Below are 57,671 nucleotides of genomic sequence, written 5' to 3'. Positions count from 1 at the left end.
TGACCGCGCTTTTGGGGGTTGCAGGATGCACGAAAGACGAAGTAACCTCAACCAACGTGGCGTTTGGTCTCGCCCCTCGTATCAATGCTAGCGGACGAATGAGTCATGCCACTAGAGCAGTTTCTTTGCTCACCTCAACAAGTGTTGAAGAGGCAGAGAGTATTGCGAACGAATTAGATATATTAAATAAAGAACGTCAGCTTCTTGTTGAAGATATTGCTAATGAAGCTCTTATTCAATTAGAGTCCAAGGAACAAGCAGGCAAGTTACCTGATGTTATCGTAGTGGCAGGAGAAGGATGGAATGTGGGTGTCGTAGGGATCGTTGCCTCCAAAATTCTAGAACGTTATTATCGTCCTACAATTGTACTTGGAATAAATCCGGAAACTGGTGAATGTAAAGGTTCGGCGCGTTCGATTCCGGGTTTTGATATCTATGAAGCATTAACACATTGCTCTGATTTAATGGATCATTATGGGGGGCATCCTGCTGCAGCTGGTATGTCACTTTCTAGAGAACAATTAATCGATTTTGAACAGCGACTTAATGAATTTGCCTCGGGCAAGTTGGAACCGGAACATTTCATTCCTACTTTGTTAACAGACCTAGAATGTCCCTTGCAAGAAATAACACTGCCTGTTATTGAGCAGTTAGAAGAACTTGCTCCCTTCGGGATGGGGAATACTTGTCCACGTCTTCTCATCCGCGGTGTTAAGTTACTAGAATGCCGGCAAATGGGTAAGGAAGGGAAGCATTTAAAACTACTAGTTAGTCAAAATGGGAAGACGGTGGAGGCAGTCGCCTTTGGTAAAGGCGAGTTAGCTCCAATCCTTGCGAATGAATCGGTGCTTGATCTTGTAGCTGAAGCAGGGATTAATGAATGGAATGGGGCGCGCAAGCCTCAATTGTTAATTCAAGATCTCTGTGTATCTCATGTTCAGGTATTTGATTATCGTGGATCACGTTATCCAGCTACTAAGTTAGATGAATTACGCGATAAACTGGTTAGTATATCTGCATGTTCCCTTGGAACGATGGCGATTGTGAGTGATAATGGGGCAGATGCATTAATAGGAATTGATTTGAAACAGACTGCACATTGGGTATATGATTATAGCGCTGGGGTGAAACCGATGAATGAAATTGCAACATCGGAAGGTTCAGCAGCTGTGAAGACACTGTTTGTTCTGGGGCTCCCGGAATCATCTAACATGTGGAGTAAGATGATAGGGAAGTTCGGATCTCTGGAAAGAGTTTTCTTGCTTCATCCTAAGCAGCGTGAGGATCATGAGGTAGTGCAAGCTCCTTCTCGTGAACAATTTAAAGGCGTATATGCCTTACTTAGAAAACATGGTTACCAACCGATTCAGCAAGATGAATTGGTAAAGGCGATGATGAGTAGAACGGGATTATCGAGACGAATGCTGGATTTGACTTTGGATGTGTTCGAAGAATTAGGCTTTATTATTCGGACTTCGGGAATCATAACTTTGAATGAGACTCCTTCTAAGCAACCGCTCGAATCATCGAGTCGCTATATAGAGCTAGGTATGCTTGCGGAAATGGAGCAGATGCTGCTTCATGGTGGTGTTCCACAAATCACGAAATGGATGCTTGATCAGATGCAAGGTGCATCATAATGACTAACGTTTAAATTATAGGAGGAGATTTCATTGGATTTCAAAAATTATATTCGGGTGATTCCCGATTTTCCACAACCAGGTATCAGCTTCAAAGATATAACAACGTTACTTAGCGATGGTGAAAAATATCGTGAAGCGATTAATGAGTTAAAGAAACTGGTAGCTGATTTGAAAATCGATCTAATTGCAGGTCCTGAAGCGCGTGGTTTCGTAGTTGGTGCCCCGCTTGCCTATGCACTTGGTGTAGGGTTTGTACCGATTCGTAAAAGCGGAAAGCTTCCGTATGAAACGATTGAAGTTGGTTATGATCTTGAATATGGTAAAGATACTTTGGCTATGCATAGCGATGCTATCAAACCAGGCCAAAATGTGTTGATTGCTGATGATTTATTAGCGACAGGTGGTACTATTTCAACATCTGTGAGCTTGGTTAGACAATTGGGTGGTAATATCGTGGGTACGGCCTTTCTGATTGAGCTTAGTGAGTTAAATGGACGAGAAAAGTTAGACGGTATTGATGTATTCTCGCTCATGACATATTAAGAGCGGATCAACAAAAAAGTCCCTGACGCCATATGGCGCAGGGACTTTTAATGTTCCGTTTGATCTTAATGTGAAGCTTCTTCCTTCTCATTGGAAAGACCAAGTACTTGAAGTAGTTTGAAGAATAGGCTGAGCAACATACCGACGATCGTAGCAAGGGCCATTCCTTTTAATTCAACGTCGCCCATAGTCAATTTGGTTCCGCTAAGCCCGATAACTAATACGATACTGGTAAGCAACAGATTCGTTGCCTTGGAATAATCAACTTTTTGTTCTACCAGAATACGTAGTCCCGAAGCAGCGATTACACCGAACAAGAGTAGGGATACACCACCCATAACCGGGACGGGAATGAATGAGATTACCGCAGAGAACTTACCGGAGAATGAGAGTAGAATTGCAAAGATGGCTGCGCCACCAATAACAAAGATTGAATATACTTTGGTTAGCGCCATAACTCCGATATTCTCTCCATAAGTTGTATTCGGTGTTGATCCAACAAAACCGGACAACACAGTCGAGATACCATTTCCGAACAAGGAACGGTGAAGACCTGGATCTTTAGAAAGATCTTTACCAACGATGTTACTAGTTACAAGTAAATGTCCAATATGCTCAACGATAACGACGAGAGCAGCCGGAATGATTGTAATAATAACGGAGAGATCCCACTGTGGAGTAGTTACTGTTGGAAGTGAAATCCAATGAGCTGCAGCAATTTTAGCCGTTTGTACTTCGCCAAGTATGTAAGCAAGTCCGTAACCCACGCTGATACCAATTAGAATGTGAATAATCTTCGGAAATCCACGGAAGAGAACGGCACCCAAGACGGTGACACCCAGCGTAACCATCGACAACATGATTGTTGTTGGATCAGCTGTCCATGACTCAGATGAATCTGAAGAGATCAGACCAGCCATGCCAGCAGCAACGGGGATGAGCTCGAGACCAATCAGGGCTACAATGGCACCCATAGCGGCTGGAGGGAACACAACATCAATCCATGAGGTACCCACATATTTGATAAGTAGACCGACTAAGATAAAGACGATACCGGTAACGATAAACGCTCCGAGAGCGAGTGCATAGCCATTTCCGGAACTGGCATGGTTCGCTAGAACTACAGATACTGGAGAGATGAAGGCAAAGCTTGATCCGAGATAAGCCGGAATCTTACCTTTGCAGACAAGGATGTATAGCAGCGTACCTACTCCGTTCATGAGCAAGATCATACCTGGATCTACATGGAAAAGATTTGGCACGAGCACGGTGCTTCCGAACATGGCGAATAGATGTTGCAGACTTAGCAATATGCCAGGTCCAAAGGGTACTTTCTCATTAACTTGAATTTCGCGTTGCAAACAGAGTCACTCCTCTAATTTTACGTTCATAGTATATCTATCCTTAATAGATTAAATATAAAGCCGACATTTTTCAACAGAAAAATTTAATATATAACATAATATGTGAACTATTCTATATTCAACATGAAATAATAACGCAAAAAAAGACCCGGAAGTCAGACACCTTCAACTAGGTGCTATCTTCCGGGTCACGTATAACAGCTTAGAATTTATTCATTTGTTGTTCGGCGATGTCCCCAGCAAAGGGAAGTTTGAATTGTTTACCCTGTAGTGCTAGTAACATCAACACGATCCAGAGAATGAAGGTTAAGGGCGCAAGAATGAATGATACTATTGCACCGAGTATTGGAATTAATCCAAGTACAATATTGACGACTGTGAGTGAGCCAAATACAATGATCGATTGTAAAGCGTGAAATTTAACAAATCGATTTTCTTTTTCAACGACAAGAAAGATAATTCCTGTAATAAATGCACCGAGATAACAGAGAAGTCCAGCTACTTTGGGATCTAATCCGGTTGTGGATGGTCCTAAATTAGTTTCATTCATAAGAATGTAATGTCCTCCTAAATATGTAATGGTTTTTCACATAAGTATTCGTCGACCATGGAAAAAATACCTTTTTTTACCCCTTATACTTTTTGATACAAGAATTTTGGTGGAATTATCCGTAATTTGCGTTGCAACTAGCGCAAGAGTTGACGGAAGGAGACACAAGAGTCATAATTATAGGCAAATCAAAATTGGGGGACGAATGCCCTCTTACATGTAAATTCAAGTTTATTTTCCATATAGAAAGGAAACGAATAGTATTCAATGGGCATAGAGCGATTACTTGAGAAAGCCTCCACTTATATAAAAGAACAAGATCTCCAGCGCATTCAGAAGGCGTACGACTTTGCAGAGCAAGCCCATCACGGACAACTTCGCAAATCCGGAGAACAATATATTTTGCATCCTTTGGCGGTTGCAGAAATTGTAGTGGGTATGCAGATGGACGTTCTGTCAATCATTGCTGCGCTTCTTCATGATGTGGTGGAGGATACAACCGTTTCTTTGAAAGAAATAAAGGATCAGTTTGGCAATGATTGTGCACTTCTAGTCGACGGGTTAACTAAGCTAGAGCGAATTAAGTTCCGATCCAAGGAAGAACAGCAAAATGAAAATTATCGAAAAATGTTCATTGCCATGGCGCAGGATATTCGAGTAATTGTCATTAAGCTCGCGGATCGACTTCATAACATGCGAACGCTGAAGTATCAGTCGGAAGAGAGCCAACGGCGGATTGCCTATGAGACTTTAGAAATATTTTGCCCCATTGCTGATCGACTAGGTATTTCTGCGATCAAATGGGAAATGGAAGATATCGCGCTTCGGTATTTAAACCCGCAGCAATACTACCGTATTGCTAATTTGATGAGCAAAAAGCGGGCGGAACGAGAAGAGTTTATTGAAAATGTCATTTCTCGTATTGTTGAAAAGCTGCAGGAAATGGGTGTAGAGGCTGAATTATCTGGTCGTCCGAAACATATTTATAGCGTTTATAAGAAGATGACGACGAAGAATAAGCAGTTTAATGAAATTTATGATCTGCTGGCGATTCGAATTATAGTGGATAATATTAAAGATTGTTACGCTACTTTGGGAATCATTCATACCCTTTGGAAACCGATGCCGGGACGTTTCAAAGATTACATTGCAATGCCTAAAGCGAATATGTATCAATCTCTTCACACTACTGTGGTTGGTCCTAAGGGTGAGCCTACGGAAGTGCAGATTCGAACACGTGAAATGCATCAGACTGCGGAATTTGGTATTGCCGCCCACTGGGCCTACAAAGAAGGAACTGATGTTGCTACTCCAGAGAATAAGATGACTTTCTTCCGCGAGATATTAGAATTGCAGCATGAAGCGAAAGATGCATCTGAGTTTGTTGAATCTCTTAAAATGGACTTCTTCTCTGATTTGGTGTTCGTATTTACACCGTCCGGCGAAGTTGTAGAATTACCAATCGGTTCTGTACCGCTTGACTTTGCTTTCCGAATTCATACTGAAGTAGGCAATCGTACGATTGGAGCTAAAGTTAACGGTAGAATTGTGCCGCTTGACCATAAGTTGAAAACAGGGGACATTGTTGAAATTCTGACTTCCAAACATTCTTATGGCCCAAGTCAGGATTGGCTCAAGATTGCACAGTCTTCTCATGCACGCAGTAAAATTAAGCAATGGTTCAAGAAAGAGAAGCGGGAAGAGAATGTCGAGAAGGGTCGCGAAGCGATTGAACGCGAGCTTAAGCGCGCGGGTATTGAAGTTTCCCCTTGGATGACAGACGATAAGCTTATGGAAGCTGCTAAGAAATATTCCTTCAATGATATCGACGATATGTTGTCGGCTATTGGATTCGGGGGGATTACAGCAGCGCAAGTGGTTACCAAGCTAACTGAGAAGTTACGTAAGGAACAGGAAGAGTCCGGCCATATCGAACTCACCTCGGAAGTGAAGGAAGTCAAAGCAGCACCGGCGGAGCGCAGACGTCCAACTAATGGTGTAGTTGTGAAAGGTATTGATAATCTGCTCGTTCGTTTTGCCAAATGTTGTAATCCTGTGCCGGGTGACGACATTATTGGTTATATTACACGCGGACGAGGGATTTCCGTTCATCGCAGCGACTGTGCTAACATCTTGTCAGGAATCGATAGTGATGAAGCAGCTCGTGTGATTGAAGTGGAATGGGAGAACGCTGTGGAAGCCAACTATAGCGTCGACATTGAGATCACGGGACATGACCGTAGAAATTTCCTTAATGAAGTATTGCAGGCTGTATCAGAAAGTAAAACAAATATGTCGGCCGTCTCTGGTCGGTCTGATAAGAATAAAATGGCTTTGATTCACATGACGATATTAATTCGTAATACAGATCATCTTCAATCCGTCGTGGAGAAAATCAAACGGGTGAAGGACGTTTATACCGTGCACCGTATTATGCAATAGGCGTCTTTGGTCTGAACGGTTACAGAAATTAAGGGGTAAGTTGATATGAGAATTGTCGTTCAACGATGTAAGAGTGCTAAAGTAACGGTGGATGGACAAGTGGTCGGTCAGATAGCTCATGGACTGTTGCTATTAGTAGGAATTACACATGATGATACAGAAAAAGATGCCCTTTATCTGGCGGAAAAAGTATCTGGTTTACGTATTTTCGAAGATGAAGAAGGTAAACTAAATCACAGCGTACTGGATGTTGGCGGGGCGATCCTGTCAGTATCCCAGTTCACATTGTATGGAGATTGCCGCAAAGGAAGACGACCGAATTTCATGGCAGCGGCAAAATCTGATGTTGCTTCACCTTTGTATGATCAATTTAACGAGTTGCTTAGGAGTAAAGGATTGACCGTTGAAACTGGGCTATTTGGCGCAGAGATGGATGTGGAACTGGTCAATTGGGGACCCGTGACCATGATCTTGGATAGCCCAACCTTAGCCTAAGAGTTGGACAAGTTGAATGGGATAGGAAGCACCTTTTGTGGATAAGCTTTTATATAAGAGATGATTCCACTGCATAAAGGAGTTCTATCACATGCGTCAATCTATGAAGCCTAGACAATGGCAATATGCACCACTTCTGACGTCTGGAAGTTCTGAAGAAACAGGCATGTTGTCCAGAATAGCTCACAATGAGGAATTTGTTACGTTGCTTCAGGAGGTTAAACCTTCGGTTGGGTTGACTCCTCGTTCAGGCAAGTGAAAATATAATTTAAATATGGATGATGCGAAAGAGCCTGCGGGCTCTTTTTTTTTACATTCAGGTTTGTTATAAAGTACTCTCTTTCGGGTAATAACAACTTAGATGGATTAAAGGTTGTATAGAAAAGGAGAGATGGTCAAAATGTCCAAACACATTCAGGCTTATTTTAAAAGTGAAGACGACGCGGAAGGTGCTAAAAGTAGTCTCCTACCACTTGGTTTAGAACAGTTAGAGGTCGGATACCTTGATCAAGCTGTAGGCAGAAACTCCAATATGCAAGTTCCTCTATTTCCTATAAACAATGGAACTATAGCTGGAGGAAATGCTGTTGCTGCGGCAGGGTATGCGGGAAGTACAAGTGCGCCTTCTCTGGGAATAATTCCAATTGTATCTTCGAATGTAGCCGATGGTGAGGTCGAACGGCCTGACGAAGCGTTAGATGCAGTAGTTGGCTTTGAAAATATTGGAGATGTTGATTCTGACTTGCAATATGTGCTCAACGCTAAAGTGAAGGATAGCGACTACGATGATGTCGTTCAAAAGTTACGTAGTCAAGGAGCGTATGTGGCGCAACTTAATGAGTAGGACAACAATTGTAGCGCTTTCATTTTTGTAATATAACTGTAATGTTAGGATCATGTTCCTTTAACATTGTCTGCTTATAATAACAGCATGACCCCCTTTTAATATATTACTTTTGGACCTGCACCCCGTTGGTGACAGGTCTTTTTCTTTGTTTGTCTTGACTTTGTGGCAAGGGTTACTTAAAATCAGGAAATATACAGTTTGTTTTATACTTATTCGATGACGGGAAAAAGTACTTCAGCTCCACATCCGCAGAGAGGAATCCCAGACTTTGTGCCACTACCCATGTTATGTTGGAACCTAGTGGCTTATGTAGAAGTCAGGCTGGAAGGATTCTGGTGATGATTGAACGAAAGACTTCTCAGAGAACCGACGACGAAATACGGACGAGTAGGGCGATCCTATTCAGCTGATAAAGTAGACGATTGGCGTAGGCGGGCGATAACCGCTTTGAGCGAATGCCATATTTACTACGGGGCAACCTATAACAATTCTTGTTATGTTGGACCGGAGGGTGGTATTCGGAATGTGGGTGGCACCACGGGTGAATTGGAATCCAATCTCTCGTCCCTGTTGTTTTTATTAAACAGGAACGGGATTTTTCTGTTTTTAGGGCTATTTTTTCACAATATAAATTGATATTGGATGGAGGGTGGAGCACATGGAAAATACCAATTTTACTAAACCAAAAGGAACACAGGATTTACTGCCGGGTACAGTTGAGAAATGGCAGTTTATTGAAGAAAAGGCTCGCAATTTGTGCCAGCGATTCAATTACCGGGAGATTCGGACACCGATCTTCGAACAGACTTCACTTTTCTCACGAGGTGTTGGTGAAACAACCGATATTGTAGAGAAGGAAATGTACACCTTTTTGGATAAAGGTGATCGCAGCATGACACTTAGACCTGAAGGTACAGCTGGTGTAGTTCGCTCTTATGTCGAGAACAAGCTTTTTGGAGAACCGGACATTAGCAAGTTGTATTATATCGGACCCATGTTCCGTTATGAGCGGCCACAGGCAGGACGTCAACGTCAGTTCCACCAGTTTGGTGTGGAAGCGTTTGGAGCAACTAATCCAGCGATCGATGCTGAGGTTGTAGCACTTGGTTATGAATATTGTCGTGAACTAGGCCTAAAAGGTGTAAAGGTTGAACTGAATTCTGTGGGTAATCCGGCTTGCCGAGCAGTATACCGCGAGAAGTTGCTTCAATTCTTAACACCGATAAAAGATAGCTTATGTAAGGATTGTCAGTCCCGGATGGATCGTAATCCACTGCGTGTATTGGACTGTAAAGTCGATCAAGATAAGTTTGGTGGGGCGCCGTCCATTCTAGATAGTTTGGACGAAGAATGCACTACGCATTTTGCTAAAGTGCAGGAACTACTAACAGCGATGGAAGTTGATTATGTCATTAATCCCCGACTTGTTCGTGGACTGGACTATTATACGCACACTGCGTTTGAATATAAAGCTGAAGGTATTGGCGCTATCGATACGATTGGTGGCGGCGGACGGTACAACGGTCTCGTAAGTCAAGTTGGTGGTCCGGATCAACCTGGTATCGGTTTTGGCCTTGGTCTGGAGCGGATTGCCATCATTCTAGAGAAACAAGGGATCGGAATCAGCGGGGTTAAACCGCTTGATGTATACCTCGTTGCTCTTGGAGAAGCCGCAGATAAAGAAGTTACTACACAGCTGTTTAAGCTTCGTCAAGCTGGATATTCCGCTGATCGAGATTATCTTGATCGCAAAATGAAGGCACAGATGAAATCGGCTGACCGCATGCAAGCCCGCTACACTGCCATCCTCGGTGATGACGAGCTGTTGCGCGGCGAAATCTCCCTCAAATCAATGGAGAACGGTGAACAACGCACCGTTAAGCTGTCGAATTTAGTGAACGAGCTAAGTAAATAAGAGGCATGGAAGTAGTAGTACTGCTCCAGCGTACAGCGCATCCCGAAGGGACAGCGGCTCTCAGCACGTAGAAAGTAGCGCATCTCCGAAGGAGGCAGCGCTCCAGCAGGTGCACAAGGAGTAGAGAGTGCCCCGAAGGGGAGAAAAGCGACTACTAGCACGTGGCCACCTGGGTGCGTCGAAAGCAGCAGAATTCACCAGTGTGTTTCCAGGTAATACGGGTGCAGCAAAAGTAAGACGTACCCGAAGGGGGAAAAGCGTGCCACGCACAAAACCTAAGCGCATCTCCGAAGGAGATAGCGATACAGGAGCGCCTCTACAGCCTCCCAAGTTACCTAAGCGGGTATCCAAAGGGCGGCAGCCCTGGGGGCCCTCCCTTATGGTAAGGGAGGGTTTGGGTGGGATGAGACCCATAGGATGAGAAAGATAAATAAAACTCAAAAGGGAGATAACTATTATGAAACGTACACACCATTGTGGAGCAATTAGCACTGAAAATATTGGGGAAACGGTAACATTAAACGGATGGGTTCAGACCCGTCGCGACTTGGGGGGCGTACTCTTTATTGACCTGCGTGACCGCAGCGGTATTGTCCAAGTTGTATTTAACCCAGCTTATTCTGGAGAAGCACTGCAAATCGCTGACAGAGTTCGTAGTGAGTATGTAATTGCTGTTACTGGTAAAGTCGTTAAACGTGATGCAGAAACGGTAAACGCAAACTTGCCTACGGGTGAAGTTGAAGTGCAGATTACAGAAATCGAAGTGTTGAACGCTGCTAAAACTCCACCATTCTTCATTGAAGATGGAGTTGAAGTGGATGAGTCCCTTCGTCTTAAATATCGTTACCTTGATCTTCGTCGTCCTGAAATGCAAAAGACATTATGGCTCCGCTCCAAAGCGGCTAAAGTATTCCGTGATTTCCTAGATGGAGAAGGATTCATTGAAGTAGAAACACCAATCTTGACTAAGAGTTCGCCGGAAGGCGCTCGGGATTATCTAGTACCAAGCCGTGTTCACCCTGGTGAATTCTTTGCACTACCACAATCGCCACAATTATACAAACAATTACTCATGGTGAGTGGTGTAGAACGTTATTACCAAATCGCTCGTTGTTTCCGTGATGAAGATCTTCGTGCTGACCGTCAGCCAGAGTTCACACAAGTGGACATTGAGACGTCTTTCCTTACACAGGACGATCTTCTTGGTATGATGGAGCAACTGATGGTACGTCTCTTCAGAGAAACCAAAGGAATTGAACTTGAGACACCATTCCAACGTCTAAGCTACGCTGATGCCATTGGCAAATACGGATCTGATAAACCAGATCTTCGTTTCGGATTAGAACTGATTGAAGTGAACGACATCGTTGCTACAAGTGGTGTTAAAGTATTTGCGTCTGTCATCGAAAAAGGCGGAGAAGTTAAAGTCCTGAACGCAAAAGGTTGCGGAACTTGGAGTCGGAAAGAAATTGACGACCTTGGACCATTTGCTGCTCGTTATGGAGCTAAAGGTTTGGCTTGGATCCAAGTGAAAGAGGGAGAATTCCGCGGTCCGATCGTTAAATTCTTCAATGAACAAGAAATTGAAGCCCTTAAGGAACGTACGGGAGCTGAAGAAGGAGATTTGTTACTCTTCTCTGCTGATACTAAAAAGGTTGTTGCTGATGTACTTGGCAATCTTCGACTTAAAATCGGCCGTCAACTTGGGTTGATTGACGATAATGTATTTAAATTCGCTTGGGTAGTTAACTTCCCATTGCTCGGTTGGGATGAAGATCAGAAGCGTTATGTTGCGGAACACCATCCGTTCACCCGCCCACGTGAAGAAGATGTTGCCCTATTCGACACGGATCCAGGACAAATTCTTGCACAAGCTTATGACATTGTCCTGAATGGATATGAAGTAGGTGGTGGCTCGATGCGGATTTACAAACGTGATGTACAGGAGAAAATGTTCGCAGCGATCGGTTTGTCCCCAGAAGAAGCTCAAGATAAATTTGGCTACTTAATGGACGCATTCGAATACGGAACTCCTCCACACGGCGGGATCGCTTTTGGTTTTGACCGTCTTGTGATGTTGCTATCTGGTCGTACCAATCTGCGTGAAACTATTGCATTCCCTAAGACAGCGAGCGCTACAGATTTGTTGATGAATGCTCCATCTGAGGTAGATGCAACGCAATTGGAACAATTGCATATCAAAGTAGCACTTAAGAAGTTGGCTGAAGAAACAAAGTAATATCACCATTTCTAGAGCACATCAATGTAAATAAGTTATAGAGCTTTGAAGGTGGCAGGCCAAGATCATTATTCTTGGTCTGCTATTTTGTTTATTATGAATCCTTACCACATTATGAATAAATTAATATTGACAAAAAATAACTGGGATGGTTTAATCGAATCAGTAGTTGATGTAACGTTTAACCAAAGATAAGGAGTAACCATGAATAACAAAATCACCATTAAAGATATTGCTCAAATCGCAAATGTATCTATTGCTACGGTGTCCAATGTTATGAATGGAACCGGTAGGGTATCGTCCACTACCTCTGCTAAAGTGAATAAAGTTATTCAGGAAATGAATTTTGCCCCAAGTGCTTCTGCACGTAATCTGAAAGACAAAAAGTCTCATTTAATTGCTGTGGTTGTTCCGCTCTTAGAGAAAGGGATGATTCAGGATAATCCGTTTTATTGGGAGCTTGTGCGCGGAGTTGAGAAGGGTGCACGAAATCATCAGGTGCAGATTATGCTGCTTGGTATTGATGAGACGGAGAACTTTTCATTTGTAAAAACTCGTCATTTGGACGGTCTGATCGTTGTAGGTGTTTTTGAACGCTCATCTTCTTATGAGCAAATTTTAAATTTAGGTGTGCCATGTGTATTTTTGGATAGCTATCTGTCTGATCCGGAGCTTCATCAGGTTTGTTTGGATGACGAAGCGGGCGGATATCTTGGAACAAAGCATTTGCTGGGACTTGGTCATCAGAATATTGCGATACTAACAGGTAAATTGCAAGAGGGTGGGGTTAACTACTTCCGATATCAAGGATATTTAAGAGCGCTAAGAGAGAATGGTATTACTAAGAATGATAAATTGGTATTTGAAGAGTCCTCATCCATACAAGGTGGTTACCAGGCTGCGCAAAAAGTAAGCAGTTATGCAGATGGGATCAGTGCTATATTTGCTTTTTCGGATGTATCAGCAATGGGTCTAATAAGAGGGTTATATGATATGGGATGGGCAGTTCCACGCGATATTTCGGTGGTGGGCTTTGATGATATCTTCTATACACAGTACATGATCCCTTCTCTAACTACGATTAGCCAGGACGTTGCGCACAAAGGTAAAGTAGCTGTAACTATGCTGCTGGATCAGATTGATGGAATTACTTGTAATGATAAGTATATTACCGTACCGGTTAGCTTGGTTGTAAGACAAAGCACTATTTCAAACACAAAAGGTTAAAATAGTGCTTTTTTTTAATAGATGATTAAACGATTAATCTAATTGCGGCTTGAGGAGGTGATCACCTACTAGATATCAGTTGTTTTAGTAGGAATTGTATGTTTTTCAAATGATTAAATGTTTAATTGTAAGCGGTTAACTCAAACGTGAAGGGTGGATTACAGTATGAATACAAAAAGAATAGCTATGTCGTTACTCATTATGATGATGGTCTTTACAACCGTAGCTTGTTCCACTAAGGGAAATAACAATGCCAGCAACACAGCGAACACAAGTAACGCAATTTCACAAAATGAACAAGTCAATGGAGAAGAAGTGGCACAGGATGAGGAGTTAACAGCGGAACCGGGTGCCAAACTGATCATTTGGGATGGTAAAGACGGAATTCCCTTCCTAAAGGAAATCGCCAAAGAGTTTAGCGCACAATATAACATTCCTATAGAAGTTCAAGAACAGGGTGCTCCAGAACAAATGCAAAAAATGAAAACAGACGGCCCTGCAGGATTGGGTGCTGACTTACTTGTTCTCCCCCATGACAACTTGAGTCAAGCGGTAGCGGGAGGTTTTGTACTACCCAATGATTACTTTGAGGAAGAAACAAAAGCTGAATTTCAGGAAACAGCCACTAAAGCAGTTACTTTGAATGGCATCCTCTATGGATATCCAAGAAATATGGAAACCTACGCCTTGTTCTATAACAAAGAGTTAGTTAAGGAAGCTGAGTTGACCTCTTGGGACGATATTATCAAATTTTCTAAATCATTTAATGATGTAAGCAAGAAGAAATACGGATTCATGATGAGCTTGAATAATCTGTACTTCTACTATCCGTTTATCTCAGGATACAAGGGTTCAATATTCGGAGATAACAACACCAATCCCGAAGAAATCGGAATTAATAGTTCACAAGTTGTTGAAGGAGCTAAGTATTACCAAACTATGCGTGAGATTTTACCGATGACTGCCGCCGATCTAACTACAGATGTTAAGACTGCATTGTTCCAAGAAGGTAAATTAGCTATCAATTTAGATGGCGTATGGAATATCGGAAACTTCTCATCACTTCCTTTTGAAGTAGGAATGATGCCACTTCCTAAGTTTCCTAATGATGAGAACCCGCGTACTTTTGCTGGAGTTAAGGCTTATTATGTCAGCTCCTATTCGAAATATCCGAATGCAGCGAAATTGTTTGCAAGATATGTAACTTCGAAAGAAGCACTCGTAAGGAACTTCGAAGTGTCAGGATTCATTCCGGCACGTAAAGATATGGAGAATGAACCCTCCATTGCAAAAAATGAGATGGTGAGTGGAGCGATTCGTCAGTTTGAATATTCAGAGGCCATGCCGTCAATCCCCGAAATGCAGACTGTATGGGAACCAATGGCGAATGCATTGGATCTGATTTGGAACGGTGAAGATGTACAGAAAACATTGGACAACGCAGTCAAGAATGTTAAACAGAGCATCGAAACATTGAATAAATAAAGCGAGAACGTGTATAAAAATGTGACGTCATCCGTTTCTGCGAGCGGATGACGGACACATTCACCATTTACAGGAGATGATTCGGAATGGGACAGCATCGAAAGCGGGCTATGATACTCTCCTTCATAGGTATGGGGTTTGGTCAAATATACAATCGACAGTTACTAAAAGGGATCGTATTCTTCTTCGTTCATATTGCAGGTATTTATCTAGCAACCCTACTACCAAGGGCTATATGGGGAATTACCACTTTAGGAGAACAAGCCGATCAGCTTAAAAAGGTTGGGAAAGTATATGTTAACATTCGTGGGGATCATTCAATCTTCTTATTGATCGAAGGAATGATTGTTATTCTAGCGATGATCATTATGCTGTTTATTTATGTCGCAAACATACGAGATGCTTATCAGATAGGCAAGTTGCGAGAACAAGGTATCAAGTCTAACAATTTTAGCGAAACCGTAAATTATTTATTGGGTCAGAAGTTTCCACAGGTGGTTATTTCACTTCCGCTCATGCTCGTTATCTTTTTTACACTGATGCCGATCTTATTTATGATAATGCTGGCATTTACAAACTATTCTTCACCGAATTACCTACCCCCAGCAAAGCTAGTAAGCTGGATTGGATTCGATGGGTTCAGAGATCTTTTTACGATTAATGCTTGGAATAATACGTTTTTTGGGGTTGCTCTTTGGACGCTAATCTGGACTGTGTGCGCAACGATTACAACTTTTGTAGGCGGATTTGTTGTGGCGTTAATGGTGCAAAAGAGGGGAATTCGTTTTAAAGGATTTTGGCGGACGTTATTTATTATCCCCTACGCAATTCCGCAGTTCATATCACTTTTGATCATGAGAAATATGTTCAATGGTGAGTTTGGTCCTGTTAATCAATATCTCAAATATTTCGGATTAGGCGGACTCCCATGGCTAACAGATCCTTTCTGGGCAAAGTTTACGGTGATTATCGTAAATATCTGGATAGGGTTTCCGATTAGCATGTTGATGATCATAGGAATATTGTCGACGATCTCCAAAGATTTATATGAAGCTGCTGAAATTGATGGAGCAAGTTCAATTCAACAATTTAATGCCATAACGTTCCCAACGGTTATGTTATCGTTTGCGCCGTTACTTGTTATGAGCTTTGCTGGGAATATAAACAACTTTAATCTGATCTATTTGCTAACGAACGGTAATCCAGTCAATCCAACGTATCAATTTGCGGGAAGTACTGACATCCTGATTACTTGGTTGTATAAATTGACAATGGACAGTGGGAAGTATAACTATGCCTCTATCATTGGTATCTTTATTTTCATTATTATCGCTTCTTTCTCTATTGTGAATCTAAAGAGAACTAAGGCATTCAAAGAGGAGGATCAGTACAGATGAGAAAGTCGGATCTAAAGTCAGGATTTAACTTTGGAAATTTACTTTGTTATATTGGGCTGGTCACTATAGGTATCTTATGTCTATATCCCGCTCTTTGGGTAATTATGTCTTCTGTTAGACCGGGTAATGCTTTATATAGTGAACATCTAATCCCTACTTCATTTACGTTACAGCATTATCGAGATTTGTTTGCCACATATCCATATGCGCAATGGTTTATAAACACATTTAAGGTTGCTTTCTTTACTATGATTTTCAGTACGCTTCTAGTAACGATTACGGGGTATGTATTTTCTCGTTTCCGCTTTAGAGGTCGTCAGAAAATTATGCTTAACATGCTAGTTGTCGGTATGTTCCCTGGCTTCATGAGCATGATTGCTGTCTATATTTTATTGATGCAATTGCAGTTATTGGACACACATCTTTCGCTGATTCTCGTTTACTCAGCTGGTGCTCCGATGGGATTTTTATATGTAAAAAGTTTCTTTGATACGGTCCCGCAAAGCTTGATCGATGCGGCAAAAATAGACGGTGCTGGTCATTTAACTGTATTCAGACGGATCATGCTTCCACTCTCCAAGCCTATGTTAGTCTATATCGCGTTAACATCATTTAGCGGTGGGTTTGTTGATTTTATATTTGCGAACATGGTCTTGAGCACACCTGAGAAACAAACTCTTGCAGTCGGTTTATTCAAAATTGTCCAAGGTAAATTTGCGACAGAATTTACGTTATTCGCTGCAGGTTGCGTACTCGTTGCTGTCCCATTAACTTTGTTATTCATCGTACTCCAAAGATACCTGGTCGAAGGCCTGATGGCCGGAGCAGACAAGGGCTAACATAATATTTACGAAGGAGCTGTAATTTGATGTTATTAGAAGCGATATATCATCGGCCTAAAGGATGTTGGTCATACGGTTACGATGATCAAACTATACATTTGCGAATACGGACTAAAAGAAATGATGTAGCTGAGGTCCAAGTGTTATTTGGAGATAAATGTGCTCCATGGGCTGACATGCAGATAGCCCAGATGGGAGTCATAGCAAGTGATGAGCGGTTTGATTATTGGCAAGCAACTGTTCACCCTCCTTATGGGAGATTGCAATATGGGTTTCAATTACTTAGCGGTGAAGAGCAACTATGGTTCACGGAGAAAGGAATACACGATAATCCACCAACTGAACATTTAGGACTGTTCGAATTTCCGTTTCTTCATGCTATTGATATTCATAAGCCACCTGCTTGGGTCAATGAAGGGATTTTCTATCAAATATTTCCTGATCGTTTTGCGAATGGAGATACCTCGAATGATCCGGTTACAGTGGAACAATGGGGAAGTAAGCCAACGTACACTTCATTTAACGGCGGTGATCTACAGGGAGTTATCAACTCTCTGGATTACTTGAGCGAGCTCGGAATTACTGTGATTTATTTTAATCCTATATTTGAAGCCCCAGCGAATCATAAATATGATACAGGTGACTATTTGAAGATTGATCCTCATTTTGGAGATAAAGAAACGTTGAAGACGCTAGTTAAAGCATGTCATGAACGGGGAATCCGCGTTATTTTGGATGGGGTATTCAACCACAGTGGGGTTACGTTCAACCGTTATCTAGATGTTGTTGAGAAAGGAACAGAATCCCTCTATTACGATTGGTTCCATATTAACGAATGGCCTCTTGAGGTTAAGGAGGGGATTCCGACTTATAAGACGTTTGCTTTTGAAGCGACTATGCCTAAATTAAATACGGCGAATTCCGAAGTGAAACAATATTTCCTGAATGTAGGAAGATATTGGATCGAAGAATGTGACATTGATGGATGGCGGTTAGATGTAGCTAATGAGGTGGACCATCAATTTTGGCGGGAGTTCCGTCAGGTCGTTAAGAATGCTAAACCAGATGCCTATATATTGGGAGAAGTTTGGCATGACGGGATGGCATGGCTTGAAGGTGATCAATTTGATGGGGTCATGAATTACCCTGTGGCCAATGCTATTCTTGATTTTATGGTCTTTCATAACATGGATGCATTTACGTTCGCTGCTGGGATTGGCGGTTATCTGGCGAGATATCCACAGCAAGTTAATGAGGCCGCCTTCAACCATTTGGACAGCCATGACACGGTACGGTTACTGACATTATGTAAAGATAATAAGGAGATGATGAAGCTAGCCGTAGCTTTTCAATTTACTTTTATAGGAGCTCCAAGCATTTATTATGGAGATGAAATTGGATTGTCTGGACATTTCGATCCAGATAATCGTAGATGCATGGAGTGGGAACTGGCCAAACAAGATAAGGATTTATTGTTATTTTACAAGTCATTAATTGCACTTCGTAAGGCTCACCCGGCTCTCCGCAAGGGAACATTCCGGGCATTAACAGCAGAGAAAGACTCTTCGCTGCTTGTATATGAACGCGCTGAAGGCGATGACCGCCTGATTATCATTATGAATGCTGGAAAAGAAGACGTTGCAGTATCTCTATCATTGCCAATAGGGGAATGGAGAGATGTTTTCTCTGATGAAATAGTTAATGAAGCCCCCTCTATTTTTCAGGAGCAGTTATCTTCTTATGATTTTCGTATTCTGAGTAGCTGTAAGTTGGAATCAAGAACAAACCACTAAAAGATAGGAGATGGAGGACATGCAAACGAGTGAAACTATTCACCCGGATCAAATAGACAGTTCTGCGGCCTCTATAACGTATAAAGACATAGGTTCGGTCGTTCGTTACGAGTTACGTACAACACATATTATCGTATATGGAGAAATGGTAAATTATACGATTCTGTTTCCTGGACCCTCAGTAGTTAGAATTGTCGGATCGATACAGGGGCATTCCGCTGATATAGCACCTACACCTGCACTTCTACCTTATGAACTACAATTGGGCTGGAGTATAGTAGAGACTGAGTTTTGGTTGGAAATTAGTAGAGGCGATATTGTTGTCACAATAACTAAAGCGACAATGTCATTTCGTGTAAGTTTCGGTGGGGAAGAGGTATGTGATAGCCACGAGTTATATTATGCGGGAAAGAAATTGCGTTGCCGTGGAGCTATATCGCGAGAAGCATTACTTTATGGTCTGGGAGAAACAACGGGTTTTATGGATAAGCGTGGGGAAAAATATACGATGTGGAACTCGGATGTCTTTGACCCACATGTTCCAGATATGGAGTCATTATATCAGTCCATCCCGTTACTGATCCATCATCATCCCGGAGGAACTTATGGGATATTTGCAGATAATCCTGGTCGGACGGTATTTGATATGCGTACAGATACAGAGTCGTATTTGATAGAAACAGAGAACGGAGAGATCGATCTCTATTTCATTGGTGGTCCTGGGCTTAAAGATGTCGTATCAGCTTATTCTACATTAACGGGAAAGATGAAGCTTCCTCCTCTGTGGTCACTGGGATATCAACAATCGCGATTCAGTTATATGAGCCAGGATGTAGTGTTGGAATTAGCAAGAACATTTCGAAAGAGGGCAATACCTTGTGATGTAATCTACCTTGATATTCATTACATGGATGAGTATAAAGTATTTACTTTTGATAAAGAACGGTTTCCTGATCCTCCTAAAATGATGAAGGAACTGAGGGAAATGGGTTTTCGAGTTGTGCCTGTTGTCGATCCTGGGGTTAAGATTGAAGAAGGATATAATGTGTACGAGGAAGGCAGCTTGAAGAAGTATTTTTGTGAAAAACCGGATGGTACCCAGTTTGTTGGTCATGTTTGGCCGGGTGCAAGTGTCTTTCCTGATTTTACAGATGAGAAGGTTAGCAGGTGGTGGGGAGATTTACACCAATTTTATGTTGATCTTGGCATTAGCGGGATTTGGAATGATATGAATGAACCAAGCGTGTTCAATTCATCGTCGAAAACGATGGATATAGATATCATGCATCAGAATGGAGGCAACCCGAAGAGTCATGGAGAGCTCCATAATTTGTATGGATTGCTGATGTGTAAAGCAACGTGTGAGGGGCTTGGTCAGCTTTTACAGGGTGAAAGGCCATTTATTCTAACGAGAGCCGGATATGCAGGGATACAACGTTATGCTGCTGTGTGGACAGGAGATAATCGTAGTTATTGGGAGCATATGTCACTGTTTATGTCGATGGGAATCAATTTGGGATTATCGGGGGTTCCGTTCTGCGGAGCCGACATCGGTGGGTTTGTGCATCATACATCTGGTGAATTATTAACAAGATGGATGCAATTAGGTGTATTTACGCCATTTTGTCGAAATCACAGTTCTATTGATACAAAAGGCCAGGAGCCATGGGGCTTTGGTGACAAGGTAGAAGCAATCTGTCGAAAATATATCGAATTAAGATACAGCTTACTCCCTTATATCTATTCACTATTCTATGAGGCCTCTCAAACAGGCCTACCTGTCATGGCTCCATTAGTACTTGAATATCCCACCGATAGAAATACGTTTCATTTATCTGACCAATTTTTATTTGGTAAAGATATGTTGATTGCCCCAATCTACCGTCCAGGAACAGAGCATCGGGTTGTCTATTTACCCGAGGGAACCTGGTATGATTATTGGAGCGGGGAGCGTCACCATGGAGGTCAGCATATCGTTGCACAGGCTCCAATAGATACCCTCCCCATCTTTATACGATCTGGTGCTATTATTCCACAGACGAGAATCAAACAGCATACGGAAACTGCGGAATGGTTACAACTAGATTTCAATGTGTATTGTTCTGGTTATTTGGAAGGCGAAGAATTGTCTACAAGGGAATTTATGCTGTATGAGGATGACGGACTTACTGACAAATATGAAACAGGTGAGTGTAACCTGTTGAAAGTTCAATGCCAGAGGCAGATGGGTAAGCTTTCGATCAGGTTAAAGTATGCTAAGAGTGGCTATGGGTTGGGGAGAAAGTCACTTATCTTCAATGTTCACCAGCTTGGCTTTGTTCCTGATAATATCGTTGGTATTGAACGTGTCGACAATATGGAAGATCTAAAGGTTCATGCGTCTGGTTGGTATTATAGCAATCATAATCAAAAGCTAGTTATCAAAAGCGAATTCACTGATTATCAAGGAGTATACCTTGAAATTATATCATGTTGATTCCTTGGCCTATTTTGCCCTATCATATAGAATAATAAGATTCTATAGATAGTGGTCACATTTTGGGAGGTAAATAGACATGCTTCATCAATTTTCACGAACAGAGCTTGCTATAGGGGCAGAAGGCCTGGATATCATGAAGAACAGTACAGTTGCGGTTCTTGGTATTGGTGGCGTAGGAGCCATGGCGGTAGAGGGTTTAGCCAGAACAGGCATAGGCCGGATTATCCTGATCGATAAGGATGTTGTCGATATCACGAATATTAATCGGCAGATTCATGCGTTGACAACAACGATTGGACAGAAGAAGGCGGATCTCATGTGCGAGCGAGTGAAACTGATCAACCCGGAATGTGAGACAATTGCTCTAAATATGTTCTATACGGAAGAAACCTATGAGGAACTGTTCAAATACGATATTGATTATGTGCTGGATGCTTCGGATACGATTATATATAAAATCCATCTGATCAAGGAATGCCGTAAACGTGGAATTCCTATTCTCTCTAGCATGGGTGCTGCTAACAAGATGGATCCGACTAAGTTTCAAGTAGCTGATATCTCCAAGACTCATATGGACCCTATGGCGCGCGTTATTCGTACGAAGCTACGCGAGGATGGCATCAAGAAAGGGGTTAAAGTGGTTTTCTCTACGGAGCAGCCACTGAAGCCGCGTGCTGATGTGACGGAGAAGATCGTACCGGCGAATGCCCCGGCGATCCGCAAGGCTAAGCAACCACCAGCTAGTAATTCCTTCGTACCACCTGTTGTTGGCTTAATTATGGTTAGCGTTGCTGTACGTGAATTGTTAGAGAATAAACAAAACTAAATTAATGGTACAAAAAAGCGTTGGTTATAAGGGATTTAGATGCCCTTGAGCCAGCGCTTTTTGTTTGCCGATTATCATGCTGCGAGGGGATTTTATATATCAGCTAGGAACTGTAATTGGGAATAATATGCGTCGTAATAATTTACGTGAAAATAATTTTATCGAAGGGATTGAATATCATAAAAACGATGATAAAATAATTTTAACGTTAAAATTATTTTATAGAAATGAAGGATGGTGGGTTTACATGGAAACGGAATTGGTTCAAGCCAAAGGGAAAGCTGGTTTCAGGAGTCTGCTTCGCAATCGGTCGTATGTAATATTTCTCTTATGTGACGCAATTTCTCGCTTTGGAGATTCAGTAGATGCTATTGCATATAGCTGGATGGTATATGAACTGACAGGATCCAAGCTTTTGATGGGAACTTTATTCGCCGTGAACTTTATACCCGCAGTAATATTTGGTCTTCCGGCGGGAGTTCTAGCAGATCGGTGGAACAAGAAAAAGGTTCTGTTCACAGTCTATATGTTACGAGGTTTGGTCGTCGCGTTGACTGCCCTTTTATATGCGATGGGCCTCCTTGAAACCTGGCATTTATTCCTGTTTACTTTCTTGAATTCAACACTTGAGTGTTTTTCACGTCCGGTTGAAATGAGTATCGTCCCTTCTTTGCTGGAAAAGGAATCATTGTTAAGTGGCAACTCGTTTCTCTCTTCCGTTACTAGGACCGCTGAACTGGCTGGTTACGCTGTAGTTGGGGTGATCATCTCAACGGTAGGGTTGTCAGGAGCTATTCTACTGGATTCGTTAACGTTTATTATTTCGGCTATTTTAATCAATTTAATTGTACTTAACCATGTAACGAAGACTGAGTCAGAGCCAGCACCAGCGCCAATTGGAGGAGGAAAGCTGCGTGAATATGGACAGGAAATTAGTGCCTCTTTTAAATTTGTGCGTAATCATAGGCTCATTCTGACGACGGTTATTTTGGCGGCTTTTGTTAATTTTTGTTTGACTCCGTTAAATGTATTGCAAACCGTATATGTAAAGGACACATTATCTACTGGAGCCACAGGAATGAGCGTACTGAGTGTTTCACTTGTGCTGGGTATGATTCTAGGTGGAATTTGGCTTGGTAACAAAGGAAGCGGATTTAAGAAAAGCACATTACTCATCTGTGGTTTATTAATTTCAGGGGTATGTTACTCTCTTCTAAGTTTGCCACCCCATCTGCCTGAAGTGATCAGGCTTGGTTCAGCAGGTGTATTGTTTTTTGGTATGGGTCTTGGGGTTACATGTGCATCCACTCCTCTTAACACATATATCATGGAGGTTACACCAATGGAGATGCTGGGCAAGGTCGGCGCTTTGGTAGGCTTACTTTGTACGATTACGATGCCTGTGGGGAGTGCATTATCTGGTGTAGGAGCAGAATGGATTAGTGTTCCGGTATTTTTCGGTATCATGGGTGGTTTGCTCGTGATCGCCGCAGTCAGTATGCTGTGGGATAAAGGATTTCGTGATGTATAGAGCTAATGTGCTTTGTATAATATCCCAAGACAACTTATAATAGACGAAAAGACAGGTTTCTTTAGGGGAAGCTCTGATTGGGGTGTTCTATTATGGAGCAAATGATTTTGACCAGTCTGGAGGATATTAGAGTCTACTCTGATCCTTATCGGCTGCAAATTATGAATACATTTTTCAATATGGATCGGCCTGCAACCGTAAAGGAAATAGCTGATGAATTGGGAGAGGTTCCAGCAAAAGTTCATTATCATGTAAAAAAACTAGAAAAGGTAGGACTACTGAAACTTGTTTCCACCAAAAATATAAAGGGTATTATCGCAAAATATTATCTCCCTTTTGATGGTGATATACAAATTAAGCACGCTGATGCCTCCTTACCTGTTCAAAAGATGATTATTTCGGAATCACAAAAGCTTATTAATAATATATTTGAGCAAAAGAAAGCAAGATTCTTAGGATTTGTGGGGTCCTCGGAAAAACCTTTTGGTCAGCTGGCGGATCTTGCCCTGTATATGACGAAGGAAGAATCAGAGGAATTAATACAAAAGATCCGCGAAATGTGTGCCCCATTTGAGGATAAACGAGAAAATTTAGCTAAACACGATTTTTTTCTTTCTTTGGTAAAAGATCCAGGTCCGGTGAAAGAGGCGGATGAGAAAGACAACGAACCATCTTGATTCATTCTAAAGACATTTTCTGCTCATTGGAGTAGGAAGTGTTTTTTGTTTTAAATGAATTTTGCTTAGAACTATTAGAACCAACGGCTTGAAGTCGCCTTTTTCCATTCCTGGTGGTATAATGAAACTCCTTTTGACTTCGGCACAATGATTCTGAATTGAAGCGAAGCACAATATGGAATACGATACCTTAGGAGGTAACTGAAAGTGGAGGATTTTCAAAGTGCCTATCAAGAAGAAAAGGCGCGGCTGGACCGCACCTTGGAAGACATCGAGAGACAATTACTAGCGCTTCGCAGTATTCCCGTATATACGGGACATGATTTTACAGAACAGTTGCTTGAAGAAAGTCGTCAATTACAAAGAGATCAGTTGGAACGTTCATTCCGTGAGCCGTATTTCGGTCGACTTGATTTCAGCGAAAAAGGTAAGCCTCGAACACCGTACTATATTGGGAAAATGGGTGTGGGTGATCCTGAAGGTAAGGAGCCGATCGTCATTGATTGGCGTGCTCCCCTCGCTAGTTTGTTTTATTCCTTTACCGGCGGTGATTCTGCTTCTTATGAGGCTCCAGAAGGCTTAATTGAAGGACTTGTATACCTGAAAAGGAACGTTGTTATCCGCAAGGGAATATTGGAGCGGGTTGCAGACACCTATAACCAAGATAGTGAAGGACCGGCTGTATCCGACGAATTCTTGGTCTACCGGCTTGGTGAGAACAAGGATAATCGATTGCGCGATATTGTATCGACAATCCAGGCGGAGCAGGATTTAATTATTCGGGCGGCTAAAAATACAGCGTTGATCATTCAAGGCGTAGCTGGTAGTGGAAAAACAACCGTTGCACTGCATCGACTTGCGTATTTGCTGTATCAATACAAAGAACAAATAACGGCGGAAAGAATGATTATTTTTGCACCCAATCTCATGTTCATCGACTATATTTCTGAGGTTCTTCCTGAACTGGGTGTAGGAGATATTCAGCAGAGTACATTTAGTGATTGGGGAGCAAAAATTCTAGGATTGGAGTCTCCCCCTTCGGATGGTCCAGGGGCATTAACTCGCTGGTTTGATGTGAGTGATACAGAGCGACAAGTTGTGGGTGATGATAAGTTATCGGGAAGATTCAAAGGTTCGATGGAGTTTAAAGCCATACTCGATACATTCCTGGAAAATATCGAATCATGTTGCGTCCCTTCACTGGATTTCGAACCATGGGAAGGAACGAGACTCTCACATGCTGAAATTCTACAGTGGTTTGAGGGTGAATATAGACACTACCCGGTAGCGAGACGTAAGGAACGGGTGTTGTCACGAATTCATCGCTGGATCGAGATGGAGCTTAAGAAGTCACCATCCCTTGCGGTGCTGAAGGAGCGAAAGAAAAAGGCCCAACTGCGGGAGAAGGCTTATGCGAAAAAATGGCCTGAGCTGGAGCCTGTAGCTATATATCAAGAACTATTTCAGGCTAAGAAGGGTGCTAATACGGGGTTTCCGGACATGTCGGAGAGCATACCAGCTAGCATTTTCAAGGAATCCCAAGCCTATTTGAAGAAAAAAATGCTCAAAGAAGAGGACTTAGCCGCACTATTATATCTCTTCACCTGTATCAATGAAATAGAAGGCAATATGACCTTTGACCATGTTGTCATTGACGAGGCACAGGACTTTTCTCCATTCCAGGTCGCTGTATTGGATCGGTTCGTCAAAGGTCATTCGTTCACCATCTTGGGAGATTTATCGCAGGGTATCCATTATTACAAAGGGGTACGGAGCTGGGATGAGATGAGCAGGTTGTTCCAACCAGAGGAGACCGGATACTTTGCTCTGACACGCAGCTATCGCTCCACAATGGAGATCATCGAGTTCGCTAATGAAATCTTGAAACGGGGCGTTGGTGCGGATTTGTTGGCTGTACCTGTATTCCGTAGTGGTGATCCCGTGCGGCTACAATCGGCTGCGGGAGATCAACGGGAGGCGTCCATCTCGCAAGCACTTGCAACCGCACTTTCTGGCTCGTACCGTACAGCCGCATTATTGACCCGTACTTTACAGGAAGCTAAGCAACTGTATGAATATCTTATTGGTGAGGGCGTTGAGGCTCATCTCATAGATGGGGATAAAAGACAATATGCAGGAGGAATTTCGGTACTTCCCGTCTATTTATCCAAAGGACTTGAGTTCGACGCCGTGATCATGACGGATGTTGATACCAGTCACTATGGGCCAAATGATGCTAAGCTGCTATATGTTGGTTGTACTCGTGCGCTGCATGAACTTTGGTTACTGCACGGCGATTCTCTTCCAACTTATATTGCAACGGACAATTCAGAGATCGTGATTACAAGTCATCCGACTCTTCCATAAAGTCTTCCAGGCTTCGGGCTGCTTTGCTCTGATTGCATAAGCTACAGGCACATACACAGTTTACTGGTGTTGTGTGCCCACCCTTAGCACGTGGTAATAGATGATCAATGGTATCCCCATATTCCCCGCAGAAGAAGCAGGTGAGCTTGTCCCTGTCCAGAATATAACGGCGGAATGTTCTGTTGGTGTATAACCGACGGATGGTATGGATATTAACGACGGAGGCAGCATGCTCTTTTACGAGTGTAACAGCCATATCATAGTCAACTTCTTGTTGCCAACGGCTACCATTATCCGTGCGTCCTCTCATACGAACTAATCCATGGCGGTTTGGTTTGAGCATACCTACATCTAAACCGTCTGCTCTTGGGGGCGGGAGTGGTAGCGCACGTTTTATCCGGCGCTTGGGCAGTGGTGCACATTCTATATCAACAGGTAGATATCGTTGCGAAATGGATAATTCAGGAGTATGACTTGCTTTGGTTGGTGCTACAGCTGTTGGAAGGATAGGTTGTTCTTTCTTCATTTGGCGACAACTTCGGCAAGCTCCTCTCCGAGAGCCTTTACTGGATCTTTTGCCCGTTCTACGCATAAAATGTGATAAGGGGCTAATTTGTCCACAGCATGCACATACCTTGGTAGTCGTATCATTCTGCGATTCAGTAACTTTCTTCACTTATATCACCTCTGATTCATATCGAATGATAACGTAAGTACTATAATTATTATACTCATCCCTGCGCCTTCTTCATAGATATACCAAAAAGCCAAGACCGCACAGGTCTTGGCTTTGTTCTCATTTCGTAACTGAAGATGCTTCTTGTCTAAGTAACCGCATTTTGGATAATACTTTTCGGATACTTTCTTCTGATAAATAAAAATCCTCCGCTAAATTTTTAGCTGAGCGGCCAGCGCTATACTGAATAAATATTTCCTTATTTCGTAATGCAATCGATGTGCGTGATCCGCTAAGCTCCCCCCAAGGTGCCCGAGTTTGTTCTGGTTTAGGGATGTAGAGAAGCTCGCCTTGAATGTAGTGCTGCAGTTCTTTCAGCAGCCTAGGGGGAAGCACATCCTTCCCATTTTTGTAGTTCACGATCATGGTCCTCCTTATTTCGTTGTCTGTCTTCCAACTGATTGACAAGATAAGTAAACATGGTCGTAAATCCCCCTTTCGGCTTAAAATAGTTAATGGTTTGATTCTATCTTAACATAGGTTATTAATGGAAATAAGGGAGAGCTTTTAGCTCCCCCGGTTTATGGGTCTCTGCGTTATGCAGAGACCACCTCACTCACTGAAAACATTTCTATCAGCCTCCTTTCAAATACTTTGTCGGCCCGACATCTATATTAACTCATATATAGAGTTGGGAAGAAAGTGAAAGAACGATTATAAATGTTTTTTACTTGCGTTATGGTAAAATAGAGGACATGAAGGAAGTGAAAACAATGGATTTATTCTCATATGGGCAAGACAGTGATTCTTCTGGGCGGTTGCTTGCCGATCGGATGAGACCTCTCTCTCTGGATGAATATATTGGTCAGGAAGCCATACTAGGACCGGGCAAACTTCTGCGTCGTGCCATTGAAGCTGATCAAGTTTCTTCTATTTTGTTATATGGCCCTCCAGGCTGTGGAAAAACAACATTAGCTCATATTATATCTAATCATACGAAGGGCGAATTTATTAGACTAAATGCGGTGGACGCTTCGGTTAAGGATGTTCGGGAAGTGATTCAGAAAGCGCAAAGCGATAAGTCCTTCTACGGAACGAAGACGATTCTGTTCTTAGATGAGGTACACCGCTTCAATAGTTCGCGTCAGGATGCACTGTTACCAGCGGTGGAGAAAGGTACGATAACCTTTATCGGTGCAACAACGGAGAATCCGTTTCATTACGTGAATGGTGCCTTACTGAGCCGCTCAACATTATTTCAACTGGAGCCACTAACGAAGGAACATTCATTGATTGCTATGAACCGAGCGCTGAAGGATAACGATAAGGGACTCGGCTTTATGAACCTGGAAGTGGATGATGAGGCGCTTGTGCATATCGCCACTATGGCTAATGGTGATATAAGACGAGCTTTGAATGCGCTGGAGCTTGCGGCGCTAACAACGCCGCCCCGTAGCGATGGAAGTGTCCATATCACCATGGAAGTAGCAGAGGAATCGATTAGGCGGCCGCTTGTAAAGGCAGACGAATCAACACAATACGACATTTTATCTGCGTTTCATAAGAGTATTCGTGGCTCTAGTGATGCGGCACTGTTCTGGTTCCTCTATGCAGTCGAGAAGCTTGGGATGGATCCGATGACCTTTATCCGGCGCCTGATCGCTGCCAGCAGTGAGGATATTGGACTTGCGAATCCGCAGGCTATGGTCCAAGCAGTGAGTGCTTTAGAGGCTTACCGTAACAATGGGTGGCCAGAGGCCAGACTTAATATTTCACAGGCGATCCTCTTCGCTGTCGAAAGTCCGAAGTCAAATGCCGTTGTGATGGCGATTTCAAAGGCCATGTCGGCGATGGATGATGTCAAGTCGGCCGAAGTGCCACTACATCTCAGAGATGGACATTACAAAGGTGCAGAGAAGCTTGGCCATGTTGGGTACGAGTATCCGCATAATTTTCCGGGGCACTATGTGAAGCAAGATTATTTGCCAGCAAATCTGGCCAATAAGACATTCTATGAGGCAACAGAGCAAGGTAATGAGGCCAAGATCAAACATAATCAGGAGCTTCGTAGAAGTAAAGATTAATCGAGACAACAAAACAAGCCAGCTATCCCCTATGAATCGGGAAGGCTGGCTTGTTTAGTTACATCTATCTGTTAACACTATTTATAAATTATTATTGTAGTTTCTCTGGAACTTCTATGGTTCCGCCACCAAGACATTCCTCACCCTGGTAGAAGACAACTGCTTGTCCTGGTGTAATAGCTTTCTGTGGTTGATCAAATGTAACGAGAAGAGTTCCGTCTTCGCGTGGAACGAGAGTAACCCCCTGGTCTGGTTGACGGTAACGGAATTTAGCTGTGCATTTAAACAGTTCCTTAGGTGAATTGTGAGATCCTGAGATCCAGTTCACTCCCGATGCAATCAAGCTAGTGGAATACATGCTGGGATGCTTGTCTCCTTGTACAACGTAGAGAATGTTACGCTCCAAGTCTTTCTCAGCGACAAACCATGGTTCGCCGGAACCCGTGCCGGATCCTCCAATACCGAGACCTTGGCGTTGCCCTAAGGTGTAATACATTAATCCATCATGATTACCCTTTACATCTCCAGTCACAATATCAACCATCTTTCCTGATTGAGCGGGAAGATAATTGCTAAGAAACTCTTTGAAGTTTCGTTCTCCGATGAAGCATACCCCTGTACTATCTTTCTTCTTTGCCGTAGAAAGACCAGCTTCCTCGGCAATCCGCCGTACCTCCGGCTTGGGAAGATGTCCAATCGGGAACATTGCTTTGGACAATTGCTCCTGATTCAATGCATTGAGGAAATAGCTTTGGTCTTTATTAGTATCTACGCCCCGTAGCAACTTCAATACTCCAGCGTCATCCTTCACGACGCGAGCATAATGACCAGTGGCTACATAATCCGCTCCGAGATCTAGCGCTTTCTGCAGAAATTCCCCAAATTTGATCTCACGATTACATATCACATCTGGATTTGGTGTGCGCCCGCGCTTATATTCTTCGAGAAAATAGGCAAATACTTTATCGTAGTATTCTTTCTCGAAATTCACCGTATAGTAAGGGATATCAATTTGTTCGCAGACGCGTCTTACATCCTCCGCATCTTGTTCTGCGGTGCAGACGCCGAACTCATCAGTATCATCCCAATTTTTCATGAATATGCCAATCACATCATAACCTTGTTGTTTCAGTAGTAGTGCTGTAACCGAGGAGTCAACTCCTCCCGACATACCAACGACGATCCGTGTTTCACTATTTGGTTTCGACATTATATCACTCCTTTGTTCCTGTCGTTATTTTAACATAAGCTTTGGTCTTAAACGACCTACGGCGGTAATTGAAAATTTTAGTGAACAAATTGGGGCAAGCATGTGTATTACTTTCCAAAAAGAGACGTGATGTGTTACGATAAGCTGAGGTTAATGATAGGAATAGGGTGTTATAACCTTATTTTTAATTGATCAAAGTTCAATTATATAAATATTACTTGAAAATTGAAAGAGGTGGCTTCTTTGAAGATTTCCACAAAGGGACGCTATGGGCTAACAATCATGATGGAACTAGCCGCTAAGTTCGGTGAAGGTCCTACCTCCCTAAAGAGTATTGCTGAGAAGAATCAACTGTCTGAGCATTACTTGGAGCAACTGATTGCACCGCTGCGTAACGCTGGTCTAGTTAAGAGTATTCGCGGTGCGTACGGAGGATATATATTAGCTAAGGAAGCCGCAGATATTACTGCTGGTGATATCATCCGTGTGCTGGAAGGCCCTATCTCTCCAGTGGATTTCACGGAAGAGGACGATCCAGCCAAGCGCGATTTGTGGTTGCGTATTCGTGATAGTATTGCTGACGTGCTTGATTCGACAACACTTGAGAGTTTGATTTCATTTGAAGAGCATGCTGGTAAAGAGAACTATATGTTCTATATCTAGTTCTTTTACACTCAAGATCATAATAAAATCCTTGTGTACCAAGGGTAAAGGACTCCTAATGGAGTCCTTTATTTTTTTGGAAACTCGCATAAAACATATCCCCTGTTTCTTTTAAGTCACACGAGTGTATTCTTCCAATATAGCCCACCTAATGGTTTCTAGCATTTTGATACTATATTTTAAATATTTAAATATAATCTTGAAATATTATTTCAAAGATGTTATCCTGCATTTAGAAAGCGATTTCAAAAATGAAAGAGGATGATGAAAGTCATGTTTGAGCATTTGACAACAGAGACTCGCAATAAGAAGACAATGAACTTGGATGAATTAACGCCTCTTGAATTTTTAGAAGTGATGAATGAAGAAGATCAAAAGGTAGCACAAGCGGTTAAACAACAGATTCCGCAAATTGCTAAGGCGGTAGAAGCGACTATAGCGGCGATAAAACAAGGGGGACGCTTAATTTACATGGGGGCTGGAACAAGCGGACGTATCGGCTTACTAGATGCCGTTGAATGTCCTCCAACATTCGGGACAGCGCCTGAAGAGGTAGTTGGGTTAATTGCTGGTGGAGAGAGAGCATTTATTAAAGCGGTTGAAGGTGCAGAGGACAATGAACAATTGGGGGTGCAAGATCTACAAGATATCAAGCTTACAGCCAAAGATATTGTCGTAGGGATTGCCGCTAGCGGACGTACGCCTTATGTAATCGGTGGCTTAGAATATGCAAATTCTATTGGTACACCTACTGTAGCCGTAAGTTGTAACAAAGATTCAGCAATTGGTAAAGTTGCCAAGATTGCAATTGAAGTCGTTAACGGACCGGAAGTGTTAACAGGTTCAACACGTTTAAAAGCTGGGACCTCACAGAAATTAATTTGCAACATGATTTCAACAGCTTCAATGATAGGTACGGGGAAAGTATATGGTAATTTAATGGTAGATGTACAGTTAACCAATGAAAAACTGGTTGAACGTGCTAAACGTATTGTAATGGATGCGACAGATTGTGACGCTGGAACAGCACAAGACTATTTGAAACAAGCAGATCACAAACCGAAAATTGCAATTGTGATGATTCTTACTGGGCTTTCTAAAGAAGAAGCTGTACAACGTTTGGAAGCATCACAAGGTTTTGTGCGTCAAGCGATAAAATAACCCGCAATGAAGAGAGGAGAATAAATATGAGCAAGTATCATGATATGGCAGTCAAAATATTAGAGGCTGTCGGTGGTAGTTCAAATGTATCCTCATATACCAATTGCATGACTCGTCTTCGCATCACTGTTGTTGACCGCAGTCGTATTGAAGAAGCGAAATTGAAGAAAATTGAAGGTGTTCTAGGTGTAGTTGACGATGAGACGTATCAAGTCATCCTTGGACCAGGAATCGTGACCAAAGTAGCCGAACAGTTCGGCAAATTGCTAGAGGGGAATCCCGTAGAGGGAGGAAGTTCATCTTCGGCAGAGCATTTACAAGCAAAGGGCGCACAAATGAAAGCGCAATTAAAGAAAAAGAATAATACACCATTTAAAAACTTTTTGCGACAAATAGGAAATATATTTATACCGTTAATTCCTGCATTTGTTGGAGCGGGTTTAATTGCGGGTATTGGCTCGATTCTAACAAATAATATTACAGCAGGAAATTTAGATGCATCGACTTGGCAGCAATATGTAACTATATTAAACGTTATTAAAAATGCAATTTTCAGTTACCTAGTCATTTATGTCGGTATTAATGCAGCCAAAGAATTTGGTGCCACTCCTGCTCTTGGTGGAGTTATCGGCGGTGTAACGATTTTAACAGGTGTTACAGCTGATCTTCCGATTCTTAATATATTTACGGGTGCTCCTTTAACGGCAGGGCAAGGCGGGGTTATTGGTGTTCTTATCGCAGTATGGATTCTATCGGTCGTTGAAAAAAAATTGCGTAAATTTATTCCCGATGCTGTCGATATTATCGTTACACCTACAATTGCATTATTGGTTGTGGGACTGATCACCATTTTCTTCATTATGCCATTTGCCGGATTTATTTCTGGGAATTTGATTGGAGCTATCAACTGGACGCTAGAACGTGGTGGTGCGTTCTCAGGTTTTGTATTAGGCATATCGTTCTTACCACTTGTTATGTTAGGACTACATCAGGTGTTGACGCCTATTCATATTGAGATGATCAATAGTTCAGGTATGACACAATTACTTCCGATTCTTGCTATGGCTGGTGCGGGTCAAGTAGGGGCCTCCATTGCACTGTGGATTCGTTGTAAAAAGAACAAATCATTAAGAAATATGATCAAAGGTGCTCTTCCTGTCGGTATATTGGGTATTGGAGAGCCATTGATTTACGGGGTAACCTTACCGCTAGGGCGTCCGTTTATTACAGCTTGTATCGGTGGAGGTATTGGTGGAGCGGTCATTGGTTTATTTGGCAATGTTGGAGCGATTGCAATTGGACCGTCTGGAGTCGCATTAATTCCATTAATCGCGAATGGATTATGGTTGAAATATGTAATAGGCTTAGTTGCAGCTTATGCTGGTGGATTTCTCGCCACTTATTTATTCGGTGTACCAAAAGAGGCAATGGCAGAACAGGATTAACTTATTGGGAATACTGAGGTGATTCGATTGTTGGGAATTTCAATATTTTTAGCGGATAGGACATTAGAAGAGAATATAAGTTATATGAAAGAAATGAAGGAGGCTGGTTGTACAGAAATATTTACATCACTTCATATGCCAGAGGATGATATAGAAGTATTGAAAGAGAACTTACTGGAAATTGCAAGCGCTGCCAAACAGTTAGGGATGGGGTTGGTGGCTGATATTTCTGGGAAAGCATTGAAGGAAATTTCATTTTCCTATTTATTGGCATCCGGCGTAACCGGCTTGCGAATGGATTTTGGGTTTAGCGCTCATGAAATTGCTGACTATTCCCAAAAAATGAAAATAGCCTTGAACGCGAGCACATTAACACCGGAATTCTTAGCTACACTAAAAGATCATGAGATTTGTCTTGAAAATATTGAAGCTTGGCATAATTATTATCCTCGTCCAGAAACAGGTCTTGATAAAGAATCGTTTATGGAGAAAAACAAATGGTTACAGGCCGAAGGCATTACGACAATGGCATTTATTCCTGGAGACGGAATGAAGAGAAAACCATTATTTGAAAGTTTGCCAACATTAGAGAAGCATCGGCATCAGTCTTCTTTTCTAGCTTACTTGGAATTAGAAAAAAGTTGTGCTGTGGACAAAATCTTCGTTGGAGATTTAACGCTTTCGGAATGGTCTCATCATCAATTTCAAATGTATGCAGAAGGAATTATTCCTTTAAGAGTAACCAAGGAACTACCTTATGCACTATGGGATATCGTTCATCAGAATCGCCTAGATGCTGCTCGAGATGTCGTTCGCTCAGAAAATGCACGTACAGATGAGGCGCGTTTTGTAACAGAAGGCAAAATTGCGCCTATGAATACGATCAACCGACCTAAAGGAACCATTACTGTCGATAATTATCTGTATGGTCGCTATGAACGTGAGTTGCAGATCACCTTGAAGGATTTGCCGGCTCATGAGGGGGTTAATGTGATCGGTTATGTTATAGAAGAGGATATCCCCCTCTTGGATTATGTTAGAAAAGGAGGAAGTCGGTATTCCTTTACAGCTACTTCTTAATGATAAATTTTGTTACAATGGAAGGAATTGATAAGTAGAGGAGATAAGGACTTTGGTAGTAGGAAGTATGATATCTCAAATTGAATTAGTGTTAAATGAATTGCCAGAATCAGAAAAAAAAGTAGCGGAATATATTCTTGCAAATGCTAAAGAAGTCATGTTTATGACGATACATGAATTGGCTAAAAATGCGGAAGCAAGTAGTGCAGCAGTTGTTCGTTTCTGCCGTTCTTTAGGAATAGAGGGTTTTCCTGCTCTGAAAATTCGGTTATCGGCAGAAGTAGAGAACACGCAGTATGTTGGTTACTTTGATGTTGAATCGAACGAGTCCGTGCATTCTATAATTGATAAGACATTATCGAATACAATACTGACCTTCCAGAATACAGCTAGTCAACTGGATACACAATCTATTGAGCAGGCTGTGGAAATGTTACAACAGGCAGAAGTTATTTATGTTTACGGGATAGGAGCTTCTTTTATTATTGCAGAAGATGCAGCGCAAAAATGGCTTCGGCTTGGGAAAAATGTCTACGCTATTTCGGATCGTCATTTATTAGCGGCGGCAATGGCTACGAAATCACAGAATGCTGTCTTTTGGGGAATTTCTTATAGCGGAGAAACACAAGAAGTTATTCAATTAGTCAAACGAGCTAAGGAACAAGGGATAAAAACAATTAGCCTCACTCGTCCAGGAAATAACAAGCTTTCTCAGCTTGCGGATGTTTCCTTATTTACAGCACGTGCGCCGGAAGCCAAGCTTCGTAGTGCCGCAACAAGCTCTAGATTTGCTCAATTATTTGTGCTCGATATTGTCTTTTGCACATATGCTTCTGCTCAGTATGATTTTACTGTGGAGCAGTTAGCGAAGTCGAGACAAATGATTGAAGTACTGTATGATTAATAATTGAAAGTAACGTTACGTTTTGGAGGATGCTATCATCACCATTAAAGGAGGATTTCCTGAACTGGAGATCATGAGGGAGAAATCCTCCTTAGAAGGTGAACGCTTCGCTTGTCCACATTCCTCCAAAACTCCACTGTTGTATTCGTTCTTGTTAACCTCTGATTAAGTTCATATCCATCGACTTACCATCCTTTTTCTAAAAGCCACTACTAGGTTGTTCCTATCTTTTTTCTAACTAATTTCGCGATGCATTTGTATACTTTTGAAATTTATCGTTTCGATAAGTTTATTTTGCTACGGAAAAATTCGAATATCGATAAACTGGAGGTCTTGCTATCCGCTCTAACTTTTATAAATGACATGGGGGTGTCCGGTTGTGTTGCAACCAGAAGTAAGACGTGAACTTATTGCTATAGTCGGTGAGTCTTATATGAAAGATGATATGCAATCACTGGTTACGCATTCGTATGATGGTACGCCAATGCTTCAATCGCTCCCTGACGCAGTTATTTATCCGTACAATACGCAGCAAGTATCTGAAGTGATGAAGGTGCTTAACCGCCAGCGTATACCTGTTATTGGCCGGGGTTCGGGTACAAATCTGTGTGGCGGAACCGTTCCCATTCAGGGGGGAGTCGTTATGGTGATGCATCGGATGAATCAGATTCTCGAAGTAGATCTGGAGAATTTAACAGCCTTGGTGCAGCCCGGGCTCAATACGAAGCATTTCACGACGCATGTTGAACAACTAGGGCTCTTCTATCCACCCGATCCGAGCAGTATGTCGATTTCGACTATTGGTGGCAATATTGCTGAATGCTCTGGTGGCTTGCGTGGACTCAAATATGGGACAACGAAGGATTATGTTATTGGCTTAGAGGCTGTTCTGGCGAATGGAGATATCATCCGCACAGGCGGCAAACTCATGAAGGATGTAGCTGGCTATGATCTGACAAAGTTGCTTGTAGGATCGGAGGGAACGCTGGCCATTATTACGGAGGCGACGCTTAAGCTAGTTCCTCCACCAAAATATAAAAAAACAATGCTGGCGATGTATAAAGATTTAAACGGTGCTGCCCGGACGGTATCAAAGATTATCGAGAACTTGATCATTCCCGCTACATTAGAGATTCTGGATAACTCGACGATCCGTGTCGTTGACGCTTTTGCTAATCTTGGCTTGCCACTCCATATGGAAGCGATTCTACTGATTGAGCAGGACGGCGATATGGAATCAGTAGAGCGGGATATTGCGAGTATTACAGCGATTTGTAATAGTGAACAGGCGGAGCAGATTAGCGTTGCTGAAAGTGCAGAGGAAGCAGAGAGGCTGCTTACAGCTCGTCGCAGTGCATTCACAGCGTTAGCACGGCTTAGGCCAACGACGATTTTGGAGGATGCAACGGTGCCACGTTCAAAAATCGCGGATATGATCATGGAGATTAATCGAATTGCGGCAAAGCATCAGGTTCAGATTTGTACGTTTGGCCATGCTGGAGATGGAAATCTGCATCCGACAGCTTTGACAGATGCGCGCAATGCCGATGAGATTCATCGGGTTGAAGCAGCTTTCGAGGAAATATTTGAGGCGGCGATTTCTCTTGGCGGTACGATTACTGGTGAACATGGGGTCGGTATGGTGAAGGCACCATTTCTGGAATGGAAGATTGGTAAGAGCGGAATAGAGGTTATGAAAGCAATCAAACAGTCATTTGATCCGTTCAATATTTTGAATCCGGGCAAAGTTTTTGCTAAGGAATCACGGAAACGAGTGGTGATTGATCGTGGATAAGACAAGCGAGAATATTAGGTTAAGTTCATTGACAGAGAAGCTGCGATTACGTTTGGACGAAGATCAACTTACGAACTGTATGCGATGCGGATTTTGTCTCCCGGCTTGTCCTACCTTTGCTGAGACTGGAATCGAAGCAGAATCTCCGCGCGGAAGAATTGCCTTGATGAAAGCGGTCAAGGACGGTATTATGGCACCAGATGTGGAGTTTGAGGAACAGATGAATCACTGTCTGGGCTGTCGAGCCTGCGAACCGGCCTGTCCTGCGGATGTCAAATATGGGCAGTTAATTGAGCAGACTCGGGATGCTATTGAGGATCATACTGAAACTCACCGAGGATGGGTGAAATTAGTGAGACGTACAGCTTTTCAAACGATATTTCCGAATCAGAAACGGGTGAGATGGATTGGCAAAGGGCTGCGATTTTATCAGACTTCGGGTATGCGTAAGTTAGCTCGGAAAACAGGTGCGATGAAGATGTTTCCCAAGCATCTGCGAGAGATGGAGCAGATCCTCCCTGAAGTTGCATTACACGGAGTGGTCGAACAGATTGGCATACGTCATCCGGCCAAGGGTGATACAATCGCTACTGTAGCGTTGTTCCGGGGCTGTTTGATGGATGTGTTGTTCGCGGACACAAACATTCACACTGTAGATCTACTAACAGAAGCGGGTTTCGAGGTTGTTATTCCAGAGCAGCAAAATTGCTGTGGTGCCATGCATGCACATAGTGGAGAAGTTGAGGGAGCTAGATCGTTAGCACGTAGTAACATCCGTGTCTTCAAAGCTGCTGGTGTAGACTATATTGTGTCGAATGCAGGTGGGTGCGGAGCTTTACTCTTGGAATATGATCATTTACTTCATAAGGACGCGCAGTGGAAGGATGATGCGAAATGGTTTGCTGAGCGCGTAATTGACGTCAGCGACTTACTGGTTCGATTTGGTAGATTACTGGTTTTCCCTGAGTGCAAGGAGAATCAGTCTATTCGCATCACATATCAAGATTCTTGTCATTTGCGTAATGTGATGCGCGCCTCGGATGCCCCTCGTCGTTTGATGCGGCAAGTTACTGGCGTAGAGTTTGTGGAGATGAAGGAGGCAGATCGTTGTTGTGGGTCTGCGGGAACATTTACTTTAACGCAACCGGCCATGTCCGGACAGATTCTCGATCATAAAATGCAGCATGCTCGAGCAACTGATGCGCAGTATTTACTGACGAGTAATCCCGGATGTTTGCTCCAGATGATGCATGGCATTAACCAGCATGGTCTGAATGGGCAAATGAAGGCAGTTCATATTGTAGATTTCCTTCATGAACGAATGTGTGAATCGGATGAATAGAGACCTTATGCGAAACGTCTTTCATAATTAGGGACATGCTACATTGAACATCTTTGCATACTACTGTAGTTTTTTTGTGAAAAATAATATACAATAAAAGTAAAATTCACATCATATATGAGAAACTTTCGTTGCCGCCCCGGATTCGGGGCGGTGATTCCGTTTAAAATAGCATTAAGAGTGGAGATACTAATGAGAAGAATATATTTGGACCATGCAGCTTCGACACCTATTCATCCAGAGGTTGCTGAAATAATGCTGTCCGTCATGCAGGGACACTTTGGTAATGCATCAAGTGTTCATAGTTTCGGTAGAGATGCCAAGAGGTTGGTCAATGGAGCGCGTGATGATATCGCAACAGCTTTAGATTGTCGTGCTGAGGAGCTTGTCTTTACGAGTGGCGGGACGGAAAGTGATAATTTAGCGTTGTTTGGTACGGCTGCGGCGAGGGCTGATCGTGGAAGACATATTATTACGACAGCGATTGAGCATCATGCTGTACTACATTCATGTCATAGGCTAGAGAAACAAGGGTATGAAGTGACATACTTACCCGTTGATAGATATGGAATGGTTCACCCCGAACAGGTCCAGGATGCCATTCGTCAAGACACAATCTTAGTTAGCGTTATGTACGGGAATAATGAAGTAGGAACGATTCAGCCTATTGAAGAGATTGGATCGATTACCCGTGAGCGGGATATTATTTTCCATGTGGATTCCGTGCAGGCATTAGGTGCAGTTCCTATTTCGTGCCGAGACCTTCCGGTTGATTTAATGAGTTTTTCCGGTCATAAAATCAACGGTCCTCAGGGAATTGGTGCATTATATATCCGCAAAGACCTGAATATTGAGCCCACTCAATATGGCGGGTTGCAGGAAAGGAAACGCCGTGCGGGAACAGAGAATATGGCGGGGATCGCAGGATTTGCTAAGGCGGTAGAACTGGCTGTATCTCAATTACCTGAAAGAAAGCAACATGATGAGCATTTACGTAGTTCCCTTCTGAACTTCTTAGAGAAGAGTGTAGGCAGTGGATGTTTTCACATCAACGGAGGATCATCCAAGCAACTCACTCATATCGTGAATATAAGTTTTCCTGAATGTGATACGGAAACGATGCTTATGAATTTGGATATGGAAGGAATAGCAGTAGCTAGTGGGTCAGCATGTACTTCAGGATCCCTTGAACCCTCGTATGTGCTGGAAGCCATGAATTTGCCACAGAATATTTTACGATCAGCGGTTCGATTTAGTTTTGGTTTGGGTAATACTATTGAAGAAATAGAGTATACTGCTCAAAAAGTTGGAACCATCCTAGACCGAATTCGTAAAAATAGGTAGATGGGTGTTTTTTTGACTTTTATTACTTGGAAGGGAGGATGCATGTTTCTTTTTTTACAATAAGTAAGTATGAACCCACGAGCTACGAGGAGTGACCCTCTTTTATGAGACTACAGGAGATGATTGGTTTAGCCGTATATGATGTAGAAGGCGGTAAACAAGTCGGGAAAGTCCTCGATATTATGCTAGATGATAATTGGACCATAACGGGGATTTTATTGGTAGGAAAGCATATGTTCTCCACCGGTAAAAAAGCTGTACTCTGGGACGATATTGTCGCTTACGGCGAAGATGCCGTAATGATTCGCAATCAACAGGCTGTCCATAAACAGGAAGCCGAGAATATACAACAAACGTTCTTAACTGGTAATGGAAAATTAAAGGAAGTTTCCGTTCTTACTGGGGACGGCACCATGATAGGACATGTTACAGATGTTTATTTTAACCATGAGTTGGGCAATACAATTACAGGGATTGAAATCAGCGATGGTTTTTTCTCTGATGTGATGGAAGGACGCAAAATGTTGCCTTACACACCGGGTATGACAAAAGGGGAGAATGTAATCATGGTACCCCCGCTCAGTGAGCAACTGCTAGAGAACCCCATGAATTCTGTTAATGGATAGGTGATAAATGAATGATGAAATGTCCAAATTGTAGTTCCAAGGATATTGGTAAAATCGGTTCCCATCAGTTTTATTGTTGGGGATGTTTTATCGAATTGACTGTAAATGGTGAGAAGATGTCCGTCTATCAAGTCGAAGAAGACGGAACACTTAGTTCCTTGGATGATTTATTTTTTGGCGAGGAAATCCCACAAGACTTCCCGCAAATTCATGCTTCTTCATAAGTTGCGGCCTAATACATAGGTCGATATGAGCCCTTTTTCCCCTTGTGGAAGAGGGGCTTGTTTTATACTTTAGATGTATCATCGAAATGCTGTCCTCTCTATCAGACTTTATTATTTGTTGTAAGCTTTTATTCTTGATTTTTTGGATTTATTACATAGTGTGATTTGATATGAGAAAACCTCCAGACCGATTATAGGGATCTGGAGGTTTTTAGTTTTGAATCAGATATTTGTTTAGATTAGTCTAGCTGAATCCAACGTGTAGCCCAATCCTGAATGTTGTTCATGGAAGACGACAGAGCGTAACCCTTTTCTGTTAAGGAATATTCAATTCGGACAGGCTTATCAGGATATACCGTTCTCGTGAGAAGACCTTCTTCTTCAAGTTCCCTTAAGCGATCAGAAAGAACCTTTCCACTTAGATTGGGCAAAGAATTTTCGATATCTACAAATCGTTGAGGGCCTTGCAATAAAGTATAGACGATTAATGTAGTCCAACGCTTGCTTAGTATTTCAATTGCTTTCTCAAACCTTGGACATAATTGTGTAAGTTCCATGTTCATCACCTCTTTGATTCTATTATATTATCACTTACTAAAATAAACAAGGTAACATTTAAATTATTTCTTTCTTGACGTAACAAAGTTTATTAAATATACTTAGTTACATAAAGTAATTGAATTGTGATTCGAACATATAAATATAAATTTCTAACCTGCGAGATATCGGGACTTAGCATGGAGGAAAATAAAATGAAACAAGTGATGGAAAGTGATATTTGTATTGTTGGTGGCGGTCCAGCGGGATCATTGTTAGCTTGTTTATTGGTTCAATCGGGGGCTTCTGTCATTCTCTTGGAGAAACAATCGGTCATAGGAAGTGCATTTCGGGGTGAAATATTAAATGATGTGGGTGAACAACTTCTGAGAAGAAGAGAACTACTTCAGAAGATTCCTGTTCATTCAAGACTCTCGCTTGAAGAAGTTCAGTATTGGTTCGATAAACAGATTGTAAACAACATTGTTCCTGACCAACCTGGTGGCAATGTAGGCATTCATATTCCGCAAAGAGATATGCTGACGGTTCTAATAGAGGAAGCGAAAGCTTATCCACATTTTACTTACTTATCAGGAATAACAATAACAGCACTTATGCAAAATCAGCAGGGTCAATTTAACGGAATTATGGCTAAGGGTAAGGATGGTCAAATCGTTGAGATACACAGCTCTGTTGTGGTTGGGGCAGATGGAAGATATTCAACTGTACGAAAACTTGCAGACATTCCATTGAATAAGAACGGACTTGGATATGATTTGCTCTGGGCACGAATTCCTGCACCGGAAGGTTGGAGACCGGTAATTCGATCAACCATTGTGGATGATCAACAACTTCATCTATTTACTCAGGCAGGTGGTTTCATTCAAATTGGTTGGAACATTCCCAAAGGCACTTATACAGAACTTAGGAAGGATAAATTTGAGCCTTTTGTTGAGAGGTTGATTCGTTCTTTTCCGGATTTAGCGGAGCAGGTTCAAGAGCATATTGTCTCGTGGGAAGACTTTGTCTTACTAGATATTTTTGGAGGAACAACGCCAACATGGGCCAAATCGGGGTTGGTGCTAATAGGGGATGCTGTGCATACCATGACGCCAACTGGAGCATTTGGGTTAAATGAAGCCTTACTTGATGCTGATATATTGTGTGATGAATTGCTTAATGCATTAAAGGATAATGATTTTAGCGAAGACCGTTTGAGAGGATTTGAGGCTGGGCGTCGCTTAGCCACGGATCAACGAATGCAAGAACAATTACAGATGGAAGCTGAATATAGGGACAAATTCATCCCTTCAACTGCAAGTTGAATTTTTATAGAACAAGGTAGCTCATGGACTAATTCATGGATAATATATAAATAAGGACGTGTTATGATGTTAAATTCAAAAGTAGCCTCACTATTAAAAGATAAAGTAAATACAATTTCTGGTGATCATCAAAACACAATATTAGTTGGTCCAATCAGACTACCTGTTAATTTAGATGGAAAGACCGTGGTATTTCAATGGTATAACTGGCTGTCAGTAGAGGATAAAGATATAACACTTGAAGAATTAATCAAGAAGTTACCCTCCATGGAACTGGCGGCTGGTCAACAATCCAGTGTTTTAGTATATGGGGATTTTGAACATGCTACTGATGCTATTATTCGTATGCATAGCATTTGTCATACAGGAGATATTTTTGGGAGTAAACGTTGTGATTGTGGGTATCAATTGCATCAATCCATGAAGATGATTGTGGAAAATGGAAGTGGTGCTTTGTTCTACCTTGCAGATCATGAGGGTCGAGGAATAGGCTTGTTTAGTAAATCGATGGCTTATTTATTGCAGGAACAAGGAATGGATACAGTTGAAGCGAATCTGGCACTTGGTTACGCTGATGATACTCGTAATTATGATGAAGCGATCTCTGTGCTCGGATTCCTTAGAGAGCTTCCTGTCAAATTAATTACAAACAACCCTAAGAAACTAAATGCATTAAAAGCAGCAGGAATGAATGTAACGGGTCGTGTACCATTGTGGGGAGATGTATCGGAGTTTAACGCGAAATATTTACAGACTAAGGTCGCTCGTTCGGGACACTTTGCCCAGCCGGAGGGAATGTTGAATGAATATGCATGAGTTATATATGAAACTAGCCTTGGAGAATGCTAAGGGAACAAAAGGGCAGACAACACCAAATCCACAAGTAGGATCAGTCATTGTAAATGATGGGAGAATCGTGGGTATTGGCGCTCATCTTAAACCTGGTGAACCACATGCTGAAATTCATGCATTACGCATGGCAGGTGAGCAAGCGAAAGGAGCAACCATTTATGTGACTCTAGAGCCTTGCTCGCATCATGGACGGACGGGGCCTTGTGCTGAAGCGATTGTAGCAGCAGGAATCAAGAAAGTGGTTATAGCTGCGATGGACCCCAACCCGCTTGTAGCAGGTCGTGGAGTCAAAATTCTTCAGGATGCCGGGATTGAGGTAATTCAAGGAATTTGTGAAGCAGAATCAGTGAAGATGAATGAAGTCTTTAATCATTACATTGTGAATAAACGTCCTTTTGTTACCCTTAAATCGGCGACTACTTTAGATGGTAAGATCGCGACCCACGAGGCACATAGCAAGTGGATCACCTCTGAGCAGGCAAGGGAGGATGTACATCGGATTCGCCATGAGAGCGCCGCTATTCTGGTTGGTGTGGGTACGGTTATTCATGATGACCCCCAGTTGAACACGAGACTTCCAGAAGGACGTAATCCTGTGCGGGTGGTTGTGGATAGCCATTTACGTATTCCATTAAATGCGCGTGTATTAACGGATGGCCAAGCCCCAACCTGGATTTTTACTGGAAGCGAGACCAATGAGAAGAAGAGACAAGAAATTGAGGACATGGGAGCCAAGGTGTTTGCTACGGATGGTCAGCGAGTTAATTTAGAGCAGATGCTTGATATTCTAGGACGGCATGAACTATCTTCATTACTGGTTGAAGGTGGTGGGGAGGTTAATGCTTCATTCGTATCACAGGGACTAGCTAATAAGCTGGTATTATATCTAGCACCTAAATTAGTAGGTGGTAAAGAAGCACCAACATTTCTAGAAGGACTAGGGGCTGTCACGATGGATGCTGCTACACAACTAAGTGATTTGACTGTAGAGCAGATCGGCCCAGATTTAAAACTCACAGCTTATTTCCCAAAAAGTATGAAATAAAAAATCTTTCGCACCCTATTTCAAAATATTTTTATCCCTCTTGGTACATACTTATACCACCTATTAGGAGGGATACCGTGTGGAACCAATCTATAAAAACAAGCTGTTCCGCTATGGAGTTTGGACACTGTTAGGATTAGTCATTCTTTTTTTTGTTTGGCAGCTTCGCCCGATGATTGGACTGGTTTATGAGTTTTTGAAGGCTATCTTTGCTCCATTCATCATCGCGATGATCATCTCTTATGTGCTGAATCCGGTCGTTCGCATGCTCGGGGGACGTAAAGTGCCGCGTACGATTGCTGTTTTGCTTATTTATGCGGTTTTTCTAGTTAGTTTGTCAGTCATTCTGATGAATGTGATTCCTATGTTTGTAGAACAACTTGAAGAACTTGGAGAACATTTACCTGAGTTGACACTACATACCCAGCAAATGATGAATCGTATGGACAACAGTATACTTCCAGGGAGCATTCGGATGGGGATGAACAATTGGTTTTTCCAATTTGAACAACGTCTTGCGGGTGGGATATCAGACTTTCTTGATAATATAGGTACAACCATTGGACTTGTATTCAATGCTTTTATCGTTCCATTCTTAATTTTCTATATGCTCAAAGATTTTGAGGCATTCGAGCGTATCATGCTTCAATATTTGCCACGTACACATCGTAAATCCATTGTGACTTTACTGAAGGAAATAGATGAAGCACTAGGGAACTACGTAAGAGGTCAGCTCCTTGTTTGTGTGATCATCGGAGTGCTTGCTTACATTGGGTATATGATTGTAGGCATGCAATTTGCATTATTACTGGCTGGGTTTGTTGCGGTATGTAACATCATTCCATATGTGGGACCTTTTCTCGGGGCAGCCCCTGGGTTGGTCATGGCGTCTACGATTTCTTGGAAAATGGTGCTACTGGTTGCTCTAGTAAATACGATTTGCCAACTTGTGGAGAGTAACATCATTTCCCCACAGGTAGTAGGTAAAAGCCTTCATCTTCACCCGATGCTCATTATTTTTGCACTACTTGTTGGTGGGGAAGTCGCCGGTATTCCAGGGCTCATTCTGGCTGTTCCTGTTTTTGCTGTTGGCAAAGTAGTCATCCAGCATTTCTATGCGTACTATGTTCGTCGGAAAACGGTGTAGGACCGCATTGACAGCGGGAAACGTGCCTTATATACTTAAATTAATTTGTCTATAGTTGTAAATCGGTGATGAAATGAAGTACGTCCAAGTTTGATTTTCCCAGAGAAGGGTTCCTTTGCGAACGGATATGCTGGCTTTACAGCATTCTAACCGTGTTTGCGATGGCTGAAAGAACCCGATAATCGACCGGATGGAAAGCTGATTTCGGAGTGTGAGTTCAAATTCACCGGATGGTTCCCGTTATCGAACCGAACAAGGCGATCGTCACTCTAGTTCTCTTGAATGTAGAGTTACGATAACCAGGGTGGTACCGCGAGTTAATCGTCCCTGTGATCAGGGGCGTTTTTTCTATTTTTCGGCATATTTTTCCAGAGGTTGTTATATCAAGGAGTATATCGGACTCTTTAAAACCTGCAATTACTCTCTTAAAATGCCGAATCAATTTTACAAAAACCTAGGGGGAACTAATATGAAATCAAGTGAAATACGCTCTAAATGGCTACAGTTCTTTGCCAGCAAAGGACATAAAATCGAACCAAGTGCTTCGCTCGTCCCACATAACGATCCCTCCCTATTGTGGATCAATGCCGGAATGGCACCGTTAAAAGCTTATTTTGATGGCCGAGTGAAACCTGATAACCCACGGCTAACCAACTCACAGAAATGTATCCGTACGAATGACATCGAGAACGTGGGAAAAACGCGCCGTCATCATACTTTCTTTGAAATGCTGGGGAACTTTTCTATCGGCGATTATTTCAAGGAAGATGCGATTACATGGGCGTGGGAATTCCTTACTTCACCTGAATGGATTGGTTTTGATCCTGAGCGTCTATCGGTAACGGTATATCCGGAGGATGAAGAGGCGTACAAGCTGTGGAATGAGAAGATCGGCTTACCAGCTGAACGGATCGTGAAGCTTGAGGAAAACTTCTGGGATATCGGTGAAGGACCATGTGGACCTTGTACGGAAATATTCTATGACCGTGGTGAAGCCTATGGTGATCTTTCGGATCCAGAATGTTATACAGGTGGAGAGAATGAGCGTTTCTTAGAAATATGGAACGTAGTATTTTCTCAATTCAATCATAATAAGGACGGCAGTTTCACTCCGCTCCCAAGCAAGAATATTGATACGGGTGCAGGGCTAGAACGTTTTGCATCGATTCTACAAGACGTGAACTCAAACTTCGATACAGATTTGTTCCAACCGATTATTGCTAAAACTGCTCAAATAGCTGGCTTGAAGTATGGATCGAGTGAAGAGATTGACGTAGCACTGAAAGTGATCGCTGACCATACCCGGACCGTGGCTTTTGCCGTTGCTGATGGTGTATTGCCTTCAAATGAGGGACGCGGATATGTTATTCGTAGACTACTTCGCCGTGCCGTACGCTATGGTAAGGTTCTTGGTCTAAGCAAACCTTTCATGTATGGTTTAGTTGAGACTGTTGGTGAAATTATGGGTAGCTTTTACACCGACATTGTTACAAAACGTGAATTTATCGAGAAGGTTATTCATACCGAAGAGGAACGCTTCCACGAAACGCTCAGCGATGGATTGGCTATTCTAGCTCAAATCAGTGAAGAAGCAAAAGCTGAAGGTCGTTCTATGCTTACTGGTGCTGAAACATTCAAACTGTATGATACTTATGGATTCCCACTAGATTTGAGTGAAGACTTCGCTATAGAGCATGGTTTGACTGTAGATCGTGAGGGTTTTGAAGCCGCAATGGAAGAACAACGTGCCCGTGCCCGTGCTGCTGGTCATAAGGGAGCAAGCATGGCTGTACAAGGTGGCGTTCTATCTGACTTCACGACTAAAACAGAATTCATTGGATATAATGAGCTTGATGTAACAACAAAAATTGTGGCAATTGTGGTGGATGATACCTTCAAGGATGTATTATCCGCTGGAGAAACAGGACAAGTTATACTTGAGGCTACTCCGTTCTATGCAGAAAGTGGCGGCCAAGTTAGTGATCAAGGGACCCTTGTTGGTGAATTGGGGAATGCAGAAGTAAGCGGTATGTTTAAAGCTCCACATGGTCAGCATGTTCACCAGGTCACAGTAATATCAGGAGAACTTCAGGTAGGTGCGAACGTAACAGCTCAGGTTAATCGTGAGCTTCGTGGGGGAATCATAAAGAACCACACAGCTACGCACTTGCTTCATAAAGCACTAAAGGAAACATTAGGCGGACATGTAAATCAGGCCGGTTCCTTGGTTGATCCGCAGCGTCTTCGATTTGACTTCTCCCACCTGGGCAGTATTTCTGCTGAAGAACTTACGGAGATCGAACGCCGGGTGAATGAGCAAATTTGGAAGGCACTGAATGTTGTCATTGAACTGAAGCCTATTGATGAGGCGAAGGCTATGGGTGCAATGGCATTGTTCGGAGAGAAGTACGGTGATGTCGTTCGCGTTGTTCAAGTAGGTGACTATAGTCTAGAGTTATGTGGTGGATGTCACGTAAGCAATACGTCTGAGATTGGTTTATTCAAATTGATCAGTGAGAGTGGAATAGGGTCGGGCGTTCGTCGGATCGAGGCAGTAACGGGCCATGGGGCATATCTATATATGGATGGCCAACTAGACACACTCAAACAGTCTGCAGCATTGCTAAAGACTAATGTGAATGATGTGCCAAAACGAATTGAAGCTCTATATCAGCAGTTAAAGGACTTAGGGAGAGAGAATGAGTCCCTACAAAGTAAGCTTAGCGTAATTGAAGCTGGTGAATTAACTAGCCAAGTAGTCAATCTGGGTGATACTAAGTTACTTGCAGCGCGCGTTCAAGCAGGTAGTATGGATGCCCTTCGTGGTTTAGCTGACGAACTGAAGCTTAAACTCCCAGACGTGGTGTTGGTACTTGGAGCAACGGCAGAGGATAAAGTTAACTTTGTAGTTGTTGTGCCTCAAGAGGAAGTAAAACGTGGTCTACATGCCGGTAAATTAGTTAAAGAAGTAGCAACTGTTTGCGGCGGTGGAGGCGGTGGACGTCCAGATATGGCTCAAGCCGGTGGTAAGGATGCTAGCAAGCTAGATGAAGCCCTTAAGGTAGCTGGACAATGGATTATTTCACAAGTTTGATTTATTTGATTCCATATTTAGGGGCATAAAACAGCTGAAAATTTCCTTATGCAACTCTAGATATGATATAGTATGAATAGGTTAAGAGGAAATTAACTGCGACCTAGAAGGTGTATGTCTCAAGAAGCGAGGTGTCATCATGGACTCTATGGATAAGACGGTCAAGTTTAACGTCAAAGGTGATGAACAGGAAGCGTCAGCGCAGGAAATTCTTCTTACGGTATATGGGGCACTACAGGAGAAAGACTACCATCCCGTTAACCAGATTGTCGGTTATTTATTGTCAGGAGACCCGGCATATATTCCGCGTCATAACAACGCGCGAAGTCTGGTCCGCAAGAAAGAGCGTGACGAACTGATCGAAGAACTGGTTAGATTTTATATGGCCGGCCACCGTTAGGAGAACAGCATGAAATTAATGGGTTTGGATTATGGGGACCGTAGAATTGGTGTTGCCGTCAGCGATGATCTGGGTTGGACTGCCCAAGGTGTTGAGGTTATTGATCGCCAGAGGGAAAGTTCTGAACTACAGCGTATTGCGAAGCTTGTGGAACAATACGCAGTTGAGGAAATCGTTGTTGGATTACCCAAGAATATGAACGGCACCATCGGACCCCGCGGGGAAATATGTATGGTCTTTGCAGAGGAGTTGCGGGCGGAACTGAATTTACCCGTTCACCTGTGGGACGAACGACTGACAACGGTATCTGCTCAGCGTACACTGATCGAGGCTGATGTTAGTCGGAAGAAGCGTAAAGGGGTCGTGGATAAAGTCGCCGCGGTCTTGATATTACAAAATTATATGGACTCTAAGAGTAAAAAGTGAGGGTGATCGCACATGTCTAATGATCGTATCGGCAATGAAGAAGAACCGGAAATTATTTATATCCCTGATGATGAGGGCAATGAAGAAGAATTCGAAGTTATTATGAAATTCGAAGTTGACGGTTCGGACGCCAAGTATATGATGGTCGTTCCTATTGAATCTGATGAGGAAGATGAAGAGAGCGAAGAGGTCTATGCGTTCCGTTACGAGGAAGATGGCGATGATCTAAAGTTGTACACGATCGAAAGTGATGAAGAATGGTCGATCGTTGAAGAGACGTTCAACACTTTGATTGATGAGTTCGACGGGGTGGAAGATCATGACTGATTTCTCGGCAGACAAAGTAGTTTGGTCTTCACGGGTACATGATACTTTTGGTCCTGTTGTGGAACTTTCAGATGAGCAGGGACAAATTTCGTATTATACGATTGAGAAGGAATTTGATGTGGCAGGGAATTCCTACGCCGTTCTTATTTCGGAAACCCGCTCTGATGTTCAAGGTCCTGAGATCTTCAGAATTATAACCACGGTAGAGGGAACTCTAGAATTGGTTACGATTGATGATGATGAGGAATGGGAGAACGTTTCTGAACTGTATGACGAGTTAACTTTTCCAGAGTAATTTCGGAATTCTCGCGGAGTATTATAGATTGGTCTGAGGGGGGCGGGACAACCGCCCCTTTTGGCTGCAAAGGGGTTGAAATGTTGAAGAGGATATGGAAATGGCTGATGATAATCGTAATTGCTATTATTGTGGCTGTTGGTGCTGCAGGAGCTTATATCTATAATGAAATGCAACCAGTGAAGTCATCAGAGCAAGTTGTAAAGTTTACAATTGAACCTGGAGTTGGAACCAGTGGCATAGCTGATATTCTGGAGGACCAAGGACTGATTAAGAATTCTTTCCTGTTCGTATCCTATTTGAAGTTGAAATCCGAAGGAACCCGATTTCAAGCGGGAGTATATGAGCTTCAACCAGGCGTAACATACGATGAAATCATTGCGAAGCTTAATAGTGGAGACGTTGTAAAAACCGAGATGATCAAGTTTACAATACCTGAAGGGTTTACTGTGACACAAATGGGAGACAAGCTTGCTGAGGAAGGGATTGTCAATAAGGACTCCTTTTTAAAGTTGGCAAAAGATCCTACTGGGTTAAATAATGAGTTGCTGGGTTTAGTCCCTGCTGACTCTAAATTGATGTATCGGCTCGAAGGATATCTGTTCCCTGAGACGTATGAGCTCAAGAAGGGGAGCAGTGAATTAGATATTATACAACGGATGTTGGATGAGATGGAGAAACGACTGGGTCAAATTCCTAATTTCGAGGACAAGTTGAAAGCGCGAGGCCTGACTTTAAACGAACTCATGACGGTAGCATCCCTAGTAGAACGTGAGGTCGTTGTTGATTCCGAACGAAGCATCGTAGCAGGTGTCATTTATAATCGACTAGCCACGGGTAATATGAAATTGGAGATTGATGCTACCGTTCAGTATTTACTCGGGAAACCTAAAGAGCGTTTGATGAACTCTGATCTAAGGAAAGTTGACAGTCCATATAACACTTATTTATATTTAGGACTGCCACCAGGACCGATTGCTGCGCCAAGTCTTAAATCGATTGAGGCATCGCTTGAACCTAAGTCTTCGGAGTATTTATTCTATGTGACGAAGAAAGATGGTAGTGGTGAGCATTTATTTGCCAAGACGTATAAGGAACATCTGAAGAACATCGAGAAAAGCAAGGCTATGGCCAAATAACTGAGGTGGATATATATGGATAATAAGACGGAACTTCTAACACCTGCGGGTTCCTTAACAGAATTACAAATGTATCTCGAAGCTGGTGCTGATGCTGTCCTAATTGGAGAAGAAAAATTCGGCATGAGGCTACCTGGTAATTTCAAGCTAAATGAAATCGCTAAAGCTGTAGAGTTTGCACACGGACGGGGAGCTAAGGTTTATGTAAGCATCAACAACGTGGTAGACAACGAATTACTTAAGGAGCTTCCTGATTACGTGAAGGGACTGGCTGATTGTGGCGTGGACGGTGTCCAGTTTGGTGATCCAGCCGTACTGCAGCTGGTAAGAGAGATTGCTCCACAAATGGCTGCTCACTGGAATGCTGAAATGATGTCAACGAACTATTCAACTGCTAACTATTGGGGAACCAAAGGGGCTTCAAGAGTCGTGCTTGCACGTGAGTTGAACATGGATGAAATTACGGGGATGTCTCCACATCTGCAAGTACAATCTGAGGTGCAAGTACACGGTATGACGAACATTTATCATTCCAAACGCCGTCTTGTACGTAGTTACATGACACATCAAGGCCGTCCGGTTAAGGAAAATGAATCGCTTGGTATAGAGCGAGGTCTATTCCTGATCGAAGCGGAGCGTTTAGATGAGAAATTTCCTATTTATGAGGATAACAACGGGACACATATCATGAGTTCTGACGATATTTGTATTATGGAAGATTTACATTTGCTAATGGAGGCTGGGGTAGACAGTTTTAAAATTGAGACTCTACTCAAGTCACCTGTATATAATGTGGCTGTAATAAAGGCATATCGTAAATCAATCGACACTTATTTTAGTAACCCCGAAGTGTATGAGTTTGATGAGATGTGGCTAGAAGAGGTCCGGCAGATGCAGGATCCGGAACGCGAATTATCTTTTGGATTCTTTTATAAAGAACAAGTCTATTAATTAATGAGGTGAACGAAGATGCAAACAACGGAGAGACATATTCCGAAATACAGCGGAAAACGCCATCGTTTGGCTAAACCGGAATTACTTGCTCCGGCAGGTAACCTTGAAAAGTTAAAATTTGCTGTCCATTACGGGGCAGATGCTGTATATATCGGTGGACAGAAGTACGGCCTTCGTTCTAATGCGGATAATTTCAGCTTTGATGAAATGCGCGAAGGGGTTGAGTTCGCTAAGAAATACGGAGCCAAAGTGTTTGTGGCGACCAATATTTATGCGCATAACGAGGATATTGAGGGTATAGAAGAATATTTGCGGAATTTATACGATGCAGGGATCTCGGCAATTATTGCAGCTGACCCTGTTATTATTGATACAGCACTGCGCACAGTTCCGGGTCTGGAAGTCCACCTTAGCACCCAGCAATCGACGATAAATTGGCAGGCGGTTAAGTTCTGGAAGGAACAAGGGCTCCCACGGGTTGTTTTGGGGCGTGAGACAAGCTTTGAAGAAATTAATGAGATCAAAAAAAATGTAGACATCGAAATCGAAGCATTTATCCATGGTGCGATGTGTTCTTCATATTCTGGACGATGCGTACTTTCAAACCATTTTACTGACCGAGATTCTAATCGGGGAGGCTGTTGCCAGTCATGCCGTTGGAAATATGATCTGTTCGAGGATGGTCGTTCTGAGCCAGAAGGTGATTGGATTTCTGAGGAAGAGGCAGAGGATGCCAAAGCTTCTCGTCGATTCGAGCTTGGCGTAACACAGTTACCGTTGTTTGAAGAGCAAGATAATGCTTTTTCGATGGGGTCTAAGGATTTGTGCATGATAAATCATATTCCTGATTTGATTGATGTTGGCGTGGACAGCTTCAAAATTGAAGGAAGAATGAAATCGATCCATTATGTAGCTACTGTAGTTAACGTTTATCGTAAAGCCATAGATGCTTATATGGCAGATCCAGAAAATTATGTTCTTAAGCCTGAGTGGGTGGAAGAGATTAATAAGGCAGCCAATCGTCCGCTTAATACCGGATTTTTCTATGATACGCCTGATCATGAAGATCATATTTATGAACCGGAAGAAAAAGCAGCACCATACGATTTCGCGGGACTTGTACTGGAATATGATGAAGTTACTGGAATGGCTGTTATTCAGCAACGGAATCACTTTAAACCAGGGCAGGTGGTTGAATTTTTCGGTCCAGGAGATACCCTTTTCAAGCAAACGGTTGATAAGATTTGGGATGAGAAGGGAAATGAATTGGATGCAGCTCGCCATCCGTTGCAACGAATCAAGATGAAGGTTGATCAGCCAGTGTCTTATTTTGATATGATGCGTAAAAGTAATAAAAAATAAGTTTAAAAACTTGGGGGTTTTAAACTGCACCCCTTGTCAAGGACACTTAAAAAAGAAAGAGCTATTGATGTTTAAGAGGCTGACAAAAGATGATTCCTGTACTGTACAGGAGTCATCTTTTGTCTTCCCCACTGATATCTGTGATGGTTGTAATAACGAATATATCGATTCACTTGACGTTGAAGTTCAAGGAAGGAGGAGCAACTTCGATGATCCACATGGTCCTTCATGTGACCAAAAAAGGATTCTTGAGGAGCGTTATCCCAACAGTTTCCGCGTCTAGACATAGACTGTCCTAGACCATGATCTCTCAACAGTTTTTGGTAGACTGGGCTGGTATAGTGACTTCCTTGATCGGAGTGAATGAATGCATCCGTATGCAGTTTTACATTTCGTTGCTTTAAAAGACCATCTACCGTATCTGTGGCAATGTCGAGCGTGATCCGATCGGATAGGTTATAAGCTAACACCTCTCCTGTCGATGCATCTAGCAGGGTAGACAAATAGGCCATCTCAGAGCGGCCATAAGGAAGGTAAGTAATATCGGTGAGTAGAACCAGTCCAGGAATCTCTTTTCTGAAATCTCGTTGTAGGAGATTAGGCAGCGTCCGGTGTTCCTTCGTGGCTTTAGCAATGCGTTTATACGGGTTAGGCTTACGGTGAGGACATACCAAATTGAATTTTTTCATAAGTCTGCTAATTCGCTTCAAGCTATAAGTGACCTTAAAGTCTTGCTTTAAGACCATCTTAATCGAGCGTGCACCCTTTTTGAATCCACGACGGTTGAATGCTTTTTTTACGAGTTTTCCGGCTTCTTCATCACGTTTAGCACGTTCTAGACGTGCATTTGTGGATGCGAGATAGTTGTAGTACCCTGAACGAGAAACCTGAAGGAGCTCGCATAGATATCCCGTCAGTCTACTAAATCCCTTATCTACCGTGTTCTTGATGAGTTCAAACTTAACGCTTATGCTTCGCTTTATTCCGCTGAGTAACAGCCTCCTTTCGTTCTTGTCTAACTTTTTTAACAGTTCAATTTGAGACTCGAGCAGATTGATTCGTGCCTCTTGTTTCGCAATCACTTCTTCCGAGGTTAGTTCTCTTTGAAGAGGACGACCAGAAGCACCCTTTCGGTTATCTAATAACCCGATAATCCCATCCCGGCTATATGCCTTTTTCCATCGATCTGCACTCTGCTCCACGCGTGTCATACCAATGATATGGACAGGAAGACAATGGCACTCAAAGATCTCTCTTGGCAATTTACCTATCATAAGCTCTTCTATGAATAACCGCTTAAACTCGTCTGTAAAGGTAATTGATCTTTCACTAATTTTGCTTACATAGTTATTCTTAAGTAAAAGTATTTGATCTGCTTCACTAAAAAGTTTCTTACTCATGTCATCCCCCCATGCTTACTCTAGTATACAAAAGTACCCACAGCCTAGACACCTTTTTTTCAAAGTGTCCAGTCTATGGGTACCAGTTTATTTTGGTCTAGGCCGAAAGCCCTTTTTTATTTTTAGTGATTTTTCTCACAATATCTCTAAAAAATCATTCACTATGTAACCGATATGATAGAGGAGACCGTTAATTTTTGTCGAATATTGGTATATAAGACATTGTAAATGCTTAAAATGTGTTAGATGCGAAGCAAGGCCTTCAACCTTATTTTTAAAGGAAGTTTACTACTAAGAGTGGTGGGTGATCGACGTGAAACTGGTTCCTAAGAAGGAGAACCGAACAGCAAAGGACAATGACAACATGCAGGGGGAGAAATCTGCTGACCAAGTGAGAAAGATCGTTCCTGGAGGTTTGAAAGGGAGAATATCATCTTTAAAGGAACACTTACCGAAACAGTTTAATCCATCGAAATCGGTTGGGATACGTTTATTTCTTATTTTCTTCATCGCTATTATGTTCTTTGTTCTTGCAATCGGTATCATTTCTTATCAGATGGCAAAGAACACGATTCAAGACAATGCAGAGCTAGCCAATCAACAAACAATCGTACAAACCTCTCAAAAGTTAGATATTATTCTTCAGAAATATCGGGATAATTTGCAGCAAACATTCCTTGACGAAGAAATGCAGAAAGCAATTACAGATGCTTTACTAAGTGATGTAACTGATTATGATCGTTTTGTTACATCGACGAAGCTACAAACAAGACTGAATACATTCTCACTTACTTCTCCAGGTGTAATTGGAACATATATGATGGGTGAGGAGGATAATTTTGACATTGTAACAACGGGGAATGTGGATCAAAAATTCCTGGATTCAATCAAGGAGCAACCTTGGTACGATACAGTGTCGAAATCTTCTGAAACGTTTTGGACTAATGTAACCGATTACGAAAGCTCGGGTTCAGGTGTATTTAGATTGGTAAGATCGATTCAGAGTGTAAACGGTATGAAACGCTTTATATTGGTTGCTGATATTAGACTAGACATCCTTACGCAATACCTGAATGAATTGGATCTAGGAGAGGGTTCACGTGTTCAGCTATTAACTAATGATAATACTGTCGTGACTTCTTCGGTAGCAGAACAAGAAGGTAAGACCACGGATGTTGATCTCAGCAAAGTTGGTACTGAGCTATTAGGTGGTATACGTACGAAAGACGGAAATAAGCAACCCGTTCTGGCGGTTTATAATACTCAAGCTACTTCAGGATGGAAGCTACTAGGCACCATTCCAACAGCACAATTAACGAAAGATGCCCAGGGAATCCTAATTACTACATACGTGTCCGCTGCCATAGTAGGATTGATTGCTATTCTTATAGGCATATGGATGGTTCGAATGATAGCTCATCCGCTATCGAAGTTAAGAAATCTGATGGAAGAAGGATCCAAAGGTAACTTGAGTGTGCGTATGAATCTGAAATCCAAGGACGAAATTGGTCAATTGACCGTTAGCTTCAACGTAATGATGGAACAGATCACTGCACTGGTCAATCAAACCAACAATTCAGCAAAGGATGTACTTGATACAGCTTCCGAGCTGACAGATGCGTCGAACAAAACAGCACTTTCAGCTAGAGAAATTGCCGTTGCAACTGAAGAAATTGCTAATGGGGCAACCAGCCTGGCGAATGAAGCAGAACGTGGAAACGAATTGACTGAGAATATTACCAATCAAATGGAAGGATTCATTACCGCTAATAGAGAAATGGCTGGTTCAGCCAAAGAGGTTGAGAAATCCAGTCAATTGGGTACAGATTACTTAAACGGACTGCTTCAGAAGACTAACAAAACGGTAGATATCGTGAATGCATTAACAGAGAAAGTTGATTCTCTGAAATCCAGTACTTCTTCAGTTATGAAAGTGTTGGAAGTGATGCAGACGATCACGCAACAGACGAATATTCTATCTCTGAATGCTACAATAGAGGCGGCACGCGCAGGTGCGGCAGGACGAGGGTTCATGGTTGTAGCTGACGAGATCCGTCAACTCGCTGATCAATCACGTCGGTCTATTACGATGGTGGGTGAAATTACGGATAAGATCGGTCAGGAGATGAACGAAACCGTACAGGCATTGTCT

General features: G+C 42.5%; 51 protein-coding genes (2 of these 51 cut by a window edge). 43 read left to right on the top strand and 8 right to left on the bottom strand.

The window, feature by feature from the left end:
• Together recJ and NST85_RS22605 are read left to right on the top strand one after the other, a co-directional pair.
• A protein-coding gene (recJ, locus tag NST85_RS22610; protein WP_341190477.1) for a single-stranded-DNA-specific exonuclease RecJ crosses the window boundary here: on the top strand, positions 1–1,640 show its 3' portion. It extends 769 nt beyond the left edge of the window; the window shows 1,640 of its 2,409 coding nt (coding positions 770–2,409); its start codon lies beyond the left edge, outside the window; its stop codon occupies positions 1,638–1,640.
• Positions 1,641–1,673: 33 nt separating this feature from the next.
• Positions 1,674–2,186, top strand: a complete 513-nt coding sequence (locus NST85_RS22605; protein ID WP_341190476.1) for an adenine phosphoribosyltransferase — start codon at positions 1,674–1,676, stop codon at positions 2,184–2,186.
• 65 nt (positions 2,187–2,251) lie between these two features.
• On the opposite strand, the gene uraA is transcribed toward NST85_RS22605, so the two are convergent.
• A complete protein-coding gene (gene uraA, locus NST85_RS22600; RefSeq protein WP_341190475.1) occupies positions 2,252–3,547 on the bottom strand; it encodes a uracil permease in 1,296 nt (431 codons plus the stop codon).
• A gap of 205 nt (positions 3,548–3,752) precedes the next feature.
• Positions 3,753–4,100 (bottom strand): DUF4870 domain-containing protein, encoded by a 348-nt coding sequence (locus NST85_RS22595; protein ID WP_341190474.1) that lies wholly within the window; start codon positions 4,098–4,100, stop codon positions 3,753–3,755.
• Between the two features lie 267 nt (positions 4,101–4,367).
• Here NST85_RS22595 and NST85_RS22590 point away from each other — a divergent pair, with 267 nt between their 5' ends.
• The 17 genes from NST85_RS22590 to NST85_RS22510 all read left to right on the top strand — a co-directional run bounded on the left by NST85_RS22590 (position 4,368) and on the right by NST85_RS22510 (position 26,662).
• Positions 4,368–6,542 (top strand): RelA/SpoT family protein, encoded by a 2,175-nt coding sequence (locus NST85_RS22590; RefSeq protein ID WP_341190473.1) that lies wholly within the window; start codon positions 4,368–4,370, stop codon positions 6,540–6,542.
• A gap of 45 nt (positions 6,543–6,587) precedes the next feature.
• Positions 6,588–7,037 (top strand): D-aminoacyl-tRNA deacylase, encoded by a 450-nt coding sequence (dtd, locus tag NST85_RS22585; protein WP_341190472.1) that lies wholly within the window; start codon positions 6,588–6,590, stop codon positions 7,035–7,037.
• A 91-nt stretch (positions 7,038–7,128) separates the two neighbouring features.
• Positions 7,129–7,296, top strand: a complete 168-nt coding sequence (locus NST85_RS22580; RefSeq protein ID WP_170220251.1) for a hypothetical protein — start codon at positions 7,129–7,131, stop codon at positions 7,294–7,296.
• A 141-nt stretch (positions 7,297–7,437) separates the two neighbouring features.
• Positions 7,438–7,881 carry a hypothetical protein gene (locus tag NST85_RS22575; protein ID WP_341190471.1) on the top strand — a complete coding sequence of 148 codons (444 nt, stop codon included), beginning with the start codon at positions 7,438–7,440 and terminating at the stop codon, positions 7,879–7,881.
• 345 nt (positions 7,882–8,226) lie between these two features.
• The gene (locus tag NST85_RS22570; RefSeq protein WP_341190470.1) at positions 8,227–8,520 is read left to right on the top strand and encodes a hypothetical protein; all 294 of its coding nucleotides are present in this window, start codon (positions 8,227–8,229) and stop codon (positions 8,518–8,520) included.
• 22 nt (positions 8,521–8,542) lie between these two features.
• Positions 8,543–9,799: a histidine--tRNA ligase gene (hisS, locus tag NST85_RS22565; protein WP_341190469.1), complete on the top strand. Its 1,257-nt coding sequence runs from the start codon at positions 8,543–8,545 to the stop codon at positions 9,797–9,799.
• A gap of 457 nt (positions 9,800–10,256) precedes the next feature.
• A complete protein-coding gene (aspS, locus tag NST85_RS22560; protein ID WP_341190468.1) occupies positions 10,257–12,038 on the top strand; it encodes an aspartate--tRNA ligase in 1,782 nt (593 codons plus the stop codon).
• A 204-nt stretch (positions 12,039–12,242) separates the two neighbouring features.
• Positions 12,243–13,265, top strand: coding sequence for a LacI family DNA-binding transcriptional regulator (locus NST85_RS22555; RefSeq protein WP_127193900.1), 1,023 nt, complete (start codon positions 12,243–12,245; stop codon positions 13,263–13,265).
• A 165-nt stretch (positions 13,266–13,430) separates the two neighbouring features.
• Complete coding sequence (locus NST85_RS22550) at positions 13,431–14,750, top strand: sugar ABC transporter substrate-binding protein (protein WP_127193901.1); 1,320 nt, start codon at positions 13,431–13,433, stop codon at positions 14,748–14,750.
• A gap of 86 nt (positions 14,751–14,836) precedes the next feature.
• Positions 14,837–16,147 (top strand): carbohydrate ABC transporter permease, encoded by a 1,311-nt coding sequence (locus NST85_RS22545; RefSeq protein ID WP_127193902.1) that lies wholly within the window; start codon positions 14,837–14,839, stop codon positions 16,145–16,147.
• Complete coding sequence (locus NST85_RS22540; RefSeq protein WP_127193903.1) at positions 16,144–16,986, top strand: sugar ABC transporter permease; 843 nt, start codon at positions 16,144–16,146, stop codon at positions 16,984–16,986. The genes NST85_RS22545 and NST85_RS22540 overlap by 4 nt, the downstream gene beginning before the upstream one ends.
• A 29-nt stretch (positions 16,987–17,015) precedes the next feature.
• Complete coding sequence (locus NST85_RS22535; RefSeq protein ID WP_127193937.1) at positions 17,016–18,782, top strand: glycoside hydrolase family 13 protein; 1,767 nt, start codon at positions 17,016–17,018, stop codon at positions 18,780–18,782.
• A gap of 19 nt (positions 18,783–18,801) precedes the next feature.
• Positions 18,802–21,258 carry a glycoside hydrolase family 31 protein gene (locus tag NST85_RS22530; RefSeq protein WP_246054327.1) on the top strand — a complete coding sequence of 819 codons (2,457 nt, stop codon included), beginning with the start codon at positions 18,802–18,804 and terminating at the stop codon, positions 21,256–21,258.
• A gap of 79 nt (positions 21,259–21,337) precedes the next feature.
• Positions 21,338–22,087, top strand: coding sequence for a tRNA threonylcarbamoyladenosine dehydratase (locus NST85_RS22525; protein ID WP_127193905.1), 750 nt, complete (start codon positions 21,338–21,340; stop codon positions 22,085–22,087).
• Positions 22,088–22,334: 247 nt separating this feature from the next.
• On the top strand, positions 22,335–23,618 hold the full coding sequence (locus tag NST85_RS22520; protein ID WP_341190467.1) for an MFS transporter: 1,284 nt from the start codon (positions 22,335–22,337) through the stop codon (positions 23,616–23,618).
• 92 nt (positions 23,619–23,710) lie between these two features.
• Positions 23,711–24,295: an ArsR/SmtB family transcription factor gene (locus NST85_RS22515; protein ID WP_127193907.1), complete on the top strand. Its 585-nt coding sequence runs from the start codon at positions 23,711–23,713 to the stop codon at positions 24,293–24,295.
• A gap of 207 nt (positions 24,296–24,502) precedes the next feature.
• Positions 24,503–26,662 (top strand): HelD family protein, encoded by a 2,160-nt coding sequence (locus tag NST85_RS22510; protein ID WP_341190466.1) that lies wholly within the window; start codon positions 24,503–24,505, stop codon positions 26,660–26,662.
• On the opposite strand, the gene NST85_RS22505 is transcribed toward NST85_RS22510, so the two are convergent.
• The 3 genes from NST85_RS22505 to NST85_RS22495 form a co-directional block, all read right to left on the bottom strand.
• Positions 26,637–27,188, bottom strand: coding sequence for an HNH endonuclease (locus tag NST85_RS22505; RefSeq protein WP_341190465.1), 552 nt, complete (start codon positions 27,186–27,188; stop codon positions 26,637–26,639). The genes NST85_RS22510 and NST85_RS22505 overlap by 26 nt on opposite strands.
• Positions 27,185–27,313, bottom strand: coding sequence for a hypothetical protein (locus tag NST85_RS22500; RefSeq protein ID WP_341190464.1), 129 nt, complete (start codon positions 27,311–27,313; stop codon positions 27,185–27,187). Before NST85_RS22500 ends, NST85_RS22505 begins: the two co-directional genes overlap by 4 nt.
• A gap of 145 nt (positions 27,314–27,458) precedes the next feature.
• A complete protein-coding gene (locus NST85_RS22495) occupies positions 27,459–27,764 on the bottom strand; it encodes a CD3324 family protein (protein ID WP_211350210.1) in 306 nt (101 codons plus the stop codon).
• A 347-nt stretch (positions 27,765–28,111) separates the two neighbouring features.
• Between NST85_RS22495 and NST85_RS22490 the strand changes: the two genes are divergently transcribed.
• Complete coding sequence (locus NST85_RS22490) at positions 28,112–29,422, top strand: replication-associated recombination protein A (RefSeq protein WP_127193911.1); 1,311 nt, start codon at positions 28,112–28,114, stop codon at positions 29,420–29,422.
• Positions 29,423–29,513: 91 nt separating this feature from the next.
• Here NST85_RS22490 and mnmA read toward each other — a convergent pair whose 3' ends face one another.
• Positions 29,514–30,632, bottom strand: coding sequence for a tRNA 2-thiouridine(34) synthase MnmA (mnmA, locus tag NST85_RS22485; protein WP_127193912.1), 1,119 nt, complete (start codon positions 30,630–30,632; stop codon positions 29,514–29,516).
• A gap of 243 nt (positions 30,633–30,875) precedes the next feature.
• On the opposite strand from mnmA, the gene cymR reads away from it, so the two are divergent.
• The 10 genes from cymR (at position 30,876) to NST85_RS22435 (ending at position 41,216) form a co-directional block, all read left to right on the top strand.
• A complete protein-coding gene (cymR, locus tag NST85_RS22480; protein ID WP_127193913.1) occupies positions 30,876–31,295 on the top strand; it encodes a cysteine metabolism transcriptional regulator CymR in 420 nt (139 codons plus the stop codon).
• Positions 31,296–31,568: 273 nt separating this feature from the next.
• Complete coding sequence (gene murQ, locus NST85_RS22475; protein ID WP_127193914.1) at positions 31,569–32,456, top strand: N-acetylmuramic acid 6-phosphate etherase; 888 nt, start codon at positions 31,569–31,571, stop codon at positions 32,454–32,456.
• A gap of 26 nt (positions 32,457–32,482) precedes the next feature.
• On the top strand, positions 32,483–33,901 hold the full coding sequence (locus NST85_RS22470; RefSeq protein ID WP_127193915.1) for a PTS transporter subunit EIIC: 1,419 nt from the start codon (positions 32,483–32,485) through the stop codon (positions 33,899–33,901).
• 30 nt (positions 33,902–33,931) lie between these two features.
• On the top strand, positions 33,932–34,981 hold the full coding sequence (locus NST85_RS22465) for a DUF871 domain-containing protein (RefSeq protein WP_445671163.1): 1,050 nt from the start codon (positions 33,932–33,934) through the stop codon (positions 34,979–34,981).
• 67 nt (positions 34,982–35,048) lie between these two features.
• Positions 35,049–35,885, top strand: coding sequence for a MurR/RpiR family transcriptional regulator (locus NST85_RS22460; protein WP_425464358.1), 837 nt, complete (start codon positions 35,049–35,051; stop codon positions 35,883–35,885).
• 358 nt (positions 35,886–36,243) lie between these two features.
• A complete protein-coding gene (locus tag NST85_RS22455) occupies positions 36,244–37,680 on the top strand; it encodes an FAD-binding oxidoreductase (RefSeq protein ID WP_425464357.1) in 1,437 nt (478 codons plus the stop codon).
• The gene (locus NST85_RS22450; RefSeq protein WP_341190463.1) at positions 37,673–39,022 is read left to right on the top strand and encodes a (Fe-S)-binding protein; all 1,350 of its coding nucleotides are present in this window, start codon (positions 37,673–37,675) and stop codon (positions 39,020–39,022) included. The genes NST85_RS22455 and NST85_RS22450 overlap by 8 nt, the downstream gene beginning before the upstream one ends.
• Before the next feature lie 192 nt (positions 39,023–39,214).
• On the top strand, positions 39,215–40,366 hold the full coding sequence (locus tag NST85_RS22445) for a cysteine desulfurase family protein (RefSeq protein ID WP_341190462.1): 1,152 nt from the start codon (positions 39,215–39,217) through the stop codon (positions 40,364–40,366).
• 104 nt (positions 40,367–40,470) lie between these two features.
• On the top strand, positions 40,471–40,992 hold the full coding sequence (locus NST85_RS22440; RefSeq protein WP_127193919.1) for a PRC-barrel domain-containing protein: 522 nt from the start codon (positions 40,471–40,473) through the stop codon (positions 40,990–40,992).
• A 14-nt stretch (positions 40,993–41,006) separates the two neighbouring features.
• The gene (locus tag NST85_RS22435; RefSeq protein WP_211350214.1) at positions 41,007–41,216 is read left to right on the top strand and encodes a hypothetical protein; all 210 of its coding nucleotides are present in this window, start codon (positions 41,007–41,009) and stop codon (positions 41,214–41,216) included.
• 239 nt (positions 41,217–41,455) lie between these two features.
• On the opposite strand, the gene NST85_RS22430 is transcribed toward NST85_RS22435, so the two are convergent.
• Positions 41,456–41,773: a winged helix-turn-helix transcriptional regulator gene (locus NST85_RS22430; RefSeq protein ID WP_127193921.1), complete on the bottom strand. Its 318-nt coding sequence runs from the start codon at positions 41,771–41,773 to the stop codon at positions 41,456–41,458.
• Between the two features lie 195 nt (positions 41,774–41,968).
• On the opposite strand from NST85_RS22430, the gene NST85_RS22425 reads away from it, so the two are divergent.
• The 12 genes from NST85_RS22425 (at position 41,969) to NST85_RS22370 (ending at position 54,119) form a co-directional block, all read left to right on the top strand.
• Positions 41,969–43,078, top strand: a complete 1,110-nt coding sequence (locus NST85_RS22425; protein WP_246054332.1) for an FAD-dependent monooxygenase — start codon at positions 41,969–41,971, stop codon at positions 43,076–43,078.
• 66 nt (positions 43,079–43,144) lie between these two features.
• On the top strand, positions 43,145–43,894 hold the full coding sequence (locus NST85_RS22420; protein ID WP_127193941.1) for a GTP cyclohydrolase II: 750 nt from the start codon (positions 43,145–43,147) through the stop codon (positions 43,892–43,894).
• Positions 43,881–44,975, top strand: a complete 1,095-nt coding sequence (ribD, locus tag NST85_RS22415; RefSeq protein WP_127193922.1) for a bifunctional diaminohydroxyphosphoribosylaminopyrimidine deaminase/5-amino-6-(5-phosphoribosylamino)uracil reductase RibD — start codon at positions 43,881–43,883, stop codon at positions 44,973–44,975. Before NST85_RS22420 ends, ribD begins: the two co-directional genes overlap by 14 nt.
• Before the next feature lie 79 nt (positions 44,976–45,054).
• Positions 45,055–46,122: an AI-2E family transporter gene (locus NST85_RS22410; RefSeq protein WP_127193923.1), complete on the top strand. Its 1,068-nt coding sequence runs from the start codon at positions 45,055–45,057 to the stop codon at positions 46,120–46,122.
• Positions 46,123–46,591: 469 nt separating this feature from the next.
• Positions 46,592–49,216, top strand: coding sequence for an alanine--tRNA ligase (gene alaS / locus NST85_RS22405; protein ID WP_127193924.1), 2,625 nt, complete (start codon positions 46,592–46,594; stop codon positions 49,214–49,216).
• A 139-nt stretch (positions 49,217–49,355) separates the two neighbouring features.
• The gene (locus NST85_RS22400; RefSeq protein ID WP_127193925.1) at positions 49,356–49,616 is read left to right on the top strand and encodes an IreB family regulatory phosphoprotein; all 261 of its coding nucleotides are present in this window, start codon (positions 49,356–49,358) and stop codon (positions 49,614–49,616) included.
• A gap of 9 nt (positions 49,617–49,625) precedes the next feature.
• Entirely contained in the window at positions 49,626–50,042 is a 417-nt protein-coding gene (ruvX, locus tag NST85_RS22395) for a Holliday junction resolvase RuvX (protein WP_127193926.1), read from the top strand.
• Between the two features lie 12 nt (positions 50,043–50,054).
• A complete protein-coding gene (locus NST85_RS22390; protein ID WP_127193927.1) occupies positions 50,055–50,369 on the top strand; it encodes a DUF1292 domain-containing protein in 315 nt (104 codons plus the stop codon).
• Complete coding sequence (locus tag NST85_RS22385; protein ID WP_211350212.1) at positions 50,362–50,664, top strand: DUF1292 domain-containing protein; 303 nt, start codon at positions 50,362–50,364, stop codon at positions 50,662–50,664. Before NST85_RS22390 ends, NST85_RS22385 begins: the two co-directional genes overlap by 8 nt.
• A 107-nt stretch (positions 50,665–50,771) precedes the next feature.
• Positions 50,772–51,803 (top strand): endolytic transglycosylase MltG, encoded by a 1,032-nt coding sequence (mltG, locus tag NST85_RS22380; protein ID WP_341190461.1) that lies wholly within the window; start codon positions 50,772–50,774, stop codon positions 51,801–51,803.
• Positions 51,804–51,818: 15 nt separating this feature from the next.
• Positions 51,819–52,754: a peptidase U32 family protein gene (locus tag NST85_RS22375; RefSeq protein ID WP_127193929.1), complete on the top strand. Its 936-nt coding sequence runs from the start codon at positions 51,819–51,821 to the stop codon at positions 52,752–52,754.
• A gap of 18 nt (positions 52,755–52,772) precedes the next feature.
• Positions 52,773–54,119, top strand: coding sequence for a peptidase U32 family protein (locus NST85_RS22370; protein ID WP_127193930.1), 1,347 nt, complete (start codon positions 52,773–52,775; stop codon positions 54,117–54,119).
• A gap of 71 nt (positions 54,120–54,190) precedes the next feature.
• Here the strand turns inward: NST85_RS22370 and NST85_RS22365 are convergent, their stop codons facing one another.
• Positions 54,191–55,519, bottom strand: a complete 1,329-nt coding sequence (locus NST85_RS22365; RefSeq protein ID WP_341188377.1) for an IS3 family transposase — start codon at positions 55,517–55,519, stop codon at positions 54,191–54,193.
• 313 nt (positions 55,520–55,832) lie between these two features.
• On the opposite strand from NST85_RS22365, the gene NST85_RS22360 reads away from it, so the two are divergent.
• Positions 55,833–57,671, top strand: partial view of a methyl-accepting chemotaxis protein gene (locus NST85_RS22360; RefSeq protein WP_341190460.1) — the 5' portion only. 330 nt of this gene lie beyond the right edge of the window; 1,839 of the gene's 2,169 nt are visible here — the first part of the coding sequence; it begins with the start codon at positions 55,833–55,835; its stop codon lies off the right edge, out of view.

This window comes from Paenibacillus sp. FSL K6-2524 (assembly GCF_038005525.1).
Classification (GTDB): domain Bacteria; phylum Bacillota; class Bacilli; order Paenibacillales; family Paenibacillaceae; genus Fontibacillus; species Fontibacillus anaericanus.
This window is presented reverse-complemented; position numbering and strand designations above follow the sequence as displayed.

Coding starts and splice junctions, on each gene's coding strand:
- NST85_RS22370 (WP_127193930.1), top strand. CDS start 52,773: ATGCAAACAACGGAGAGACATATTCCGAAATACAGCGGAAAACGCCAT.
- aspS (WP_341190468.1), top strand. CDS start 10,257: ATGAAACGTACACACCATTGTGGAGCAATTAGCACTGAAAATATTGGG.
- NST85_RS22365 (WP_341188377.1), bottom strand. CDS start 55,519: ATGAGTAAGAAACTTTTTAGTGAAGCAGATCAAATACTTTTACTTAAG.
- NST85_RS22495 (WP_211350210.1), bottom strand. CDS start 27,764: ATGATCGTGAACTACAAAAATGGGAAGGATGTGCTTCCCCCTAGGCTG.
- NST85_RS22455 (WP_425464357.1), top strand. CDS start 36,244: ATGACATGGGGGTGTCCGGTTGTGTTGCAACCAGAAGTAAGACGTGAA.
- NST85_RS22525 (WP_127193905.1), top strand. CDS start 21,338: ATGCTTCATCAATTTTCACGAACAGAGCTTGCTATAGGGGCAGAAGGC.
- NST85_RS22550 (WP_127193901.1), top strand. CDS start 13,431: ATGAATACAAAAAGAATAGCTATGTCGTTACTCATTATGATGATGGTC.
- NST85_RS22470 (WP_127193915.1), top strand. CDS start 32,483: ATGAGCAAGTATCATGATATGGCAGTCAAAATATTAGAGGCTGTCGGT.
- NST85_RS22590 (WP_341190473.1), top strand. CDS start 4,368: ATGGGCATAGAGCGATTACTTGAGAAAGCCTCCACTTATATAAAAGAA.
- NST85_RS22375 (WP_127193929.1), top strand. CDS start 51,819: ATGGATAATAAGACGGAACTTCTAACACCTGCGGGTTCCTTAACAGAA.
- NST85_RS22515 (WP_127193907.1), top strand. CDS start 23,711: ATGGAGCAAATGATTTTGACCAGTCTGGAGGATATTAGAGTCTACTCT.
- dtd (WP_341190472.1), top strand. CDS start 6,588: ATGAGAATTGTCGTTCAACGATGTAAGAGTGCTAAAGTAACGGTGGAT.
- NST85_RS22540 (WP_127193903.1), top strand. CDS start 16,144: ATGAGAAAGTCGGATCTAAAGTCAGGATTTAACTTTGGAAATTTACTT.
- alaS (WP_127193924.1), top strand. CDS start 46,592: ATGAAATCAAGTGAAATACGCTCTAAATGGCTACAGTTCTTTGCCAGC.
- ruvX (WP_127193926.1), top strand. CDS start 49,626: ATGAAATTAATGGGTTTGGATTATGGGGACCGTAGAATTGGTGTTGCC.
- NST85_RS22400 (WP_127193925.1), top strand. CDS start 49,356: ATGGACTCTATGGATAAGACGGTCAAGTTTAACGTCAAAGGTGATGAA.
- NST85_RS22520 (WP_341190467.1), top strand. CDS start 22,335: ATGGAAACGGAATTGGTTCAAGCCAAAGGGAAAGCTGGTTTCAGGAGT.
- NST85_RS22425 (WP_246054332.1), top strand. CDS start 41,969: ATGAAACAAGTGATGGAAAGTGATATTTGTATTGTTGGTGGCGGTCCA.
- NST85_RS22535 (WP_127193937.1), top strand. CDS start 17,016: ATGTTATTAGAAGCGATATATCATCGGCCTAAAGGATGTTGGTCATAC.
- mltG (WP_341190461.1), top strand. CDS start 50,772: ATGATAATCGTAATTGCTATTATTGTGGCTGTTGGTGCTGCAGGAGCT.
- NST85_RS22580 (WP_170220251.1), top strand. CDS start 7,129: ATGCGTCAATCTATGAAGCCTAGACAATGGCAATATGCACCACTTCTG.
- NST85_RS22595 (WP_341190474.1), bottom strand. CDS start 4,100: ATGAATGAAACTAATTTAGGACCATCCACAACCGGATTAGATCCCAAA.
- NST85_RS22390 (WP_127193927.1), top strand. CDS start 50,055: ATGTCTAATGATCGTATCGGCAATGAAGAAGAACCGGAAATTATTTAT.
- NST85_RS22575 (WP_341190471.1), top strand. CDS start 7,438: ATGTCCAAACACATTCAGGCTTATTTTAAAAGTGAAGACGACGCGGAA.
- NST85_RS22430 (WP_127193921.1), bottom strand. CDS start 41,773: ATGGAACTTACACAATTATGTCCAAGGTTTGAGAAAGCAATTGAAATA.
- NST85_RS22530 (WP_246054327.1), top strand. CDS start 18,802: ATGCAAACGAGTGAAACTATTCACCCGGATCAAATAGACAGTTCTGCG.
- hisS (WP_341190469.1), top strand. CDS start 8,543: ATGGAAAATACCAATTTTACTAAACCAAAAGGAACACAGGATTTACTG.
- NST85_RS22555 (WP_127193900.1), top strand. CDS start 12,243: ATGAATAACAAAATCACCATTAAAGATATTGCTCAAATCGCAAATGTA.
- NST85_RS22500 (WP_341190464.1), bottom strand. CDS start 27,313: ATGATACGACTACCAAGGTATGTGCATGCTGTGGACAAATTAGCCCCT.
- NST85_RS22545 (WP_127193902.1), top strand. CDS start 14,837: ATGGGACAGCATCGAAAGCGGGCTATGATACTCTCCTTCATAGGTATG.
- NST85_RS22385 (WP_211350212.1), top strand. CDS start 50,362: ATGACTGATTTCTCGGCAGACAAAGTAGTTTGGTCTTCACGGGTACAT.
- murQ (WP_127193914.1), top strand. CDS start 31,569: ATGTTTGAGCATTTGACAACAGAGACTCGCAATAAGAAGACAATGAAC.
- NST85_RS22435 (WP_211350214.1), top strand. CDS start 41,007: ATGAAATGTCCAAATTGTAGTTCCAAGGATATTGGTAAAATCGGTTCC.
- NST85_RS22490 (WP_127193911.1), top strand. CDS start 28,112: ATGGATTTATTCTCATATGGGCAAGACAGTGATTCTTCTGGGCGGTTG.
- NST85_RS22460 (WP_425464358.1), top strand. CDS start 35,049: ATGATATCTCAAATTGAATTAGTGTTAAATGAATTGCCAGAATCAGAA.
- NST85_RS22445 (WP_341190462.1), top strand. CDS start 39,215: ATGAGAAGAATATATTTGGACCATGCAGCTTCGACACCTATTCATCCA.
- mnmA (WP_127193912.1), bottom strand. CDS start 30,632: ATGTCGAAACCAAATAGTGAAACACGGATCGTCGTTGGTATGTCGGGA.
- NST85_RS22505 (WP_341190465.1), bottom strand. CDS start 27,188: ATGAAGAAAGAACAACCTATCCTTCCAACAGCTGTAGCACCAACCAAA.
- NST85_RS22420 (WP_127193941.1), top strand. CDS start 43,145: ATGTTAAATTCAAAAGTAGCCTCACTATTAAAAGATAAAGTAAATACA.
- ribD (WP_127193922.1), top strand. CDS start 43,881: ATGAATATGCATGAGTTATATATGAAACTAGCCTTGGAGAATGCTAAG.
- NST85_RS22440 (WP_127193919.1), top strand. CDS start 40,471: ATGAGACTACAGGAGATGATTGGTTTAGCCGTATATGATGTAGAAGGC.